Source organism: Cupriavidus sp. DF5525, from assembly GCF_040149425.2.
GTDB lineage: Bacteria > Pseudomonadota > Gammaproteobacteria > Burkholderiales > Burkholderiaceae > Cupriavidus > Cupriavidus pickettii_A.
The window spans coordinates 3837188-3894372 of the sequence record NZ_CP168265.1; the positions used below are offsets into that span (position 1 = coordinate 3837188).

General features: G+C 66.9%; 53 protein-coding genes (2 of these 53 running past the window's edge). 28 read left to right on the plus strand and 25 right to left on the minus strand.

Annotated elements, in window-relative coordinates; all coding sequences use genetic code 11:
* The 4 genes from ABNX08_RS17930 to purM all read right to left on the minus strand — a co-directional run.
* Nucleotides 1-1251: the 5' portion of an amidase gene (locus tag ABNX08_RS17930; protein WP_041681596.1), read on the minus strand. 144 nt of this gene lie to the left of the window's left edge; the window shows 1251 of its 1395 coding nt (coding positions 1-1251); its start codon is at nt 1249-1251; the stop codon falls past the left edge of the window.
* A 43-nt stretch (nt 1252-1294) separates the two neighbouring features.
* Nucleotides 1295-2731 (minus strand): dihydropyrimidinase, encoded by a 1437-nt coding sequence (gene hydA, locus ABNX08_RS17935; RefSeq protein ID WP_041681149.1) that lies wholly within the window; start codon nt 2729-2731, stop codon nt 1295-1297.
* A 34-nt stretch (nt 2732-2765) separates the two neighbouring features.
* Nucleotides 2766-4094: an MFS transporter gene (locus ABNX08_RS17940; RefSeq protein WP_022536500.1), complete on the minus strand. Its 1329-nt coding sequence runs from the start codon at nt 4092-4094 to the stop codon at nt 2766-2768.
* A 377-nt stretch (nt 4095-4471) separates the two neighbouring features.
* The gene (gene purM / locus ABNX08_RS17945) at nt 4472-5524 is read right to left on the minus strand and encodes a phosphoribosylformylglycinamidine cyclo-ligase (protein ID WP_022536501.1); all 1053 of its coding nucleotides are present in this window, start codon (nt 5522-5524) and stop codon (nt 4472-4474) included.
* A gap of 204 nt (nt 5525-5728) precedes the next feature.
* On the opposite strand from purM, the gene ABNX08_RS17950 reads away from it, so the two are divergent.
* The 9 genes from ABNX08_RS17950 to ABNX08_RS17990 all read left to right on the plus strand — a co-directional run bounded on the left by ABNX08_RS17950 (nt 5729) and on the right by ABNX08_RS17990 (nt 13383).
* Nucleotides 5729-6799: an AI-2E family transporter gene (locus tag ABNX08_RS17950; RefSeq protein ID WP_022536502.1), complete on the plus strand. Its 1071-nt coding sequence runs from the start codon at nt 5729-5731 to the stop codon at nt 6797-6799.
* 39 nt (nt 6800-6838) lie between these two features.
* Nucleotides 6839-7546 (plus strand): DnaA regulatory inactivator Hda, encoded by a 708-nt coding sequence (gene hda, locus ABNX08_RS17955; protein WP_349606309.1) that lies wholly within the window; start codon nt 6839-6841, stop codon nt 7544-7546.
* A gap of 90 nt (nt 7547-7636) precedes the next feature.
* A complete protein-coding gene (locus tag ABNX08_RS17960) occupies nt 7637-8311 on the plus strand; it encodes an HAD family phosphatase (RefSeq protein ID WP_022536504.1) in 675 nt (224 codons plus the stop codon).
* 1 nt (nt 8312) lies between these two features.
* Nucleotides 8313-9836, plus strand: a complete 1524-nt coding sequence (gene pcnB / locus ABNX08_RS17965; protein WP_022536505.1) for a polynucleotide adenylyltransferase PcnB — start codon at nt 8313-8315, stop codon at nt 9834-9836.
* The gene (gene folK, locus ABNX08_RS17970) at nt 9837-10367 is read left to right on the plus strand and encodes a 2-amino-4-hydroxy-6-hydroxymethyldihydropteridine diphosphokinase (RefSeq protein ID WP_022536506.1); all 531 of its coding nucleotides are present in this window, start codon (nt 9837-9839) and stop codon (nt 10365-10367) included.
* A gap of 43 nt (nt 10368-10410) precedes the next feature.
* A complete protein-coding gene (locus ABNX08_RS17975) occupies nt 10411-11052 on the plus strand; it encodes a deoxynucleoside kinase (RefSeq protein ID WP_022536507.1) in 642 nt (213 codons plus the stop codon).
* A 114-nt stretch (nt 11053-11166) separates the two neighbouring features.
* Nucleotides 11167-11988, plus strand: a complete 822-nt coding sequence (gene panB / locus ABNX08_RS17980; RefSeq protein ID WP_022536508.1) for a 3-methyl-2-oxobutanoate hydroxymethyltransferase — start codon at nt 11167-11169, stop codon at nt 11986-11988.
* A gap of 4 nt (nt 11989-11992) precedes the next feature.
* Nucleotides 11993-12691 (plus strand): ABC transporter permease, encoded by a 699-nt coding sequence (locus ABNX08_RS17985; RefSeq protein WP_022536509.1) that lies wholly within the window; start codon nt 11993-11995, stop codon nt 12689-12691.
* Nucleotides 12688-13383, plus strand: coding sequence for an energy-coupling factor ABC transporter ATP-binding protein (locus tag ABNX08_RS17990; protein ID WP_022536510.1), 696 nt, complete (start codon nt 12688-12690; stop codon nt 13381-13383). Before ABNX08_RS17985 ends, ABNX08_RS17990 begins: the two co-directional genes overlap by 4 nt.
* A 9-nt stretch (nt 13384-13392) precedes the next feature.
* Here the strand turns inward: ABNX08_RS17990 and ABNX08_RS17995 are convergent, their stop codons facing one another.
* The 4 genes from ABNX08_RS17995 to ABNX08_RS18010 all read right to left on the minus strand — a co-directional run bounded on the left by ABNX08_RS17995 (nt 13393) and on the right by ABNX08_RS18010 (nt 19634).
* Nucleotides 13393-15321, minus strand: a complete 1929-nt coding sequence (locus ABNX08_RS17995) for a bifunctional anthranilate synthase component I family protein/class IV aminotransferase (RefSeq protein ID WP_349606312.1) — start codon at nt 15319-15321, stop codon at nt 13393-13395.
* Between the two features lie 275 nt (nt 15322-15596).
* A complete protein-coding gene (gene dnaJ / locus ABNX08_RS18000; RefSeq protein ID WP_022536512.1) occupies nt 15597-16742 on the minus strand; it encodes a molecular chaperone DnaJ in 1146 nt (381 codons plus the stop codon).
* A gap of 170 nt (nt 16743-16912) precedes the next feature.
* Complete coding sequence (gene dnaK / locus ABNX08_RS18005) at nt 16913-18865, minus strand: molecular chaperone DnaK (RefSeq protein ID WP_022536513.1); 1953 nt, start codon at nt 18863-18865, stop codon at nt 16913-16915.
* 214 nt (nt 18866-19079) lie between these two features.
* Entirely contained in the window at nt 19080-19634 is a 555-nt protein-coding gene (locus ABNX08_RS18010; protein ID WP_041681150.1) for a cob(I)yrinic acid a,c-diamide adenosyltransferase, read from the minus strand.
* A gap of 310 nt (nt 19635-19944) precedes the next feature.
* Between ABNX08_RS18010 and ABNX08_RS18015 the strand changes: the two genes are divergently transcribed.
* From ABNX08_RS18015 to ABNX08_RS18065, 11 genes are all read left to right on the plus strand, one after another.
* Nucleotides 19945-21375, plus strand: coding sequence for an FAD-binding oxidoreductase (locus ABNX08_RS18015; RefSeq protein ID WP_022536515.1), 1431 nt, complete (start codon nt 19945-19947; stop codon nt 21373-21375).
* A gap of 25 nt (nt 21376-21400) precedes the next feature.
* Nucleotides 21401-22291 carry a LysR substrate-binding domain-containing protein gene (locus ABNX08_RS18020; protein ID WP_022536516.1) on the plus strand — a complete coding sequence of 297 codons (891 nt, stop codon included), beginning with the start codon at nt 21401-21403 and terminating at the stop codon, nt 22289-22291.
* A gap of 12 nt (nt 22292-22303) precedes the next feature.
* Nucleotides 22304-22822, plus strand: coding sequence for a GNAT family N-acetyltransferase (locus ABNX08_RS18025; RefSeq protein ID WP_022536517.1), 519 nt, complete (start codon nt 22304-22306; stop codon nt 22820-22822).
* Between the two features lie 245 nt (nt 22823-23067).
* Nucleotides 23068-24588: an FAD-linked oxidase C-terminal domain-containing protein gene (locus tag ABNX08_RS18030; protein ID WP_349606315.1), complete on the plus strand. Its 1521-nt coding sequence runs from the start codon at nt 23068-23070 to the stop codon at nt 24586-24588.
* 15 nt (nt 24589-24603) lie between these two features.
* On the plus strand, nt 24604-25530 hold the full coding sequence (locus ABNX08_RS18035; protein ID WP_022536519.1) for an ion transporter: 927 nt from the start codon (nt 24604-24606) through the stop codon (nt 25528-25530).
* Nucleotides 25531-25559: 29 nt separating this feature from the next.
* A complete protein-coding gene (gene glcE / locus ABNX08_RS18040; RefSeq protein ID WP_022536520.1) occupies nt 25560-26663 on the plus strand; it encodes a glycolate oxidase subunit GlcE in 1104 nt (367 codons plus the stop codon).
* Nucleotides 26664-26705: 42 nt separating this feature from the next.
* On the plus strand, nt 26706-27959 hold the full coding sequence (gene glcF, locus ABNX08_RS18045) for a glycolate oxidase subunit GlcF (protein ID WP_022536521.1): 1254 nt from the start codon (nt 26706-26708) through the stop codon (nt 27957-27959).
* A 90-nt stretch (nt 27960-28049) separates the two neighbouring features.
* Nucleotides 28050-28421 carry a CidA/LrgA family protein gene (locus tag ABNX08_RS18050; protein ID WP_022536522.1) on the plus strand — a complete coding sequence of 124 codons (372 nt, stop codon included), beginning with the start codon at nt 28050-28052 and terminating at the stop codon, nt 28419-28421.
* Nucleotides 28418-29143 carry an LrgB family protein gene (locus tag ABNX08_RS18055; RefSeq protein WP_349606316.1) on the plus strand — a complete coding sequence of 242 codons (726 nt, stop codon included), beginning with the start codon at nt 28418-28420 and terminating at the stop codon, nt 29141-29143. The genes ABNX08_RS18050 and ABNX08_RS18055 overlap by 4 nt, the downstream gene beginning before the upstream one ends.
* Before the next feature lie 84 nt (nt 29144-29227).
* The gene (locus ABNX08_RS18060) at nt 29228-29599 is read left to right on the plus strand and encodes a VOC family protein (protein WP_022536524.1); all 372 of its coding nucleotides are present in this window, start codon (nt 29228-29230) and stop codon (nt 29597-29599) included.
* 21 nt (nt 29600-29620) lie between these two features.
* Nucleotides 29621-30310, plus strand: a complete 690-nt coding sequence (locus tag ABNX08_RS18065; RefSeq protein WP_022536525.1) for a YafY family protein — start codon at nt 29621-29623, stop codon at nt 30308-30310.
* Between the two features lie 7 nt (nt 30311-30317).
* Here the strand turns inward: ABNX08_RS18065 and ABNX08_RS18070 are convergent, their stop codons facing one another.
* The 3 genes from ABNX08_RS18070 to ABNX08_RS18080 all read right to left on the minus strand — a co-directional run bounded on the left by ABNX08_RS18070 (nt 30318) and on the right by ABNX08_RS18080 (nt 33126).
* The gene (locus ABNX08_RS18070; RefSeq protein ID WP_022536526.1) at nt 30318-30812 is read right to left on the minus strand and encodes a glutathione peroxidase; all 495 of its coding nucleotides are present in this window, start codon (nt 30810-30812) and stop codon (nt 30318-30320) included.
* A gap of 66 nt (nt 30813-30878) precedes the next feature.
* Complete coding sequence (locus ABNX08_RS18075; protein WP_022536527.1) at nt 30879-32018, minus strand: PilT/PilU family type 4a pilus ATPase; 1140 nt, start codon at nt 32016-32018, stop codon at nt 30879-30881.
* A 64-nt stretch (nt 32019-32082) separates the two neighbouring features.
* Nucleotides 32083-33126: a type IV pilus twitching motility protein PilT gene (locus tag ABNX08_RS18080; protein WP_022536528.1), complete on the minus strand. Its 1044-nt coding sequence runs from the start codon at nt 33124-33126 to the stop codon at nt 32083-32085.
* A 67-nt stretch (nt 33127-33193) separates the two neighbouring features.
* On the opposite strand from ABNX08_RS18080, the gene ABNX08_RS18085 reads away from it, so the two are divergent.
* On the plus strand, nt 33194-33883 hold the full coding sequence (locus ABNX08_RS18085; protein WP_022536529.1) for a YggS family pyridoxal phosphate-dependent enzyme: 690 nt from the start codon (nt 33194-33196) through the stop codon (nt 33881-33883).
* A gap of 34 nt (nt 33884-33917) precedes the next feature.
* Complete coding sequence (gene proC / locus ABNX08_RS18090; protein ID WP_022536530.1) at nt 33918-34754, plus strand: pyrroline-5-carboxylate reductase; 837 nt, start codon at nt 33918-33920, stop codon at nt 34752-34754.
* A 135-nt stretch (nt 34755-34889) separates the two neighbouring features.
* Here the strand turns inward: proC and ubiA are convergent, their stop codons facing one another.
* The 6 genes from ubiA to recG form a co-directional block, all read right to left on the minus strand.
* Nucleotides 34890-35747 carry a 4-hydroxybenzoate octaprenyltransferase gene (ubiA, locus tag ABNX08_RS18095; protein WP_041681151.1) on the minus strand — a complete coding sequence of 286 codons (858 nt, stop codon included), beginning with the start codon at nt 35745-35747 and terminating at the stop codon, nt 34890-34892.
* A 152-nt stretch (nt 35748-35899) separates the two neighbouring features.
* Nucleotides 35900-36385 (minus strand): Dps family protein, encoded by a 486-nt coding sequence (locus ABNX08_RS18100; RefSeq protein WP_022536532.1) that lies wholly within the window; start codon nt 36383-36385, stop codon nt 35900-35902.
* 93 nt (nt 36386-36478) lie between these two features.
* The gene (locus ABNX08_RS18105; protein WP_041681152.1) at nt 36479-36676 is read right to left on the minus strand and encodes a hypothetical protein; all 198 of its coding nucleotides are present in this window, start codon (nt 36674-36676) and stop codon (nt 36479-36481) included.
* 50 nt (nt 36677-36726) lie between these two features.
* Nucleotides 36727-38169: a catalase gene (locus ABNX08_RS18110; RefSeq protein WP_022536534.1), complete on the minus strand. Its 1443-nt coding sequence runs from the start codon at nt 38167-38169 to the stop codon at nt 36727-36729.
* 343 nt (nt 38170-38512) lie between these two features.
* Nucleotides 38513-39463 carry a LysR substrate-binding domain-containing protein gene (locus ABNX08_RS18115; protein ID WP_022536535.1) on the minus strand — a complete coding sequence of 317 codons (951 nt, stop codon included), beginning with the start codon at nt 39461-39463 and terminating at the stop codon, nt 38513-38515.
* 113 nt (nt 39464-39576) lie between these two features.
* Entirely contained in the window at nt 39577-41751 is a 2175-nt protein-coding gene (recG, locus tag ABNX08_RS18120) for an ATP-dependent DNA helicase RecG (RefSeq protein ID WP_022536536.1), read from the minus strand.
* Between the two features lie 232 nt (nt 41752-41983).
* On the opposite strand from recG, the gene queA reads away from it, so the two are divergent.
* From queA to secF, 5 genes are all read left to right on the plus strand, one after another.
* Nucleotides 41984-43054: a tRNA preQ1(34) S-adenosylmethionine ribosyltransferase-isomerase QueA gene (gene queA, locus ABNX08_RS18125; protein ID WP_022536537.1), complete on the plus strand. Its 1071-nt coding sequence runs from the start codon at nt 41984-41986 to the stop codon at nt 43052-43054.
* A 17-nt stretch (nt 43055-43071) separates the two neighbouring features.
* Entirely contained in the window at nt 43072-44202 is a 1131-nt protein-coding gene (gene tgt, locus ABNX08_RS18130) for a tRNA guanosine(34) transglycosylase Tgt (RefSeq protein ID WP_349606321.1), read from the plus strand.
* 229 nt (nt 44203-44431) lie between these two features.
* Nucleotides 44432-44758 carry a preprotein translocase subunit YajC gene (gene yajC / locus ABNX08_RS18135; RefSeq protein WP_022536539.1) on the plus strand — a complete coding sequence of 109 codons (327 nt, stop codon included), beginning with the start codon at nt 44432-44434 and terminating at the stop codon, nt 44756-44758.
* A gap of 209 nt (nt 44759-44967) precedes the next feature.
* Nucleotides 44968-46839 carry a protein translocase subunit SecD gene (secD, locus tag ABNX08_RS18140; protein WP_022536540.1) on the plus strand — a complete coding sequence of 624 codons (1872 nt, stop codon included), beginning with the start codon at nt 44968-44970 and terminating at the stop codon, nt 46837-46839.
* Between the two features lie 53 nt (nt 46840-46892).
* On the plus strand, nt 46893-47864 hold the full coding sequence (gene secF, locus ABNX08_RS18145; RefSeq protein ID WP_022536541.1) for a protein translocase subunit SecF: 972 nt from the start codon (nt 46893-46895) through the stop codon (nt 47862-47864).
* Between the two features lie 83 nt (nt 47865-47947).
* Here the strand turns inward: secF and ABNX08_RS18150 are convergent, their stop codons facing one another.
* The 8 genes from ABNX08_RS18150 to purB all read right to left on the minus strand — a co-directional run bounded on the left by ABNX08_RS18150 (nt 47948) and on the right by purB (nt 56807).
* The gene (locus tag ABNX08_RS18150; protein WP_022536542.1) at nt 47948-48955 is read right to left on the minus strand and encodes a response regulator; all 1008 of its coding nucleotides are present in this window, start codon (nt 48953-48955) and stop codon (nt 47948-47950) included.
* The gene (locus ABNX08_RS18155) at nt 48952-50085 is read right to left on the minus strand and encodes a hybrid sensor histidine kinase/response regulator (protein WP_022536543.1); all 1134 of its coding nucleotides are present in this window, start codon (nt 50083-50085) and stop codon (nt 48952-48954) included. The genes ABNX08_RS18150 and ABNX08_RS18155 overlap by 4 nt, the downstream gene beginning before the upstream one ends.
* Before the next feature lie 6 nt (nt 50086-50091).
* Nucleotides 50092-51423, minus strand: a complete 1332-nt coding sequence (locus ABNX08_RS18160; protein ID WP_022536544.1) for a sensor histidine kinase — start codon at nt 51421-51423, stop codon at nt 50092-50094.
* Nucleotides 51424-51445: 22 nt separating this feature from the next.
* Entirely contained in the window at nt 51446-52837 is a 1392-nt protein-coding gene (locus ABNX08_RS18165; RefSeq protein ID WP_022536545.1) for a class I SAM-dependent methyltransferase, read from the minus strand.
* A 397-nt stretch (nt 52838-53234) separates the two neighbouring features.
* A complete protein-coding gene (locus ABNX08_RS18170; protein ID WP_022536546.1) occupies nt 53235-53825 on the minus strand; it encodes a YceI family protein in 591 nt (196 codons plus the stop codon).
* A 100-nt stretch (nt 53826-53925) separates the two neighbouring features.
* The gene (locus tag ABNX08_RS18175) at nt 53926-54510 is read right to left on the minus strand and encodes a YceI family protein (protein WP_022536547.1); all 585 of its coding nucleotides are present in this window, start codon (nt 54508-54510) and stop codon (nt 53926-53928) included.
* 67 nt (nt 54511-54577) lie between these two features.
* Entirely contained in the window at nt 54578-55132 is a 555-nt protein-coding gene (locus ABNX08_RS18180; protein ID WP_349606323.1) for a cytochrome b, read from the minus strand.
* 298 nt (nt 55133-55430) lie between these two features.
* Complete coding sequence (gene purB, locus ABNX08_RS18185) at nt 55431-56807, minus strand: adenylosuccinate lyase (RefSeq protein ID WP_022536549.1); 1377 nt, start codon at nt 56805-56807, stop codon at nt 55431-55433.
* A 352-nt stretch (nt 56808-57159) separates the two neighbouring features.
* Between purB and ABNX08_RS18190 the strand changes: the two genes are divergently transcribed.
* Nucleotides 57160-57185, plus strand: partial view of a glutathione S-transferase N-terminal domain-containing protein gene (locus tag ABNX08_RS18190; protein WP_022536550.1) — the 5' portion only. The gene runs 589 nt beyond the window's last position; the window shows 26 of its 615 coding nt (coding positions 1-26); its start codon is at nt 57160-57162; the stop codon falls past the right edge of the window.

Consider the following 57185-nt stretch of genomic DNA (forward strand, 5'->3'; position numbering starts at 1 on the left):
CGCCGGTGCCAGCGCGTGGTTGAAGAATGGGGTGAACACCGCGTGGGCGCGCGGTTCCACCGCGACGCCGCCGATGCGTTCCGGCCCGAGCCGGTCGTTGCGCCAGGCCACGCATGGCGTGGTCGGGCACAGCAGCAGGTCGTAGCGGGTAAAGAACCCGGCCACCGTGAGCGCGATCTGGTGGCTGGCTTCGCGGGCACGCGCCACGTCGGCGCCGCTCCAGGCCAGCCCGCGTTCGATCTGGCGCGCGATATCGGGATCGAACACATCGGGGTCGCGGCGCCATGGCTCGCCATAGAGATTGGCCAGGCCCACGTGCTGCAGCGGCATCAGCGCGGCCTCGTCGGCGCCGGCGGGCCATACCGGGTCGGCGCGCTCGACGCTCAGGCCGGCCGCCTGCAGCCGGGCCACGGCCTGCTCGAACGCCTGCGCGACATCGTCGTCGACCGGCGTATCCAGGCCCAGGCGCGGGCTGATCGCGATCCTCAGCGTATGCAGCGGCCGCGCGGCGCCCGGCGTGAACCCGAGCGTATCGGGATCGCGCGCATCGGCACCGGCCAGCACCTCGAACATCAGCTCCGCATCGGCCACCGTGCGCGTGATCGGCGCGATCACCTGGATGCCGTTGAAGGCATGGGGAAAGCCGACCGAGTCGGGGATCGCGCCGTAGGAAGGCTTGAAGCCGACCACGCCGGCATGCGCGGGCGGGCGCCGGCTGGAGCCGCCGCCATCGGTGCCCAGCGCCAGCGGCGCCATGCCGGCGGCCACCGCCACCGCGCAGCCGCCCGACGAACCGCCGGCGGTGAGCGTGGCATCGAGAGGATGGTGCGTCAGGCCATAGACCTTGTTGGTGGTCAGGCCCTTGCAGGCGAACTCGGAGGTATTGCCCATGCCGAGCACGATCGCGCCCGCCTGGCGCAGGCGCTCGACGGCAATGGCATCGGCCGGCGCGACAAAGTCGCGGTACAGCTGCGAGCCCTGCGTGACGCGGCGGCCCTGGCTCCAGATCACGTCCTTGACGATCACCGGCACGCCTGCCAGCAGCGGGCGTTCGCCCTGTGCCAGGCGCGCGCGCAGTTGCGCGAGGTCGGCGTCGACCAGGTCCTGGCGTTGTTCGAAGACGGCGTTCAACTGGTCGTTGCGCGCCGCGATGCGGGCCTGGAAGGCAGCAACCACCTCGGCGGGGTCGAGGCGGCCGGCGACAACGCGGCCCGCGATGGTGGCGGCGTCCAGGCGGTTGGTGAGTTCCATATTGGCAGTGTCGGTCAAAGCTTCAGCAAGGCAAAGGCGGTCTTTACAAGCTGCCGCCGGAAGTCCGGTAGCGCGGCCGCGCCATTTCCGGCAACGCGCACGGCAGGAACTGCCCGTGGCCGGCCTCGGCGCGCACCTCGCCCTCGTGCGCCACCACCTTGCCGCGCACCAGCGTGGTCACTGGCCAGCCAGTCACGCGCAGGCCTTCGTAAGGGGTGTAGTCGACCGCATGGTGCAGGTCGGCGTTGCGGATCACCACCTCGCGCTGCGGGTCCCAGATCGCCAGGTCGGCATCGGCGCCGATGGCGATGGTGCCCTTGCGCGGATGCAGGCCGTACAGCTTGGCGGGATTGGTCGAGGTCAGCGCGACAAACTGATTGACCGAAATGCGCCCGCCATTCACCCCGGCGGAGAAAAGCAGCGGCAGCCGCGTTTCCAGCCCCGGGATGCCATTCGGGATGTACTGGAACGGCACCTCCTTGCCGCCGGGCATCTTGCCCTGCGGGTCCTCGTAGCGGAACGGTGCGTGATCGGACGAAAAGATCGTGAACAGGCCATCGCCCAGGCCGTCCCAGATCACCTCCTGGTTGCTGCGGTCGCGCGGCGGCGGGCTGCACACGCACTTGGCGCCGTGGTAGCCGGGCTGGTCGAGGTCGTCGGCGGTCAGGAACAGGTACTGCGGGCAGGTCTCGGCAAAGATCTTCATGCCGCGGTTGCGCGCCCAGCGGATCTGCTCGACCGCTTCCTTGCCTGACACATGCACGATCAGGATCGGCACGTCGACCAGTTCCGAGAAGGTGATGGCACGGTGCGTGGCCTCGCGCTCGATCGCCATCGGCCGGGCCAGCGCGTGGAAACGGGGGGCGGTATTGCCCGCCGACTCCAGCTTTTCGGTCAGCCAGGCGATGCAGTCGGAGTTCTCGGCATGCACCATCACCAGCGCGCCTTCCTGCCGGGCCACCGACAGCACCTCGAGAATCTCGCGGTCGTTCAGCTTGAGGTCGTCGTAGGTCATGTAGACCTTGAACGAGGAATAGCCCTCGCGGATCAGCCCCGGCAACTCGTCGCGCAGCACCGCCTCGGTGGGATCGGCCACGATCAGGTGGAAGGCGTAGTCGACCACCGCCTTGCCGTCGGCGCGGCGGTGGTAGTCGCTGACCGCGGCGCGCAGCGAATGGCCCTTCTCCTGCGCGGCGAACGGGATCACGGTAGTGGTCCCGCCGCACGCCGCCGAGATCGACCCGGTGCGGAAGTCGTCGGCCATCTTGAGGCCGTCCGGCATCGGCTGGTCCAGGTGGCAGTGCGCATCGACGCCGCCCGGCAGCACCAGCTTGCCGCTGGCGTCGATGGTCTGAGCGGCCTCGCCCAGGTCATGGCCGAGCTGCACGATGCGGCCGCCGGCGATGCCGATATCGCACTGCATGGTGTCGCTGGCGGTCACCACGGTGCCGTTGCGGATGATCAGGTCGAACTGTTTCACGATACTGCTCACGAGAGGATTGGTACTACCGCACTCAGCGGTCCGCGTCGGACAGGTGCATGCGATTGGTTTCACGCGCGGCAGCCGCGGCGACTGCGATCAGCGCGCACACCACCGCCAGGTAGATCGCCACCGGCGCAGTGCTGCCAAAGCGGTCGAGCAGGCCGATCGCGATCAGCGGAGCCAGCGCGCCACCGAACACGCCGGCAAACTGGAAGCCGAGCGAGGCACCAGTCACGCGCACCCGGGTGGCGAACAACTCCGGCAGGAACGACGCCAGCGGCGAGAACATGAACGACACCAGCACCATGCCGACGAACGAAGCCAGCATGATCAGCGCCGGGCTGCCCGTCTTGACCAGCGTGAAGAAGACAAAGGCCCACACCGCACCGCCGATGCCGCCGATCATCAGCACCGGGCGGCGCCCGATGCGGTCGGCCAGGAAACCTGCCACCGGGATAAACAGGATCTGCGCCACCGCGCCCAGCAGCACGGCATTGAGCGCGATGCTCTTGGGCAGGCCCAGCTTGGTCGGCACGAAATACAGCAGGAACAGCGTGAACACGTAGAAGGCGATATCGCCGCCCAGCCGCGCGCCGAAGGCGATCAGCAGCTGCTTCTTGTAGTTGCGCAGCACTTCCATGATCGGCGCGCGCGCTTCGGCGTGCGATTCCTCCAGCTTCTCGAACATGCCGGATTCACGCACATTGGAGCGGATGTAGAGGCCGACGCCGACCAGCAGCGCCGACAGCAGGAACGGCACGCGCCAGCCCCAGCTCAGGAACGCTTCTTCCGACACCTGCCAGGTCACCAGCGCGAATACGCCGTTGGCCAGCAGCAGCCCGATTGGCGCCGCCAGCTGCACCAGGCTGCCGAGGATGCCGCGCCGCTTACCTTCAGGGTCTAGCTCGTTGACCATGATCGCGGCCCCGCCCCACTCGCCGCCCAGCGCCAGGCCCTGCACCACGCGCAGCAGCACCAGCAGCACCGGCGCCAGCGCGCCGGCGGCGGCATAGGTCGGCAACAGGCCGATGCCGAAGGTGGCCAGGCCCATCATCAGCAGCGTGATGATGAGGATGGACTTGCGGCCCATCTTGTCGCCGAAGTGGCCGAAGATCGCCGCGCCCAGCGGCCGCGCCACGAAGGCCACGCCGTAGCTGGCAAAGGACAGCAGCGTCGCGGTCAGCGGGTCGCTCTGCGGGAAGAACAGCTTGGGGAAGACCAGCGCGGCGGCCGATCCGTAGATGAAGTGGTCGTAGAACTCGAGCGTGGTGCCGGCGAGGCTCGCCCCGGCAACACGCGCGACGGATTGCTTCTGGGGCGACGCGCCTTTTGCCGCGGCGTCGATGCTGACTGCTTGCATGGTGGATCCTCCAATGGTCCTGGCCTGCCCCTGGCGTGCCGGTGGGTCCCCACGTCGCGCCAAGGCGTTGTCTCCGGACGCGGCATGCGTGTGCCGCGTCTTTGCTCAGTACATTAGGCGATAAACCGCCATACAATCAAGAGAAATATTGTTTGTCAGATTTGGTGCAGATGCATGCTGGGTTTTGGTGCGATGCACGAAAACGGGCCTCGCGCGCGGGAAACGGCACATCGATCCCCGATATGCCTTGCAGACGCCGCTTCGGGCACTGGCGTGGGTGTATTGGATCGGGATAAACCCTTAAATGACGGACGATGAACGAAAAAAACGGCGCATGCCCAAGGCATGCGCCGTTCTTGCGGAAAACCGTCGCTACGTCAGACTACGATGGTCTGCGCCTCGCCCTCGGCGCGTTCGCGGATCTCGCCGATCTGCCACACGGCCTCGCCGGCTGCCTGCAGGTGGCGGATGGCGCGTTCTGCGTCTTCCTTCGCCACGATCACCACCATGCCAATGCCGCAGTTGAACACGCGGTGCATTTCATCGTCGGCCACGCGGCCCTGCGCCTGCAGCCACTGGAACAGCGGCGGCAGCGTCCAGGCGTCGCGCTTCAGCACGGCGGTGACGTTCTGCGCCAGCACGCGCGGCACGTTCTCGGTCAGGCCGCCGCCGGTGATATGGGCCATGCCCTTGACCGGCAGCGTCTCGATCAGCGACAGCAGCGGCTTCACGTAGATGCGCGTGGGCGCCATGATGGCGTCCTGCAGGCGCTGGCCGTGGAAGTCGGCGTTCAGGTCCGGCTTGGCCACCTCGATGATCTTGCGCACCAGCGAGTAGCCGTTGGAGTGCGCGCCCGACGAAGCCAGGCCCAGCACCACGTCGCCCGGGGTGATGGTGCTGCCGTCGATGATCTTCTTCTTTTCGACCGCGCCGACCGCAAAGCCGGCCAGGTCGTATTCGCCGTCCGGGTACATGCTCGGCATCTCGGCGGTTTCGCCGCCGATCAGCGCGCAGCCGGCCAGTTCGCAACCGCGGGCGATGCCCTGGATCACGGTGGCGGCGGTGTCCACGTCCAGCTTGCCGCAGGCAAAGTAGTCGAGGAAGAACAGCGGCTCGGCGCCCTGCACCAGGATGTCGTTGACGCTCATCGCGACCAGGTCCTGGCCGACGGTGTCGTGGCGGTTGAGCTGGAAGGCCAGCTTGAGCTTGGTGCCCACGCCGTCGGTGCCGGACACCAGCACCGGCTCCTGGTATTTCTTCGACAGCTCGAATAGCGCACCGAACCCGCCGATGCCCGCCATCACGCCTTCGCGCATGGTGCGCTTGGCGAACGGCTTGATGCGGTCGACCAGCGCGTCGCCGGCATCGATGTCAACACCGGCGTCGCGGTAGGAAAGGCCTGCCTGGCCGGCGGTCGGGGATGCGCTCATGGGAACCTGCTTGTCCTGGAGGAAATAAAGTGAGGAATTCGGCCCTCGGGCCAGCACAGCTTCCGTCGTTTGGCATCGGAAGGCGGGCGCGAGTCCAGTAGAATCGCAATTTTAACGGATAGAGGCCCCCGGCTTCCAGTTTCCGGCCACATTCGCGCCGCAAACCCGCCAAGTCGCCCAGGCACCTCGCCCAAACCCCTATTGATGAATGCCCCGCTGCTGAACCAAGAGACCAAACGCATCCTGCTCTGGATCGCAGTGACCATTGCGCTGTTCGCCGCCATCATCGCGCTGGCGCCGGTGCTGACGCCGTTCCTGTTCGCGTTCATCTTCGCCTATATCCTGAACCCCGGGGTGGACTGGCTGCAACGCCGCCGGATCCCGCGCGCGGTCGGTGTGACGCTGATGATCCTGCTGCTGACGGTGATCTTCGTGATGCTGGTGCTGCTGCTGATCGCGGTACTCCAGCGCGAGATCCCGCAGATCCGCGAACAGTTGCCGATCCTGCTGAAGAAACTCAACTCCGTGGTCTCGCCGCGGCTGGCGGAGTTCGGCGTGCGCATCCGCTTTGACTTCCCGGGCCTGCGCAACATGCTGTCGGACCACTTCTCGGCCAGCCCGGAAGACCTGCTGGTGGTGCTGCTGAACTATGTCAAGATGTCAGGCTCGGCGCTGATTACCGTGGCCGGCATCATCTTTATCGTGCCGATCGTCATGTTCTACCTGATGATGGACTGGCACATGGTGATGCGCCGCATCGAGGGCGTGGTGCCGCGCCGCTGGGTGCCCAAGGTGCGCGAGCTGACCAACGAGACCGACGCGCTGCTGTCGCAATACCTGCGCGGCCAGATCCTGGTGATGGTGATCCTGGCGGCGATCTATTCGATCGGCCTGACCGTTGCCGGCTTCGAAATCGGCGTGCCGGTGGGGGTCTTCACCGGGCTGGCGGTGTTTATCCCGTATATCGGCTTTGGCATCGGGCTGGTCATGGCGATCGTGGCCGCGCTGCTGCAATTCGGAAACTGGTACGGGCTGGCCGCGGTGGCGGTAGTCTATGGCTTCGGCCAGTTTATCGAGAGCTTCTACCTGACGCCGCGCCTGGTGGGCGAGCGCATCGGGCTGCACCCGCTGGTGGTGATCTTCGCGCTGCTTGCCTTCGGCCAGCTGTTCGGCTTCTTCGGCGTGCTGCTGGCACTGCCGACCTGTGCCGTGCTGCTGGTCGGGGCGCGGCAGCTGCGGCGGATTTACCTGGCCAGCGACCTGTACCGAAAATAACGGCTGCCCCGCCCGTCACCCGCAAGTTAGCCATACGTCATGTTCCCGCGTCCCAAGCAACTTTCGCTCGAGCTGGGCAGCCCGCCGCCTTCGACTTTCGAGAATTTCGTGGTGGCGTCCAACCGCGAGTCGGTGCAGCGCCTGCAAGCGCTGCCCGCTGCGGTCGCGCAGGAGCGCGCCACCGACCGGCTGGTCTACCTGTGGGGCGAGGTCGGCTGCGGCCGCACCCACCTGTTGCACGCCGTGTGCGAGGCCGCGCCCCAGCACGGCATCCGCAGCCGCTACCTGAGCCCGCACCATCCGCTGTCCGACTTCCTGTTCGATCCCAGGTGCCAGCTCTATACCGTGGATGACGTCGAGCTGCTGGACGAGGCGCGCCAGATCGCGGTGTTCTCGCTCTACAACGAGGTGCGCGCCCACGTTCGCACCGCGCTGGTGGTCGCCGGCGGGCTGGCCCCCCGCGCGATGCCGGTGCGCGAAGACCTGCGTACGCGCCTGGGCTGGGGCCTGGTGTACCAGGTCGCGCCACTGTCGGACGACGACAAGAAGGCCGCTGTGCTGCAAGCGGCACGCGAACGCGGCCTGCAGCTCTCGCCCGAGATCACCCACTGGCTGGTGACCCGCCACTACCGCGACATGCCGAGCCTGATGGCGCTGCTGGACGCGCTCGATACCTACTCGCTGGAACGCAAGCGGCCGGTCACGCTGCCGCTGCTGCGCGAAATGTTCGCTGAATTCCGGGATTAGCCGGGACTAACCCCTGGCGCCAGGCCCCAAGCCGCGCCCGGGGTTAGTCCTGCCCGACTCCCTTCACGCCTTAAGGTAAAATCGCCGCCCATGAATCTGGCACTCTTTGACCTCGACCACACCCTGATCCCGACCGACAGCGACCATGAATGGGGCCGCTTCCTGGTCCGCCTGGGCGTCGTCGACGAGGAAACCTACCGGCAGAAGAACGACGAGTTCTATGGCCACTACAAGGCCGGCACCCTCGATATCCAGGCCTTCCTGCGCTTTGCGCTGGCGCCGCTGGCGGCCAACCCGAGAGACCGGCTCGACGCCATGCGCGCGCGCTTCATGCACGAGGTGATCGATCCCGTGATCACCCCGCAAGCCCGCGCGCTGGTCTACAAGCACATCGAGGCCGGCGACCTGTGCGCCGTGGTGACCGCCACCAACAGCTTCGTCACCGCGCCGATTACCGCGGCATTCGGCATCAAGCACCTGATCGCCACCGAGCCCGCCACCATCGACGGCAAGCCGGAAAGCCAGTTCACCGGCGAAGTCCACGGCGTGCCCAGCTTCCGCGAAGGCAAGATCACCCGCGTCGAATCCTGGCTGAAGAGCCAGGGCGCGCAGTGGAACCACTTCGAAAAGACCACCTTCTACAGCGACTCGGCCAACGACCTGCCCCTGCTGGAAAAAGTCTCCGAGCCGATCGCCACCAACCCGGACGATCGCCTGCGCCACCACGCCGCCGCGGCAGGCTGGCGCATCATGGATCTGTTCTGACGTGATCAAGAAGCTCATTACCCGGCTGCTGGGCAAACCCGGCCCCAAGCTGCGCCGCACTGGCCGCGCCCATACGCCGCGCATCGTCGGCGCCGACGAACACCAGATCGACCCGACGCTGCTGTCTCGCAATGCCGTCAAGGTCACATCCACGCTGCAGCAGGCCGGCTACCAGGCGTTTATCGTCGGCGGCGCGGTGCGCGACCTGCTGCTCGGCATCAAGCCCAAGGATTTCGACGTGGCGACCAACGCCACGCCCGACCAGGTGCAGGCGCTGTTCCGGCGCTCGCGCATCATCGGCCGCCGCTTCCAGATCGTGCACGTGACCTTCTACGGCGGGCGCGAGCAGGAAATCATCGAAGTCTCGACCTTCCGCGCGCTGGTCGACGCCATCGCCAGCGAAACGCTGCCCGAAGGCCGCCGCCTGAAGCGCGCCGAGCTCGACAGCAAGACCCATGCGATCGACGCCTCGGGCCGCGTCCTGCGCGACAACGTGTGGGGCTCGCAGGCTGAAGACGCGGAACGCCGCGACTTCACCATCAACGCGATGTACTACGACCCGGCCGCGCAGACCGTGCATGACTACCATCACGGCATGGAAGACATCCGCGCGCGCACGCTGCGCATGATCGGCGACCCGGTCACGCGCTACCGTGAAGACCCGATACGGATGCTGCGCGTGGTGCGCTTTGCCGCCAAGACCGGTTTCGACATCGACGAGGCCACGCGCCACCCGATCGCCGGCCTGGCCTCGCTGATCCACAACGTGCCCAGCGCGCGTCTGTTCGACGAGATGCTCAAGCTGCTGATGTCCGGCCACGCCTGGGCCTCGCTGCAGGAGTTGCGCAAGGCGGGCCTGCACAAGGGCCTGCTGCCGCTGCTGGACGTGGCGCTGGAGCAGCCGATGGGCCAGCGCTTTGTGCAGCTGGCGCTGGACAACACCGACCGCCGCGTGCAGGCCGGCAAGCCGGTTTCGCCCGGCTTTCTCTTTGCCGCGCTGCTCTGGCACCACGTGCTGCAGCGCTGGAACAAGCTGCGCGACGAGGGCGAGCACGCCATCGCCGCGCTCAACGCCGCCATGGATTCGGTGTTGGAAAAGCAGACCGGCCAGCTCGCGATCCAGCGCCGCTTTGTCACCGACATGCGCGATATCTGGGGCATGCAGCCGCGCTTCGAGAAGCGCGTGGGCCGCATGCCGTTCCGGCTGCTGGAATCGCCGCGCTTCCGCGCCGGTTTCGACTTCCTGCAGCTGCGCTGCCAGTCTGGCGAGCTGCCGGAAGAGCTGGCCACCTGGTGGCAGGACTTCCAGGACGCCGACCCGGGCGAGCGCGAAGGCCTGATCGAGGCGGCGCGCGGCGCACGCGGCCCGGGTGGCGAGGGCGGCCAGGGTGCCGAGGGCGAGGGCCCTGCGCGCAAGAAGCGCCGCCGACGCAGTCCGCGGAAATCGGATAAAGTTTCTTCCCGGAGCGACTCGGACGCGGGCGAGGCAGCACATGCCGGCCCCGGCCAGCCGGAGGAAACGTAAATGACTCTCGCCTTCATCGGCATCGGCGCCAATCTTGGCGATGCCCGCCAGGCTATCAAGGACGCCATCGTGTGCCTGGCCCAGCAGGTCGGCATCACGGTGTTGGCGCGTTCCTCGCTCTATCGCACCGCGCCGGTCGATGCCGGCGGCGACGACTACTACAACGCGGTGGTCAAGGTGCAGACCTCGTTCACCGCGACGCAGCTGCTGCGCATCTGCCACCACATCGAAGACCAGTTCGGCCGCGAGCGCCCATTCCGCAACGCGCCGCGCACGCTCGACCTGGACCTGCTGCTGTTCGGCGACGAGCAGCACGACGACGAACACCTGACCGTGCCGCACCCGCGCATGACCGAGCGTGCTTTCACGCTGGTGCCGCTGCTGGAGCTGGACGCCGCCCTGTCCATCCCCGGCCGCGGCCCCGCCGCCGACTTCCTGGCTGGCGTTGGCGCACAGCGCATCGAGAAGGTTTCCACCTGCAAGTGCCTGCGCATGCAGGCCGCCGCCGGCAATGCCGGCACCCCCGGCTGAACGCGCACGGCGGCGCCAGCCACCCCCACTAGCCTGAAGCGCCATGCTCGATCACCTGCGCCGCATCGTCGTCGAAGGCCCCGTCGGGTCCGGCAAGACCTCGCTGGCCCAGCGCCTGGCGCGCACGCTGCACGCGGGCGAGCTGCCCGACTGCGCGCGCCGGAGCCCCTTCCTCGAACCCTTCTACCGCGATCCCGCACGCCATGCGCTGGCAATGCAGCTGTGGTGCCTGACACAGCGCGCCGTGCAGCTGCAGCAGTGGCAGGCGGCGCTGCTGGCCGGCCAGCGCATGGTCACCAACTTCCTGATCGCCAGGGACCGGCTGCACGCGGCGCTGACGCTGTCCGAGGACGAGCTGGCACTCTACGACGCCATCGCCGCGCGCTTCAGCCTGCCGCCGCAGCGCGCCGACCTGGTCATCATGCTGCAGGCCACGCCATCGCTCTTGCGCGAGCGCATCGTGCGCCGCGGCGAGCCCGGCGAGGCCGGCATCGATGAAAACTACCTGCAGCGCCTGACTGACGCCTACGGTGAACTGTTCCACCGCTACGACGAGGCGCCCGTGCTGATCGTCGACACCGCCCATTTCAATCCGGTGGACAATGACGACGATTTCCGTACACTACTGTCGCGCATCGAAAATATGCGCGGCCGCAAGGCCTTCCTGAATCTTGCTGCGCCCTGACAGGCCACGCCTGCCAGACACAACACAATAACGACGGCAGTCGTTGCCCTGCAGGGTCGCCCGGCGCCCGCAGCGCAGCAACGGCACAACCAGCCGTCACATTCGGGCACTGCCATGAGCTACCTCCTCGACCCCTCCCGCAAGACCATCACGATTCCCAAACTGCAGGCAATGCGCGACGCCGGCGAGAAAATCGTCATGCTGACCGCCTATGACTCCAGCTTCGCCGCGCTGCTCGACTACTGCGGCGTTGAAATGATCCTGGTCGGCGACTCGCTGGGCAATGTGATGCAGGGCCAGCAGACCACGCTGCCGGTCACGCTGGAACAGATGGCCTACCACACCGAATGCGCGGCGCGCGGCAACCAGACCGCGTTGCTGGTGACCGATCTCCCGTTCGGCACCTACCCGACGGCGGAGACTGCCTTCGCCAGCGCCGTTACGCTGATGAAGGCCGGCGCGCAGATGGTCAAGCTCGAAGGCGGCGACTGGCTCGCGCCGATCGTCAAGTTCCTGGTCGAGCGCAGCATCCCGGTGTGCGCGCATATCGGCCTGACGCCGCAGTCGGTGCATGCGCTCGGCGGCTTCAAGGTGCAGGGCAAGACCGATGCCGGCGCGGCCCAGCTCAAGCGCGACGCGCTGGCGCTGCAGGCCGCCGGTGCCCAGGTGATTTTGATGGAGGCGGTGCCCGCGGTGCTGGCCGGCGAAATCACGCAGCTGCTGAAGGTACCCACCATCGGCATCGGCGCGGGCGTGGACTGCACCGGCCAGGTGCTGGTGCTGCAGGACATGCTCAATATCTACCCGGGCCGCAAGGCCAAGTTCGTGCGCAACTTCATGGAAGGCCAGACCTCGATCGAGGCGGCCGTGCGCGCCTACGTGGCCGCCGTGAAGGACGGCAGCTTCCCCGCCCCCGAGCACACCTTCTCCGCCTGACGCGGTGGAGATCGCATCGGCCACCGCGGATGCGTTCCGCCTGCTGGCCAGCGGCGATGCGGCGCTGTGGTTTATCGTCTGGACCTCGCTGATGGTGGCGGTGCTGGGGCTGGCGATCGCCACGGTGCCCGCCATCGCCGCCGCCTGGCTGATCGCCACGCGGCAGTTCCCGGGGCGGCGCGCGGTGGTGGTGGTGGCGCAGGCCTTCCTGTCATTCCCGACTGTGCTGGTCGGGCTGGTGCTCTACCTGCTGCTGACGCGCCAGGGACCGCTGGGCAGCCTGCAACTGCTGTTCACGCCATCGGGCATGGTGATGGGGCAGGCAGTGATCGGTTTCCCCGTGGTGCTGGCGTTTGCGTTGTCGACCTTGCAGGGCGCCGACGTGCGCCTGCGTGAAACGGCCTGGGTGCTCGGCGCCGGGCGCTGGCGCACCTTTGTCACCGTGATCCGCGAGATGCGTTTTGGCCTGATGGCCGCGGTGGTCGCCGGCTTCGGCCGGGTGATTGCCGAGGTGGGCTCGGCGCTGATGATCGGCGGCAATATCGAAGGCTCGACGCGCACCATCACCACTGCGATCGCGCTGGAAACCAGCAAGGGCGAGTTCGCGCAGGGCATCGCGCTGGGCATCGTGCTGGTGGCGCTGGCGCTGCTGGTCAATATCGGCATGGCGTGGCTGCAGGGCGCCGGAGGATTCCGTCGATGATGCCTGCAGACAGCATTCACGCGCCGCTGCTGACCGTGCGCGGGCTGGCGCGTTCGATCGGCCTGCGCCGGCTCTTTGCCATCGACGATCTGGTGATCCCGCGCGCCACCGCGATCGTGCTGACCGGCATGAATGGCGCCGGCAAGACCACGCTGCTGCGCATGCTGGCCGGGCTGGATCCGGCGCCGGGCGCTATCGCGCAGTGGACCGATGCACAGGGTCAACTGCACACCGCACCGCTGGACCCGCTGCCGCCGGCGTTGCGCCAGCGTATCGCTTACCTGCATCAGCACCCTTACCTGTTCCGCACCTCGGTGCGCGAGAACATCGCCTACGGCCTGCAAGCGCGCGGCATGCCGCGCGACGAGATCGCGCGCCGCGTGGGCGACGCGCTGGGCTGGGCCGGCGTGTCGCACGTGCAGGACACGGCGCCTGAATACCTGTCCGGCGGCGAGATCCAGCGTGTGGCGCTGGCGCGCGCCAAGGTGCTGGAGCCGGAGTTGCTGCTGCTCGACGAACCGACCTCGAGCCTGGACGGCCATGCGCGCGAGCAGGTGATCGCGCTGGTCAGCGACCTGGCCACGGAGGGCCGCACCGTGGTGATGGTCTGCCACGACCGCGAGCTGATCAATTTGCCGGGCGTGGTGCGCTGGAAGCTGGGCGACGGCGTGCTGGACCAGCATCACCCGTAGCGGCTGCATTTACGGTTGCAGCGTCGCCGGCATTGCGCCGCGCAGGGCGTTGACCACCACGATGGCCTCGGCGCGCGCGAGCATGGCGCGGGTCACTACGGCCTCTTCCACGGTTTCGCCGGGCGCGCCCAGCGCCGCCCCGCCCTCTCCCAGCACCACTGCGCGCATCACGCCGGGCAGGATGTCGGCCGACAGCGGCGGCGTCAGCCAGCGGCCATCGATGCGGACGAAGACCGAGCTGCGGCCGCCTTCGAGCAGCTCGCCACGGGTGTTGAAGAAAAGCCGGTCGAAGCCGCCGGCGCGTTCCGCGGCCTGCCAGCCGGCGTCGAAGGCCGCGCGGGCGCTGGTCTTGTGGCGGCGCAGCGGATCGGCATCGGGTAGTGGCTCGGTGGCGATGTCGATCCTGACCGGACCGGCCGGCATCGGTGCCACCGCGCCGCTGGCAAACGCCAGCGCGCCGCGCTTGTCCGCGCTCATGCGCAGGCGCCATGTCCCCGCGCCCAGCTGCGCCACTTGCGCGGCCACCGCGTCGCGTGCCGCATCGGCATCGAAGGCAAAGCCGAACGTGTGCGCCGAGGCGCCAATGCGCGCGATATGCCGCGCGAGGTACAGGCACTCGCCGCCCTGCACGCGCATGGTTTCGAACAGCGTAAAGCCGGGGTCGTGCCGCGTCAGGAAGCGCGCCTTCCAGCCGCATTCGTCGAATTCCTCCGCGGCGACGCTGTCGTGGACGATGCCGCCGCCCACGCCCATTTCACCCGCGCGCAGGCCGTTGTCCGCGAGGGGCGCCAGTACCAGCGTGCGGATTGCCACCGACAGCGCGAACGGTCCCGCGGTGCCTTCAGCAGCTGGCGCATCGATCCAGCCGATCGCGCCGGTGTACAGCCCGCGCGGCGTGCCTTCCAGGTCGGCGATGATCTCCATGGTGCGCCGCTTGGGTGCGCCGGTGATCGAGCCGCACGGGAACAGTGCTGCCATCAGCGCTGCAAAACCGGTGCCGGGCTGCGCCGTCGCGGTCACGGTGGAAGTCATCTGGAGCACCGCGCCGAACGGCTGCACGGCGAAGCGCTCGGGCACCGCCACGCTGCCTGGCTGCGCGATGCGGCCGAGGTCGTTGCGCAGCAGGTCGACGATCATCACGTTCTCGGCGCGGTTCTTGGCGTCGGCGGCCAGTGTGGCGGCGGCTTGGGCGTCGCGCGCGGCATCGCCGGAGCGCGGTGCGGTGCCCTTCATCGGCCGGGTCAGCAGGTGACCGTTACCGTCGTGGCGGACGAACAATTCAGGGGACAGCGACAGCACCCAGCTGTCGCCGGGCATCCGCGCCAGCGTGCCGTATGGCACCGGCTGCGCGGCGCGCAGCGCGGCGTACAGCGCTATCGGGTCACCGAAGGCGCCGAAGCGCAGGCGCTGGGTATAGTTGACCTGGTAGGTGTCGCCGGCTTCGATCCACTGGTGGATGCGGGCGATGGCGTCGTTGAAGGCTTCGCGGGGGGTGTCGGAGGCGACGCCCATCATGCCGGCTGGCTTCTGTTCTGCCTTGGACTGGAGCCAGGCGGCGACACCTGCGGCATCGAGCAGGCGCAGGTCGCGGAACCACAGCAGGCGCAACGCGCCGTCGTGGAAAGGCATCGCGTTGCCGGTGTGTACCGGGGCATCGACCAGCGCGCCGCCGAACTCGTACGGGGCGAACAGCGTCGCGTGCCAGCCTGCGCACCAGCCGTCGGCGAGCATCGAATCAAGCTGCGCAATGTCGCTGCCGGTGGGTAGCATGTCTTCGCGGACGAAGCCGGTGTAGAGGCGCGACGCCGCTTCCACCGCCGGAGCCGTGGCATCGTCAAGAAGAACGAAGACGTCTTCTCTCCCTGGCTGGGTGCTCTCCTCTCCCGCGCGCGGGAGAGGAGCCGGGGGAGAGGGCGGGGGCTGGATACTTGCTACCACGGGGAATTCTTCAGGGAAAAGACAGGACGACCATGCATTATCGCGCGCCGAAAGCTGTGGGAGTCCATTTGGGCGTCATTGGCGATGCCACCGCCTGCCCTCTCCCCCGCCCCTACCCGCAAGCGGGAGAGGGGAGCAAACCGGCGGAATGCGGACCGCCCCACGCCGGGCACACGCATGCAGTTTTCTCATTTATGAGAAATCCGCAAACCGCATCCACAAAAAACAAAACCGGCCACGCTCACACGTGGCCGGCCTTATGCCGCTAAGCCAGATCAGCTGAAGAAACTCTTCACCTTATCCAGCCACGACTGCTCCTGCGGGCTGTGGCGCGACCCACCCTCATGCACCGAGCGGTCGAACTGGCGCAGCAGTTCCTTCTGCGCCTCGGTCAGCTTGACCGGCGTCTCCACGTTCACATGCACGTAGAGGTCGCCCGGATAGCCCGAGCGCACGCCCTTGATGCCCTTGCCGCGCAGGCGGAAGGTCTTGCCGGACTGGGTGGCTTCAGGCACCGGGAAGCTGGCCTTGCCGCTCAGCGTCGGCACTTCCAGGTCGCCGCCCAGCGCCGCGGTGGCGAACGAGATCGGCATCTGGCAGTGCAGGTCGTCGCCGTCGCGCTCGAACATCGGGTGCGGCTTGATGTGGACTTCCACATACAGGTCGCCCGGGGGGCCGCCGTTGATGCCCGGCTCGCCGTTGCCGGACGAGCGGATGCGCATGCCTTCGTCGATGCCGGCCGGGATCTTCACTTCCAGCGTCTTCTGCGACTTCAGCTTGCCCTGGCCGTGGCACTTGGTGCACGGCTTGGGAATGTACTTGCCGCTGCCGTGGCACTTCGGGCAGGTCTGCTGCATGGTGAAGAAGCCCTGCGACACGCGCACCTGGCCGGCGCCGTGGCAGGTCGGGCAGGTTTCCACGCTCGAGCCGGGCTCGGCGCCGTTGCCGTGGCAGTGGTCGCAGTCGTCCCAGTGCGGCACGCGGATCTGCGCCTCGTGGCCGTGCGCGGCCTGCTCCAGCGAGATCTCCATGCTGTAGCGCAGGTCGGCGCCGCGATAGGCCTGCGGGCCGCCGCCGCCGCGACGTCCGCCAGCCTGCTGGCCGAAGATGTCGCCGAAGATGTCGCCAAAGGCCTCGGCGAAACCGCCATAGCCCTGCGCACCGCCGAACCCGCCCGCCATGTTGGGGTCGACACCGGCATGGCCATACTGGTCGTAGGCCGCCTTCTTCTCCGGGTCGGAAAGCATCTCGTAGGCCTCTTTGACCTCCTTGAATTTTTCCTCGGCGACCTTGCCGTCCTTGCCCTCCGGATTGCGGTCCGGGTGGTACTTCATCGCGAGCTTGCGATAAGCCTTCTTGATCTCGTCGTCGCTCGCGTTCTTGCCTACCCCGAGCACTTCGTAATAGTCACGTTTTGCCATGGTGGCTCATTACCTTTTGGCCGGCACGCACATGCGGCGCGATACCGGCGAATAGCAAAAAAGCCGAGCGAGGCATCCGACGGCGGTTTCCCGCTGGGTCCGATGGCCGCGCCCGGCGTCGGGACGGGAGCGGTGCCGGCCAGTGCCTGCACCGCCGCCCGCTGTCCCGATTACTTCTTGTCGTTGACTTCCTTGAACTCGGCGTCCACAACGTTGTCGTCCTGCGGTTGCGCCTGCTGGCCACCGGCCGCGCCGGCACCGGCAGCAGCACCGGCCGTGGCACCTTCGCCAGCCTTGGCCTGCATGTCGGCGTAGACCTTCTCGCCCAGCTTCTGGCTGACTTCGGACAGCGCGTTGACCTTGGCATCGATCTCGGCCTTGTCGCCGCCGCGAGCGGCGTCTTCCAGTTCCTTGATCGCGGCTTCGATCTTTTCCTTCTCGCCGCCTTCCAGCTTGTCGCCGTATTCGGTGAGCGCCTTCCTGGTCGAGTGGATCAGCGCGTCGGCCTGGTTGCGGGCGTCAGCCAGCTCGCGGGCCTTCTTGTCTTCCTCGGCGTTGGCCTCGGCGTCCTTGACCATGCGCTGGATCTCGTCTTCCGACAGGCCCGAGTTCGCCTTGATGGTGATCCGGTTTTCCTTGCCAGTCGCCTTGTCCTTGGCGCCCACGTGCAGGATGCCGTTGGCGTCGATGTCGAACGACACTTCGATCTGTGGCGTGCCACGCGCTGCGGGCGGAATGCCTTCCAGGTTGAACTCGCCCAGCAGCTTGTTGCCGGAGGCCATTTCACGCTCGCCCTGGAACACCTTGATGGTCACCGCCGGCTGGTTGTCGTCGGCGGTCGAGAACACCTGCGCATGCTTGGTCGGGATGGTGGTGTTCTTGGTGATCATCTTGGTCATCACGCCACCCAGAGTCTCGATCCCCAGCGACAGCGGCGTCACGTCCAGCAGCAGCACGTCCTTGCGGTCGCCCGACAGCACCGAGCCCTGGATCGCGGCACCGACGGCCACGGCTTCATCCGGGTTCACGTCCTTGCGCGCTTCCTTGCCGAAGAACTCCTTGACCTGTTCCTGCACCTTGGGCATGCGGGTCATGCCGCCGACCAGGATCACGTCGTCGATGTCGCTGACCTTGACGCCCGCGTCCTTGATCGCGGTGCGGCACGGCTCGATGGTGCGCGTGATCAGCTCTTCGACCAGCGATTCCAGCTTGGCGCGGGTCATCTTCAGGTTCAGGTGCTTCGGACCCGAGGCATCGGCCGTGATGTACGGCAGGTTGATCTCGGTCTGCTGCGAGCTCGACAGTTCGATCTTGGCCTTTTCAGCGGCTTCCTTCAGGCGCTGCAGCGCGAGCACGTCCTTGGACAGGTCCACGCCCTGGTCCTTCTTGAACTCGCTGATGATGTAGTCGATGATGCGCTGGTCGAAGTCTTCGCCGCCCAGGAAGGTATCGCCGTTGGTCGACAGCACTTCGAACTGCTTCTCGCCATCCACGTCCGCGATCTCGATGATCGAGATGTCGAAGGTACCGCCGCCGAGGTCATACACGGCGATCTTGCGGTCGCCCTTCTCGTTCTTGTCCAGGCCGAAGGCCAGCGCGGCCGCGGTCGGCTCGTTGATGATGCGCTTGACGTCGAGGCCCGCGATGCGGCCGGCATCCTTGGTAGCCTGGCGCTGCGAGTCGTTGAAGTACGCCGGCACGGTGATCACGGCTTCGGTCACCGGCTCGCCGAGATAGTCCTCGGCCGTCTTCTTCATCTTGCGCAGCACTTCAGCGGAAACCTGCGGCGGGGCCAGCTTCTGGTCGCGCACCGACACCCATGCGTCGCCGTTGTCGGCCTTGACGATGGAGTACGGCATCAGGCCGATGTCCTTCTGGACTTCCTTCTCTTCGAACTTGCGGCCGATCAGGCGCTTGACCGCGTACAGCGTGTTACGCGGGTTGGTGACGGCCTGGCGCTTGGCTGGCGCGCCGACCAGGATCTCGCCGTCTTCCATGTAAGCGATGATCGACGGGGTGGTGCGTGCACCTTCCGAGTTTTCGATGACCTTGGGGGTGTTACCCTCCATGATCGCGACGCAGCTGTTGGTGGTACCGAGGTCGATACCGATGATCTTACCCATTTATTCTCTCCTCTTGAGCCATCGCTATCCGCGCGACTGCAATTCAACCTGAGGCCGAAATGTGGCCGGCCGGGGTCTTTTCAAGGGCAGAAGCGGCAAATCCGAGTAATTTTCTCAGTTTCTGCACGCTCTCAACGGCATCCGCCGCCGCACCTTGAGCCACCCGCGCGGCTCGCGCGCCATAAGTGACCCTACCATTACATTTTCTGCCGGTTCAGGTGGCCTGCCGATCTCGCTGCCACAGCACGTCCGAGCCGCCGCCGGCCCGGTTCAGCACCCGCGCCAGCACGAACATCAGGTCCGACAGCCGGTTCAGGTACTGGCGCGGCGCCTCGTTGAGCGCCTCGGCCGCGCCCAGCGCCACCAGCGACCGCTCGGCGCGCCGGCACACCGTGCGGCACACGTGGGCCTGCGCCGCGGCGCGGCTGCCGCCGGGCAGGATGAACTCGGCCAGCCGCGGCAGGTTGGCGTTGTAGTCGGCCAACCAGGTGTCGAGCTGGGCCACCTGCTCGGGCTTGAGCAGCGTATAGCCGGGGATGGAGAGTTCGCCGCCCAGGTCGAACAGGTCGTGCTGGATATGCAGCAGCGCGGCGCGCACGTTGTCCGGCAGCGCCTCGGTCAGCAGCACGCCGACGTGGCAGTTCAGCTCGTCGACGTCGCCGATGGCGGCGATGCGCAGGCTGTCCTTGCCGGTGCGGGTGCCGTCGCCCAGGCCGGTGGTGCCGGCGTCGCCGGTGCGGGTGGCAATCTTGGACAAGCGGTGGCCCATACCGGTCTCCTTCCTTGTATGCGTGGATGCCCCGCGCGGGGCGCGCCGGGGGAAATGGCGCACATTATCGCGCCAGAGCACGCGTATGAGCGAAGGCCTTGTGGTTCTACCCCTTGGGCGGGGTCGCTGTGCGGCTATCGGCCAGTCCCAGGCGCGCAAGGGTGCATGAGCCGCCGCGCGGCGTAGAATGCCTGTATTCGTATATTCGTCGTCCATTCGATAACCGGGTCGCGCCCTGCCTGCCATTCCGGAGATGTTTCCGGACCGCCGCAACAGGCACCACCGCCGCGCCGACCCGCCGGAGACCCGCATGAACCATCCCACGCCTGCCGCAGCGCTCGCCCGCCGTCCCCTGCCCCCCGCCTTCAGCGAAGCCCTCGCGGCGCGCTTCGGCGAGCGCTTCACCACCTCGGCCGGCGTGCGCGAGCACCACGGGCGCGACGAGTCGCCGTTCCCGCCGGCCGCGCCCGATGCGGTCGTCTTCGCCCACAGCACCGAGGAAGTGGCCGACGTGGCGCGCCTGTGCAACCAGCACGGCGTGCCGCTGATCCCCTACGGCGCCGGCTCGTCGCTGGAAGGCCACCTGCTGGCCGTGGCCGGCGGCGTCAGCCTGGACCTGTCCCAGATGAACAAGGTCCTGGCGGTGCAGCCCGAGGACCTCACCGTGACCGTGCAGCCTGGCGTCACGCGCAAGCAGCTGAACCAGGAAATCAAGGACTCCGGCCTGTTCTTCCCGATCGACCCGGGCGCGGACGCCTCGCTGGGCGGCATGTGCGCCACGCGCGCCTCCGGGACCAACGCGGTGCGCTACGGCACCATGCGCGAGAACGTGCTGGCGCTGACGGTGGTGACCGCCGACGGCCGCGTGATCCGCACCGGCACGCACGCGCGCAAGTCGTCGGCGGGCTACGACCTGACCCGGCTCTTTATCGGCAGCGAAGGCACGCTCGGCATCATCACCGAGGTGACGGTGCGGCTCTATCCGCAGCCGGAGGCGATCTCCGCCGCGGTGTGCGCCTTCTCCAGCATGGGCACCGCGGTGCAGGCCGTGATCGAGACCATCCAGCTCGGCGTGCCGGTGGCGCGCGTGGAGTTTGTCGATGCGCTGGCGATCCGCGCGATCAACCACCACGACAACCTGACCCTGCCCGAAACGCCGCACCTGTTCTTCGAATTCCACGGCACCGAGGCCGGTGTGCGCGAGCAGGCCGAGACCGTGCAGCAGATCACTTCCGAGCACGGCGGCCAGGGCTTCGAATGGGCCACGCGCCCGGAAGACCGCAGCCGGCTGTGGAACGCGCGCCATACTGCGTACTTCGCCATGCTGCAGCTCAAGCCAGGCTGCAGGGCGGTGACCACCGACGTGTGCGTGCCGATCTCGCGCCTCGCCGACTGCGTCACCGAAACCGAGAAGGACCTCAACGCCTCGGCACTACCCTGCCCGATCGTCGGCCATGTCGGCGACGGCAACTTCCACGTCGCGATCCTGGTCGACCCGGACAAGCCCGAGGAAATGGCCGAAGCAGAAACCATCAACCAGCGCATCGTCGAACGCGCGCTGGCGATGGGCGGTACCTGCACTGGCGAGCATGGCGTGGGCCTGCACAAGAAGGGCTTCCTGGTGCAGGAGCACGGCGAGGACGCGCTCGACCTGATGCGCGCGATCAAGGACGCGCTCGACCCCAACCACATCCTGAACCCCGGCAAGATCTTCAGCGCCACGCGCGGCGGCGCGCAGTAAGGCGCCGCGGTCAGGCACACAACGGATGGCCTCCATGTTCAACCGCGTCCCGCCACTGCACCTGCTGATCGCGTTCGAGGCCGCGGCGCGCCTGGGCAGCTTTGCGCGCGCGGCCGAGGAGCTTTCGGTAACGCCCAGCGCGGTGTCGCACCGTATCAAGAACCTCGAGGAGCTGTGGGGCGAGGACCTGTTCGTGCGCGCCAACGCGGCGCTGCGGCTGACCGCGGCCGGCACGCGCTACCTGCGCAATGTGCAGGACGCGCTCAAGTCGCTGAACGAACTGGCGCGGCCCGAGTACAACAAGCTGCGCACGCGGCTGCGCGTGGCGATCCCGCCGACCTTCGGGCGCCAGCACCTGGTGCCGCGTCTGCCGGAGTTCGGCGCGCTGTACCCGCATATCGACCTGGAGCTGCACCTGGCGATCCCGTTCCTCGACGTCAAGGCCGAGGACACCGATGTCGAGATCCGTTACGGCACCGGCCGCTACCCGGACCTGAAGACAACGAAGCTGCTGGTCGAGCCGGTATTCCCGGCGTGCGGGCGCGAGTACTACGAGCGCGTCAACGGCCGCGCCATCACCAAGCCCGAGCACCTGCACGGCCTGGTGTTGCTGCGCAGCCCGCTGGAACCTTGGAAGCCGTGGTTCGAGACCGCCGGGCTGGACTGGCCCGAGCCGCAGACAGGTCCCCAGTTCAACGACATCGGCCTGATGCTGGAGGCGATCGCGTCCAACCAGGGCGTGGCGCTGGTGCGCCAGCGCATGGCGCGGCACTGGCTGTCGCTGGGGCAGATGGTGCGGCTGCTCGATATCGAGTCGGTGTCGCCGCACGGCTACTACATCGTCGAGCGCGAGCAGGCACCGCTCAAGCCGGAGGCGCGCTATTTTGTCGACTGGCTGCTGAGCCTGGACTGGTAGGAGACTGAGCGCATGGAAATCCGCCTGTTGACCCCCGCCGACGCCGCCGCTTTCCAGGCGCTGCGCCTCGAAGGCCTGGCCGAAGCGCCGGAGGCCTTCGCTGCCAGCCTGGAGGAGGAACAGGACCTGCCGCTCGATACCGTCGCGGAGCGCCTGGCCGCCGGCGAAGACAAGGCCGTGTTCGGCGCCTTCGACGGCGCGGCGCTGGCCGGCGTGGTCGGCGTGATGCGCGAGCTGAAGCAAAAGCATCGCCACAAGGCCTTTATCTGGGGCATGTACGTGGCGCCGGGCTGGCGCGACCGCAAGCTGGGCCGCGCACTGATGGACCGTGTCATGCAGCAGGCCGCCGCCATGCCGGGCGTGCGCCAGGTGACGCTGTGCGTCAATGCCGGCAGCACGGGCGCAGTGCGGCTGTACGAGTCGCTCGGCTTCGTAAAGGTGGGGCTGGAGCCGGATGCGTTGTACGTCGCGCCGCACTTCCACGACAAGCTCGACATGGTCTGCCGCCTGCCGCAGGTGCCCGCACGCTGAGCCCTGCGCGAGCCGCCTTCCCTGCACCCGCGCCGCGGTGCTACGCTGGATTTGCAGCCTGGATGGCACGCCCCGGGCGCGCAGCCATGATGAGCATTTTTGATCGGCCTGCCGTGCGGAATTCACGTCCCCCGTGGTCCCCGCGGCAAGTGCCCTGCGCTATAGTCACCCGTCCCCCCGGCGGGCATGCCCTGCACCGCCGCGACCGGCACGCCGCATGATCGGCCTGCCCCACAGGAGTCGTCATGAATGCCCCGAACGAAGCCCAGACGCTAGCCACTGACAGCGCCGGTGCGCACGCAGCCGCTGAAGGCCGCCGCAGCGCGCTGCTGGCCGGCCTGGCGCAGATCCTGCCCGACGCCGCGCTGCTGTGGAAGGCCGAGGACACCGTTCCCTACGAATGCGACGGCCTGGCCGCGTACCGCCAGGTGCCGATGGCCGTGGCCCTGCCCGACACCGAGGAACAGGTCTGCGCGATCCTGCGCCTGTGCCACAAGCTGGGCGTGCCGGTGGTGCCGCGCGGCGCCGGCACCAGCCTGTCGGGCGGCGCGATGCCGATCGCCGAGGGCCTGGTGCTGTCGCTGGCCAAGTTCAAGCGCATCCTGTCGGTCGATCCATATTCGCGCACAGCGGTGGTCCAGCCCGGCGTGCGCAACCTGGCGATCTCCGACGCCGCCGCGCCCCATAACCTGTACTACGCACCGGACCCGTCCTCGCAGATCGCCTGCACCATCGGCGGCAACGTCAGCGAGAACTCCGGCGGCGTGCACTGCCTGAAGTACGGCCTGACCGTGCACAACGTGCTGCGCGTGCGCGCGGTGACGATGGAGGGCGAGGTGGTGGTGTTCGGTTCCGAGGCGCCCGACGCGCCCGGCCTGGACCTGCTGGCCGTAATGATCGGCTCCGAAGGCATGCTGGGCGTGGTCACCGAGGTCACCGTGCGCCTGATCCCCAAGCCGCAGCTGGCGCAGGTCATCATGGCCAGCTTCGATGACGTGGAGAAAGGCGGCAATGCGGTCGCCGACGTGATCGCCGCCGGCATCATCCCGGCCGGGCTGGAGATGATGGACAAGCCCGCCACCGCCGCGGTCGAGGAATTCGTGCGCGCCGGCTACGACCTGGAAGCCGCCGCCATTCTGCTGTGCGAGTCGGATGGCACGCCCGAGGAAGTCGCCGAAGAGATCGAACGCATGAGCGAAGTGCTGCGCGCCTCCGGCGCCACCCGCATCACGGTGTCGCAATCGGAGGCCGAGCGGCTGCGCTTCTGGAGCGGCCGCAAGAACGCCTTCCCCGCCGCCGGCCGGATTTCGCCCGACTACTACTGCATGGACGGCACCATCCCGCGCAAGCATATCGGCACGCTGCTCAAACGCATCGAAGAAATGGAGCGCAAGTACGGCCTGCGCTGCATCAACGTATTCCATGCCGGCGACGGCAACATGCATCCGCTGGTGCTGTTCGATGGTGCGGACCAGGACGAATGGCACCGCGCCGAGCTGTTCGGCGCCGACATCCTGGAAGCCTGCGTGGAGCTGGGCGGCACCGTCACCGGCGAGCACGGCGTGGGCGTGGAGAAGCTCAACTCGATGTGCGTGCAGTTCTCGCCGACCGAGCGCGACGCCTTCTTCGGCGTCAAGGCCGCGTTCGACCCCGCGCGTCTGCTGAACCCCGACAAGGCCATCCCCACGCTGGCGCGCTGTGCCGAGTACGGCAAGATGCACGTGAAGAAGGGCCTGCTGCCGCATCCCGAGCTGCCGCGCTTCTGAGCAACGCCCTGAACCATGCCCGACCCACGCCGACGCCAGCACCAGGAAGCCGTCACCCGCCAAGTGCTGGGCCAGCCCGAGACCGGCTGGCGCCAGCGCTGGTACACCATCATCTTCGAGGCCGATACCCGCGACGGGCGCATCTTCGACGTCGCGCTGCTGATCGCCATCGTCGCCAGCGTGATGGTGGTGATGCTCGACAGCATGGCGGCGGTGAACCAGCGACTGGGCCTGGTGTTCACGGTGCTGGAGTGGACCTTCACGTTGTTCTTCACCGCCGAGTACGTGATGCGCGTCCTGGTGGTGCGCCGTCCGTGGCGCTATGTGTTCAGCTTCTACGGGATCATCGATTTCGTCTCGATCATGCCGACCTGGCTGGCGGTCTTCCTGCCGGAGCTGCATTTCCTGATCGACGTGCGCCTGTTGCGGCTGCTGCGCGTGTTCCGGATCCTGAAGCTGACGGTGTACTTCGAGGAAGCCGAGATCCTGTACCGCGCGCTGGTCAACAGCCGGCGCAAGATCTTCGTGTTCCTCGGTACGGTGTTCATCATCACCGTGATCCTGGGCACGGTGATGTATGTGGTCGAAGGCCCCCAGCATGGCTTCAACAGCATCCCGCTCAGCATGTACTGGGCGGTGGTGACGCTGACCACGACCGGCTTCGGCGACATGGTGCCCAAGACCGCGCTGGGGCAGTTCATCACCTCGCTGACCATCCTGCTGGGCTACGGCATCATCGCCTTCCCCACCGGCATCGTCGGCGCGGAGCTGGCCGCCAGCATCCTGAAGCGGCCGCTGACCACGCGCACCTGCACCCATTGCCTGACCGAGGGCCACGAGCCCAACGCGATGTACTGCAAGCACTGCGGCAACCCGCTGCCCGAATACCAGAACGACAGGCCGGAAGTGCCCGGCGGCCGCGACGGCACGCCAGCACGCTGAGCCACGCAACCTCCCCACCGCCAACACATATGCAAGCCACACTCGACGCCTTCCGCGACGCCGTCAGGCAAGCCACCGATACCCGCACCGCGCTGCGGCTGCGCGGCGGCGGCAGCAAGGACTTTTATGGCCAGCCGCCCGAAGGCCAGGTGCTGGACACGCGCGCCTACGCCGGCATCGTCGACTACGACCCGGCCGAGCTGGTGATCACCGCGCGCTGCGGCACGCCGCTGGCCGAGATCGAGGCCGCGCTGGCCGAGAAGCGCCAGACGCTTGCGTTCGAGCCGCCCCACTTCGCGCTGCCCGGCCAGGCCAGCTGCGCGACGCTGGGCGGTGCCGTGGCCGCGGGACTGTCGGGCCCGCGCCGGCAATCGGTGGGCGCGCTGCGCGATTTCGTGCTGGGCGCGCAGTTGATGGACGGACGCGGCGAGGTGATGAACTTCGGCGGCCAGGTGATGAAGAACGTGGCCGGCTATGACGTGTCGCGGCTGCTGGCAGGCTCGCTCGGCACGCTCGGGCTGATCCTTGAGGTCTCGCTGAAGGTGCTGCCGGCACCATTCGACGACGCCACGCTGCGCTTCGAGCTGGCCCAGGCCGAGGCGATCGAGCACCTGAACCAGTGGGGTGGCCAGCCGCTTCCCGTGGCGGCGTCCGCGTGGCATGACGGCTTGCTGCATGTGCGCCTGGCCGGCGCCACCGCTGCGGTGCGCGCCGCGTGCGCGAAGCTGGGCGGCACGCGTGTCGATGGCGCCGAGGCCGCGGCGCTGTGGCAGTCGCTGCGCGAGCAGACGCATCCGTTCTTCGCCCCGGCGCTGGCCGGCCGCGCACTGTGGCGCCTGGCGGTGCCGACCATCGCCGCGCCGCTGGAGCTGCCCGGCACGCAGCTGATCGAATGGGGCGGCGGCCAGCGTTGGTGGCTGCCCGAGGATGGCGCGCACGGCACCGATGCGCAGACCGTGCGAGGGGTGGCGCAGGCCGCCGGCGGCCACGCCACGCTGTTCCGCAACGGCGACAAGTCGGTGGGCGTGTTCACGCCGCTGTCCTCGCCGCTGGTCGCGATCCACCGCCGCCTGAAGGAGACCTTCGACCCGGCCGGCATCTTCAATTCGCAACGCATGTATCCCGGGCTCTGATCCGGCCCACGTTCCCACGCCCAGGCAAACCCTCCCCACACCATGCAAACGACCCTGGCCGATTTTCTCCGCAACACGCCCGAAGGCGAAGAAGCCAAATCCATCGTCGGCAAATGCGTGCATTGCGGCTTCTGCACCGCCACCTGCCCGACCTACCAGTTGCTCGGCGACGAGCTGGACGGGCCGCGCGGGCGCATCTACCTGATGAAGCAGGTGCTCGAAGGCCATGCCATCACCGAAAGCACGCGCCTGCACCTGGACCGCTGCCTGACCTGCCGCAACTGCGAATCGACCTGCCCGTCGGGCGTGCGCTACGGCCGGCTGGTCGATATCGGCCGCAAGCTGGTGGACGACAAGCTGGAGGAAGAAGGCATCCAGCGCCCCGCCAGCCAGCGCATCGCGCGCTGGGCGCTGCGCGAGGGGCTGACGCGCCCGGCGCTGTTCGGCACGGCAATGCGGCTCGGCCAGATGGTGCGCCCGCTGCTGCCGGCCACGCTGCGCAGCAAGGTGCCGGCGCCCAGCCGCACCGCCGCGCCCGGCGCCTGGCCGCGCAACGAGCATGCGCGCAAGATGCTGTTGCTCGACGGTTGCGTGCAGCCGGCGATGTCGCCCAACATCAATGCCGCCACCGCGCGCGTGTTCGACCGTGTCGGCGTACAAATGGTGGTGGCGCGCGAGGCCGGCTGCTGCGGCGCGATCCGCTTCCACACTGGCGACCACGACGGCGGCCTCGACAATATGCGCCGCAATATCGACGCCTGGTGGCCGCATATCGAGGCCGGCGCCGAGGCCATCGTGATGAATGCCTCCGGCTGTGGCGCGATGGTCAAGGACTATGGCCACCTGCTGCGCCTTGATCCCAAATACGCCGAGCGTGCGCGCCGCGTGTCGGCGCTGACGCGCGACCTGTCCGAGATCCTGCCCGACTTTGCGGACGAGCTGCATGAGCTGGCCGGCGCCGTGCCGCGCGACAGCCGACGCGTGGCCTACCACCCGCCGTGCACGCTGCAGCACGGCCAGCAGATCCGCGGCAAGGTCGAGGCGCTCTTGACCGGCCTCGGCGTGGAGGTCAAACTCTGCGCTGACAGCCACCTGTGTTGCGGCTCGGCGGGCACATATTCAGTGCTGCAGCCGGAACTGGCCTACCGCCTGCGCGACGACAAGCTCGCCAAACTGCAGGCCACGCAGCCCGAAGCCATCGTGTCGGCCAATATCGGCTGCATCTCGCACCTGCAGAGCGGCACCGAGACGCCGGTGATGCACTGGATCGAACTGGTCGATCGCATGGTCGGCTAGCGCGGGCCCCGGGGACCGGGGTGATGTGGCTGTCTCCCCTCTCCCATAAATGGGAGAGGGGAGGAACAGCGCAACCCACGACCGCCCCCCATGCTCCAGACCTTTGCCATCCTGCTGGTTTTCCAATCCGTCGGCGAGGTGATCAGCTACGCGCTGCGCCTGCCCGTCCCCGGCCCCGTGCTGGGCATGATCCTGCTGTTCGGCTGGCTAGTCTTCGACGACCGGCTGTTGCCCATCATCCAGGGCACCACCAGCGAACTGCTCAAGCACCTGTCGCTGCTGTTCGTCCCCGCCGGCGTCGGCATCATGGTCCATGCCAACCGCATCGAAGGCGAATGGATGCCGATCCTGGTGGCGCTGGTGGTGTCCACCTGGCTGGCCATCGCAACCACCGCCGTGGTCACACGCATGCTGATGCGCAAGCGCACCGATGCCCCGCACGCCAAGGGGGAGCAGGCATGATGACGCCCCGCCTCAACGAGATCTGGGTCTACCTGGCCGCGAGCCCGCTGGTCGGGTTGACCGCCACGCTGCTGGCCTATGTGTTCGCATTCCGCATCTACGAGAAATCGCGCTTCTCGCCGCTGGCCAATCCGGTGATGATCGCGGTGGCATTGCTGGTCACGGTGCTGACCGTCACCGGCACGCCCTACAAGACCTACTTCGACGGCGCGCAGTTCGTGCACTTCCTGCTCGGGCCCGCCACGGTGGCGCTGGCGGTGCCGCTGTACATGCAGCTGCCCAAGCTGCGCACCCATGTGTTCCCGCTGCTGGTCGGGCTGGTGGCCGGCTCGGTGGTGGCGGTAGTCTCGGCGGTCGGCATCGCCTGGCTGCTGGGCGCATCGCCCGAGACCGTGCGCTCGCTCGCGCCCAAGTCGGTAACGATCCCGATCGCGATGGGCGTGGCCGAGAAGATCGGCGGCCTGCCGTCGCTGACCGCGGTGCTGGTGATGGGCACCGGCATTATCGGTGCGGTCAGCGCCACCGGCTTGCTGAACCTGCTGCGCATCCGCGACTACAGCGTGCGCGGCTTCGCCACCGGCGTGGCGGCGCATGGCATCGGTACCGCGCGCGCCTTCCAGGTCAACCAGGAAGCCGGCGCCTTCGCCGCGCTCGGCATGGGCCTGAACGGCGTTCTGACGGCGATCCTGGTGCCGGTGATGGCGGCCTGGATGCCGCACTGACAAGCTCCTGACAGGACGCTGTCAGCAGGCCCCGCGCATGATGCGAGCTCCCATCCCCCCTTACCAGGAAGCAAGGAGCCCATCATGAGCAACCGCCTGATCAACTGGCTGGAAATCCCCGTGGTCGACATGAACCGTGCCATCGGCTTCTACGAGCAGGTCTTCGATATCCAGCTGCGCCGCGAAACCATGAGCCAGGTCGACATGGCCGTCTTTCCGCACCCGGATCCGGGCGGCGCGCTGGTGGCCGGCGAAGGCTACCGCCCCAGCAACTACTACGGCCCGGTGCCTTACCTGCATGCCCCGCAGCTGGACGCGCTACTGGAGCGCGCCGCGCAGGCCGGCGGCAAGACCGTGTTCGGGCCGCTGCGCCTGCCGGGCGAGATCGGCCGCATCGCCCATATCACGGACAGCGAAGGCAACCGCATCGGGCTGCACGAGCCCGTGGCCGGGTAGCCCTGTGGCCAAGGCTGACCGATGAGCCGCCGCGCCGACCGCCTGTTCCAGATTGTCCAGGTGCTGCGCGGCCGCCGCCTGACCACGGCGGCGCTGCTGGCGCAGCGGCTCGGCGTGTCGGAACGCACTGTCTACCGTGATATCCAGGCGTTGTCGCTGTCAGGCGTGCCGGTCGAAGGCGAGGCCGGCATCGGCTACCGGCTGCGCGCCGACTTTGACGTCCCGCCGCTGATGTTCAGTGCCATGGAAGTGGAAGCGCTGGTGGCCGGCCTGCGGCTGCTGAAGGCCTGGGGCGGCGGCGCGCTGGCCGCCGCGGCCGATCCCGCGCTGGAAAAGCTGATGGCCGCGCTGCCGCCGCCGCGCCGGCTGGCGGCGCAGCAGAGCCGCGTGTTCGCGCCGGAATACGTCAACCAGGCGCAGGTGCGCGAGGCCTTCGACGTGGTACATGGCGCGCTGGGCGAACAGAAGCTGCTGCTACTCGATTACTGCGACGCGCAGCAGCGCATCACCGAGCGCGTGGTGATGCCGCTGGGCCTGTTCTTCTGGGGCAATGCCTGGCTGCTGGCGGCGTGGTGCACCACGCGCGAGGACTACCGCAGCTTCCGGCTCGACCGCTGCCGCGCCATCCGCATGCTGGACGACCATTTCCACGAAACGCCGGACCGCTCGCTCAACGGTTTCCTGCGTGCGGTGCGCGCCAGCGGAGTCTAGCCGGCGTTCACGCGCCGGGGTCGGACAGCAGCTTCTCGATATCGGCGCGCAGTTCTTCCGGCTTGGTGGTCGGCGCGTAGCGCTTGAACACCGTGCCGTCGCGGCGCAGCAGGAACTTGGTGAAGTTCCACTTGATGCCCTGCGTACCGAGTACGCCACGCTTCTCCGTGGTCAGCCACTGGTACAGCGGATGCGCATCGGTGCCGTTCACGTCGATCTTGGCGAACATCGGGAAGCGCACCGCAAAGCGCGATTCGCAGAACTGGCCGATCTGCTGCGCGTCGCCCGGCTCCTGCTTGCCGAACTGGTTGCAGGGGAAACCCAGCACCGCCAGGCCGCGCTCCTTGTATTCGTCATAGACCTTCTGCAGCCCTTCGTACTGCGGGGTGAACCCGCATTCGCTGGCGGTGTTGACGATCAGCATCACCTTGCCCTGGAACTGCGACAGCGGTACCGGCTCGCCGGCCAGCGAGGTGGCTTCAAACTGGTAGACATTGCTCATGGCAGACTCCTTGTGCGTGGCCGAAGCATACCGCCAAGCGCGCCGGCGTGCACTGGTCTGATGGCTCTAGATGACGTTGAGGTGCTCGGTACCGGCACCCAGGTCCGTATCCCGGGCGCGCTTGCTGTGCAGCTTGATCATCAGGCGCAGGTCGTTGAGCGAGTCCGCGTTGCGCAGCGCGTCTTCGTAAGTGATCTTGCCTTCCTCGTGCAGCTCGAAGAGCGCCTGGTCGAACGAGATCATGCCCTGCTCGCGCGATTTCTTGATGACTTCCTTGAGCTCGTGGATCTCGCCCTTGAAGATCAGATCGGCCACCAGCGGCGTGCCGATCATGATTTCCACCGCCGGCACACGGCCCTTGCGGCCGGCGCGCGGCAACAGGCGCTGCGAGACCATCGCCTTCAGGTTCAGCGACAGGTCGATCAGCAACTGCTGGCGCTTTTCCTCGGGGAAGAAGTTGACCACGCGGTCGATCGCCTGGTTGGCGTTGTTGGCGTGCAGCGTGGCCAGGCACAGGTGGCCGGTTTCCGCGTACTGCATCGCGTACTCCATGGTCTCGCGGTCGCGGATTTCGCCGATCAGGATCACGTCAGGCGCCTGCCGCAGCGTGTTTTTCAGCGCCACATGCCAGGACTCGGTATCGATGCCGACCTCGCGCTGCGTGACGATGCAGTTCTGGTGCGCATGCACGTACTCGATTGGGTCCTCGATGGTGATGATGTGGCCGTACGAGTGCGCGTTGCGATGGTCCAGCATCGCCGCCAGCGTGGTCGACTTGCCCGAGCCGGTGGCGCCGGTGACGATCACCAGCCCGCGCTTGGACATCACGATCTCATGCAGCGTCGGCGGCAGGTCCAGGTCCGCCACCGAGGGGATGCGCGTGTTGATGGTACGCACCACCATGCCGGCCTTGCCCTGCTGGATAAACGCCGACACGCGGAAACGCCCGGCCTTGGGCGCGGTGATGGCGAAATTGCATTCGCGGCTGGTGTCGAAGTCCTGCACCTGGCGCTCGTTCATCACCGAGCGCACCAGGCCCAGCGCCTGTGTCGGGTTCAGCGGCTGCTGCGACACCGGCGTGATCTTGCCGTCGACCTTGATCGCCGGCGGGAAGTCCGAGGTGATGAACAGGTCCGAGCCGCGGTTGCTGACCATCAGCTCCAGCAGGTCGTTGATGTACTTGGAAGCGGATTCGCGATCGAGCATGGCGGTGTCCTGCGGGAGTGCGGCCGCTGCGCGCGGGCAGCGGCCAGTAGGCATGGCATGGGCCTCAGCCCATGAACGCGTCCGGATTCTTGGCGATGGCGCGCGCGTCGTTGTAGCTGATGACGCTGCGCTTGATCAGGTCCGACAGGCACTGGTCCAGCGTCTGCATGCCCAGCCCGCTGCTGGTCTGCATCATCGAGTACATCTGCGCGATCTTGTTCTCGCGGATCAAGTGGCGGATCGCGGGCGTGGCGATCATGATCTCGTGCGCGGCGGTACGGCCGTTGCCATCGCGGGTCTTCAGCAGCGTCTGCGAGATCACCGCCTCCAGCGATTCCGACAGCATGGTGCGCACCATGTCCTTTTCTTCCGGCGGGAACACATCGACCACACGGTCGATGGTCTTGGCCGCGGAGCTGGTGTGCAGCGTGCCGAAGACCAGGTGGCCGGTCTCGGCCGCGGTCAGCGCCAGGCGGATGGTCTCCAGGTCGCGCAGTTCGCCCACCAGGATCACGTCCGGGTCTTCACGCAGTGCCGAGCGCAGCGCGTTGGCAAAGGAATGCGTGTGCGGGCCCAGCTCGCGCTGGTTGATCAGGCTCTTCTTTGAGTTGTGGACGAATTCGATCGGGTCTTCCACCGTCAGGATGTGACCCATGTCGTTATCATTGCGATGGTCGACCATCGCCGCCAGCGTGGTGGACTTGCCCGAGCCGGTCGGCCCGGTCACCAGCACCAGCCCGCGCGGCTTCATGCACAGGTCGCCGAACACCGCCGGTGCGCGCAGCTCCTCGAGCGTCAGGACCTTGGAGGGAATCGTACGGAACACCGCGGCGGCGCCGCGCTGCGTGTTGTAGGCGTTGACCCGGAAGCGCGACAGGCCGGCGATCTCGAACGAGAAGTCGATCTCGAGCCGTTCTTCGTAGATCTTGCGCTGGGTGTCGCTCATGATGTCGTACACCATGGCGTGGACATCCTTGTGCGCCATCGATGCGACGTTGATCCGGCGCATATCGCCGTGGATCCGCACCATCGGCGGCATGTCCGACGAGAGATGAAGATCGGACGCCTTGTTCTTGACGGCGAAAGCCAATAGCTGCGCGATGTCCATCTATAATGACCCCACCCTGAATAGTTATCAGTACTTTGTCGTACTTCTTTTGTATGTTCGCCGGATTATGTCTGTAATTGCCGCCAACTTGCAAGCCGTGCACCAGCGCATCGCGGCGGCCGCACAACAGGCCGGCAGACAGCCTCAGGATATCGCCCTGCTGGCCGTTTCCAAGACCGTTTCCCCCGACCGTATCCGGGCCGCCTTCGAGGCCGGCCAGCCTGCCTTTGGCGAGAATTACGTCCAGGAAGGCGTGGACAAGGTCGCCGCGCTGGCCGACCTGCGCAGCCGGTTGCAATGGCATTTCATTGGCCCGCTGCAAAGCAACAAGACCCGGCTGGTGGCGGAGTATTTCGATTGGGTGCACGCCATCGACCGGCTCAAGATCGCCGAGCGGCTGTCGGCGCAGCGCCCGGCCGGGATGGCGCCGCTGCAGGTCTGCATCCAGGTCAATATCAGCGGCGAAGCCAGCAAGAGCGGCGTCGCGCCGGCCGAGGTGCCGGCGCTGGCGCGCGCCGTCGCCGCCCTGCCCGGCCTGCGGCTGCGCGGGCTGATGGCAATCCCGGAGCCCGAGGACGATCCCGCCGCCCAGCGCCGCCCGTTTGCCGCCATGCGCGTGCTGCTGGGTACGCTGCGTGAAGACGGGCTGGACGTCGACACCTTGTCGATGGGCATGTCGGGCGACATGGAGGCCGCCATCGCCGAGGGCGCCACCCTGGTGCGGATCGGCACGGCCATTTTCGGCGCACGCGCCTGACCCGCTCCCAAACCAAGACACTACTGAGACAACCATGCTCGACACCCTCACCTTCGGCTTTCTTGGCGGCGGCAATATGGCCACCGCACTGATCGGCGGCCTGATCGCCCGCGGCGTGCCTGCTACCTCGATTCGCGTGGTCGATCCCTTCCCGGAGGCGCAGCAGCGGCTGGTGCGCGACCTCGGCGTGCATGCGTCCGGCGCGCCGGACGCCGCCTTCGGCGACAGCGATGTGCTGGTGCTGGCGGTCAAGCCGCAGCAGTTCCGCGATGCCGCGGCGCAGCTGCTGCCGCACCTGCCGGCCGGCGGCAAGGGCAATCTGGTGATCAGCGTGGCTGCCGGGATCCGGCTGCAGGACATGCAGCGCTGGCTGGGCGGGCGCACCCGCCTGGTGCGGGCGATGCCGAATACGCCGGCGTTGGCGGGGATGGGGATGACGGGGCTGGCGGGGCCGGCTGGGTTGTCGTCGGAGGATCGCGACATTGCCAGCGCGGTGGCGCAGGCGGTCGGCAAATGCGTATGGGTGGAGAGCGACGACCAGATCGACGCGGTCACTGCGATTTCCGGAAGCGGTCCGGCTTATGTCTTCTACTTTGTCGAGGCGATGGAGCGTGCTGCGACCGAGCTCGGCCTGACTGCACAGCAAGGCCGCGAGCTGGCGGTGGAAACCTTCCGCGGCGCCGCGGCGCTGGCCGGGCAGTCGCCGGAACCGGTGTCGACGCTGCGCGAGCGTGTCACGTCCAAGGGCGGTACGACCTATGCGGCGGTGACGGCGATGGAGGCGGCAGGAATCGGTGATGCCTTCGTGCTCGCTATGCATGCGGCGGCGGCGCGGGGTAAGGAGATGGGGGCTGAGTTCGGGAAGGATTGAGGGGCGGGTACGGGGCCTGGGGCTCGTTGCTCGACGGGTCTCGCGGATGACATGTTGTCACTGTTGAACCGAGGGATTCAACAGCTGCAACATGTCATCCGGGGGGTGTCGATCATCGACAAATCGCAAACCAATTCACCGAACCACGTAAGCCACCGCCGTCCCCGCAAACACACAAGCCCCCAGCCAGTTGTTATGCCGGAACGCCGCAAAACAGCGCATACGGTCGCGATCCCGAATCAGCGTGTAGTGGTAACCAGCACACCCCCCCGCCGCCACCAGCCCCACCCAATACGGCCACCCCAGCCCCAGCAGCACGCCAGCCCACGCCATCAGCGCGAGAAACGCGGCATAGCAGATCATGATCGCCGCCACGTCAAACCGCCCAAAGGTAATCGCCGACGTCTTCATCCCAATCAGCAGATCATCATCCCGATCCACCATCGCATACGCCGTGTCATAGGCAACAGCCCAGAAAACATTGGCCAGCAACATCACCCAAGCCACCAGCGGCACCTGGTCCTGGATCGCGGCAAACGCCATCGGAATGCCAAAACCGAACGCAATACCCAGGTAAGCCTGCGGAATCGCAAAGAACCGCTTGAAGAAGGGATAGGTCCCCGCCACCACCGCCGCCACCACCGCCAGCCACTTGGTCAGCGCATTCAAAGGCAGCACCAGCGTGAACGCCACCAGCGCCAGCACGGCCGCCACCGCCAGCGCTTCCCACGCGGCGATCTTGCCTGCGGTCAGCGGCCGCTCCTTGGTGCGCTTGACGTGCTTGTCAAAGTCGCGGTCGGCCCAATCATTGATGGCACACCCAGCCGACCGCATCAGGAACGTCCCCGCCACGAAAATCCAGAACAGCCCCCACGACGGCGGCCCGCCCGCCGCCATCCACATGGCCCACAGCGTCGGCCACAACAGCAGCAGCGTGCCGATCGGCTTGTCGATGCGCACCAGGCGCGCGTAGAGGGAAAGACGTTCAAGCATGGGAGCGGGAGGCAACGACGGGGAGGTATGCACAGCGCAGATCCGGGAAGAGGCGATTCAATGAAAACGCGCCGCAGCCCGGACGGTTGCGACGCGCAGTGCCGGCCGCCACAGAGGAGCAGCCGGGGCAGCCGGAAGTGACCGCAAGGCCCTCAGGCCAGCATCGAGCGCAGCATCCACGCGGTCTTTTCGTGCGTCTGCATGCGCTGGGTCAGCAGGTCGGCCGACGGTTCGTCGCCGGCTGCGTCGACCACCGGGAAGATCGAGCGCGCGGTACGCACCACGGCTTCCTGGCCTTCCACCAGCTTGCGGATCATGTCGGTGGCCTCGGGCACGCCGTCTTCCTCCGCGATCGACGACAGGCGGGCGTACTCCTTGTAGGTGCCCGGTGCCGGGTAGCCCAGCGCGCGGATGCGCTCGGCGATCGAATCCACTGCGAGCGCCAGTTCGTTGTACTGGGTCTCGAACATCAGATGCAGCGTATTGAACATGGGCCCCGTCACGTTCCAGTGGAAGTTATGGGTCTTGAGGTAGAGGGTGTAGGTGTCCGCCAGCAGCTTGGACAGGCCTTCCGCGATCTTTTTGCGGTCCTTGTCGGAAATACCGATATTCACACTCATCTCATTCTTCTTTGCCATGGTAGATACGCTCCGTTCTGGTAAAGCACGAGGAGCGCCGCCGGGCTCACCATGGATCTGGGACCGGGCGGCGCGTTACCCCGCATTATTGCACTAGCCAGCGATCCCGGCCAAACCCCGGGCCACCTCGGCGAACATCACGGCCGCGCCGAGCACGATCACGGCGGCGCCGATCTCCTTGCGCCACAGCTTGTGGCGCAGCCGCGCGGCGTCGGCACGCTCAGGCTGATCATGCCCGTCGTGCCACAGTTGCCGCCACTCGTCGATAAACAGCCGGATCATCGCCATCATCGTTCTCCGCGGCGCGGCAGCCCGTGCGGGCCGCCGCGCCAGATTGCCGCTTACTTCAGGTCAAGCGCGCGCTTCACGCCCTCGCCGTAGGCCGGGTCAGCCCTGGTGAAGTGCTCCAGCTGCACGCGCACGATCTCCGCGGGTACGCCCTGCATCGACGCCGCGATATTGGCGAACAGGCGCTGGCGCTGGCCTTCGTCGAACAGCCGGAACAGCGCGCCCGGCTGGCTGTAGTAGTCCGAGTCCACGCGGTGGTCCCAGCGGTCGGCGGCGCCGTCCAGCGCGAGCGGCGGCTCCATCGCGCGCTCGCTGGCGCCGTAGGCGCTTTCGCGGTTGGGCTCGTAGTTCAGCTTGCCCCCCTGGTTGCCGTCCACGCGCATCGCGCCATCGCGGTGGAAGGTGTTGTGGAACGGGCATTTCGGCGCGTTCACCGGGATCTGGTGGTGGTTGATCCCGAGGCGATAGCGCTGCGTGTCGCCATACGAGAACAGCCGCCCTTGCAGCATCTTGTCGGGCGAGAAGCCGATGCCCGGCACGATATTGGCCGGATTCATCGCCACCTGCTCGACCTCGGCAAAGTAGTTGTCGGGGTTGCGGTTGAGCTCGACCACGCCCACGTCGATCAACGGGTAGTCCTTGTGCGGCCACACCTTGGTCAGGTCGAACGGGTTGATGTGGTACCTGGCCGCATCGGCTTCCGGCATGACCTGCACGCGCAGGCTCCAGCGCGGGAAGTTGCCCTGTTCGATGTTCTCGAACAGGTCGCGCTGCGCGCTTTCGCGGTCCGTGGCCACGACCTTGGCCGCTTCTTCATTAGTCCAGCTGGCGATGCCCTGCTGCGACTTGAAGTGGAACTTGACGTAGAAGCGCTCGTTGTTGGCGTTGATGAACGAGTACGTATGCGAGCCGAAGCCGTGGATCTGGCGGTAGTTCTGCGGCAGGCCGCGGTCGCTCATCAGGATGGTGACCTGGTGCAGCGATTCCGGATGGCGCGACCAGAAGTCCCACACCGCGATCGGATCGCGCAGGTTGGTGCGCGGGTTGCGCTTCTGCGTGTGGATAAAGTCGGGGAACTTGAGCGGGTCGCGCACGAAGAACACCGGGGTGTTGTTGCCGACCACGTCCCAGTTGCCTTCGTCGGTATAGAACTTGACCGAGAAGCCGCGCACGTCGCGCTCGGCGTCGGCCGCGCCGCGCTCGCCGGCGACGGTGGAGAAGCGGATAAACAGCGGCGTTTCCTTGCCGATCTCGGCAAACACCGAAGCCTTGCTGTATTGGCTGATGTTGTGCGTGATCTTCAGCGTACCGTACGCGCCGGAGCCCTTGGCATGAACGCGCCGCTCGGGAATGACCTCGCGGTCGAAGTGGGCGAGTTTTTCGAGGAACCACACGTCCTGCAGCAGCATCGGTCCGCGCGGGCCGGCGGTCTGCGAATTCTGGTTATCGGCGACCGGTGCGCCGGCTGCGGTAGTGAGAGTGTCTTTCTTGCTCATCTTGTCCTTCTTGTGGGTAGCTGAACGGAATCGGCGCGTCAGTTCGCGGCCGCGTAGCAGGCAAGACAATCGAGCAGGCAGCGCCCCATGCGGGAAAAAATCGGGCGCTCAGGGATGGTGCCTGGAATGAATCGGGCGCTGCTGCTCATCATCGGTCTCCCTGGCTGATCGACGCGTCGCGCATCGACGAGACCAAGTGTACAAAGAGGCTATCAAGAAGAGAATTTAATTATTTATACCTATGTGTTAGGTCAAATCTATCTCTCTTGCCGACCGCGAGACCAACAAAAAAGGCCGCAGCGGAAGGAATTCCGTGCGGCCTTTTAAGTACCCGGTAAAGCAATCAGGCAGCTTCTGCCAGATCCTTGGCGTCGAGCCTGCGCACGCCCTGCAGGTCGCACGCGGCCACGGCATTGGCCAGCGCTTCCATTGCCGGCAGACGGGTAAAGCTCTTGCGCCAGGCCAGCACCACCCGGCGATCCGGCACGGGATCGGCAAACGGCACATAGGCCAGCATGTCGCCCTTGGCCTTCATGTCAGGCACCGAGGTGCGCGGCAGCACGGTGATGCCGACCCCGCTGGCGACCATATGGCGGATGGTCTCCAGCGACGAGCCCTCGAAGGTCTTCTGGATACCGTCGGCCGCCTGCGAGAAGCGCGACAGCTCGGGGCACACGCCCAGCACATGGTCGCGGAAGCAGTGGCCGCTGCCGAGCAGCAGCATGGTTTGCCGCTTGAGTTCATCCGGGTCGATCGCGCGCGCCTGCGCCAGTTCGTGGCCGCGCGGCACGGCGACGACAAAGGGCTCGTCATAGAGCGGACGCACCGTCAGGCCGGAATCGGCGAACGGCTCGGCCATCACCGCGCAGTCGATCTCGCCCTGCTTGAGCAGCTCGATCAGCTTGTGGGTGTAGTTCTCCTGCAGCATCAGCGGCATCTGCGGCACGGTCTCGATCATCTGCTTGACCAGCGACGGCAACAGGTACGGCCCGATGGTGTAGATCACGCCCACGCGCAGCGGGCCCGCCAGCGGGTCCTTGCCCTGCTTGGCAATCTCGCGGATGGCCATGGTCTGTTCGAGCACACGCTGGGCCTGCGCGACGATCTGCTCGCCGATGGACGTCACCGACACCTCGGAGGTGCCGCGCTCGAAAATCTGCACGTTGAGTTCGTCTTCCAGCTTCTTGATCGCGACCGACAGGGTCGGCTGCGAGACGAAGCAGGCTTCGGCGGCCCGGCCGAAATGGCGCTCTCGCGCCACGGCGACGATGTACTTGAGTTCGGTGAGCGTCATGACTTATCGAGTTGCGGTAGGCGATAGATTTTACCTTCGATTGCCGCTTCTGTCAGAGCGCCAACGCATTGTGTCGACGCATGCGAAGCATCGCGCACCTGGACAGGCGCCGGTCAGGCTTTCAGATAGTGCTCGCGCCCGCCGAGCCAGCGCGAAAGGTGTGCTTCGACCGCTTCCGGAAAGCGCTCCAGCATCAGCTCGGCCGCCTCCTGCGCGTATTCCACCAGCCATGCGTCGGTCTGCAGGTCGGCAAAGCGCAGCATGGCCTCGCCCGACTGGCGTGCGCCCAGGAACTCACCGGGGCCACGGATTTCCAGGTCGCGCCGCGCGATCTCGAAGCCGTCGGTGGTCTCGCGCATGGTCGCCAGCCGTTCGCGCGCGGTCGGCGACAGCGGCGCCTGGTACATCAGCAGGCACACCGATTCGGCGCTGCCCCGCCCCACCCGCCCGCGCAACTGGTGCAGCTGGGCCAGGCCAAAGCGCTCGGCATGCTCGATCACCATCAGCGAGGCATTGGGCACGTCCACGCCCACTTCGATCACGGTCGTGGCCACCAGCACCTGCATGCGGTTGGCGCTGAAGTCGTCCATCACCGACGCTTTCTCCGCCGGCGGCAGGCGGCCGTGCACCAGGCCCACTCGCAGGTCAGGGAGCGCGGCGACCAGCGTCTCGTAGGTCTCCACCGCGGTCTGCAGCTGCAGCGCCTCGCTTTCCTCGATCAGCGGACAGACCCAGTAGACCTGGCGCCCTTCCGCGGCGGCATGGTGCACGCGCGCGATCACCTCGTCGCGGCGCGCATCGTTGACCAGCCGCGTGACGATGGGCGTGCGGCCCGGCGGCAGTTCGTCGATCACCGACACGTCGAGGTCGGCGTAATACGTCATGGCGAGCGTGCGTGGGATCGGCGTGGCCGACATCATCAGCTGGTGCGGCACCGTGTCCGGCGCCGGCACATCGCTGGCACCCGCCTTGCCGCGCAGCGCCAGCCGCTGCGCCACGCCGAAGCGGTGCTGCTCGTCGACCACCGACAGGCCCAGCTTCGCAAAGCGCACGGCGTCCTGGATCAGCGCATGGGTGCCGATCACCAGCTGCGCCTCGCCCGATTCCACGCGCGCGGCGGCCTCGCGCTTCTCGCGCGCCTTCAGGCTGCCGGCCAGCCAGACCACCGGCACGCCCAGTGGCTCCAGCCACGCGGACAGCTTGCGGTAGTGTTGCTCGGCCAGGATTTCGGTGGGCGCCATCAGCGCCGCCTGGTAGCCGGCGTCGATCGCCTGGCACGCCGCCAGCGCGGCGACGATGGTCTTGCCGCTGCCGACATCGCCCTGCAGCAGCCGGTGCATCGGGTGCGGCCGCGTCATGTCGGCGGCAATCTCCGCGACCACGCGTTCCTGCGCGCCGGTCAGCCGGAATGGCAGCGCGGCCAGGAAGCGGGTCAGCAAACCGCCCTCGCGGCGCGACATGGTCGGCGCGGTCTTCTCGCGCCGCGCCGCGTGTGCGCGCCGCAGCGAAATCTGCTGCGCAAGCAGCTCGTCGAACTTGATGCGCTGCCAGGCCGGGTGCGAGCGGTCGGCCAGCGCGGCCTCGCTTTCCTGCGGCGGCGGCGCATGCAGCAGGCGCAGGCAGTCGGCCAGCGGGCGCAGGTGCAGCCGGGCCAGCGGCCCTTGCAGCACCGCCTGCGGCAGCGTCTCGGGCATGGGTGTGCGCGACAGCGCGCCGCCGATGGCCTTGCGCAAGTAGGCCTGTGCGATACCGGCGGTGGATGGATACACGGGTGTCAGGCGGTCCGGCAGCGCTTCGCCGTGCACCACCGGGCGCACCGTCGGGTGCACCATCTCGGCGCCGAAGAAACCGCCGCGGACCTCGCCGCGCACGCGCAGGCGCACGCCCTCGGCCATCTGCTTGGTCTGGCTGCCGTAGAAGTTGAGGAAGCGCAGCGTCAGTTCGCCGCTGTCGTCGGCGATCTTGACCACCAGCTGGCGGCGCGGCCGGAACGTGACTTCATTGGAGATGACCTCGCCTTCGACCTGCGCCGGCTGGCCCGCCCCGGCGCGGCGGATTGCGTCGGCGATCGGTGCCAGCGTGGTCTCGTCCTCGTAGCGCATCGGCAGGTGCAGCACCAGGTCGACGGGACGGCGCAGGCCCAGCTTGGCCAGGCGCGCGGCCGCCGATGATGTGCCCGAAGCTGTAGCCTTGCCCTTTGCCTCGCCAGCCTTGCCACGCGCGGGCGCCGCCGCTTCCTTGGCGGCATCGGCAGGGTCCTGGATCGGGTCGGCGGCGGTTCCGGGCATCGGCAACAAAATTGGCAGCAGTCGCTGCGGTTTCGGCTTGGGCGGCTGGCTCGGGCCGGCAAATAGCGGGTATCACACCCGGCCCGGCGTCTGGCGGGCCCGTGGCCTTACAATATCGGATTCGCCGATTGTACCCATGCCGGCTGTCGCCAAGGGCAGCGGAGTGCCGCTTTGTGCCCCACTTAGCCTCTCCGGCCCGCATGGCTGCCGGCCGCCCCCCGCCGTTTCCACGATGTTGACGCTCTCCGATTTCGATTTTCCGCTGCCGCCCGAACTGATTGCCCAGAGCGCGCTGCCCGACCGCAGTGCCAGCCGGCTGCTGGTGGTCGAACGGCTCGCGCCCGCCGACACCGCCGACGCGGTGCGCCTGGTCGATCGCGCCTTCAGCGATATCGTCGACTACCTGCGTCCCGATGACCTGCTGGTGTTCAACGACACGCGCGTGATCAAGGCGCGCTTCTTCGGCCACAAGCCCAGCGGCGGCAAGATCGAGGTGCTGGTCGAGCGCATCGTCGACAGCCACACCGTGCTGGCCCAGGTGCGCGCCTCCAAGACGCCCGCCGAGGGCAGCACGCTGCATCTGGCCGACGACGCCTTCGCCGTCACCGTGGGGCCGCGCGTGGACCAGTTCTTCACGCTGCGCTTCCCCGAGCCGGCGCTGGACCTGATCGAGCGCTACGGCCGCCTGCCGCTGCCGCCGTATATCACGCACGACCCGGACGCCTACGACGAGACCCGCTACCAGACCGTCTACGCGCGCAGTCCGGGCGCCGTGGCCGCACCCACCGCAGGGCTGCATTTCGACGATGCGCTGTTCGCGCGCCTCGATGCCGCTGGCGTGCGCCGCGCCTTCCTGACGCTGCACGTGGGCGCTGGCACGTTCCAGCCGGTGCGCACCGAGAACCTGGCCGAGCACAAGATGCACTCGGAGTGGTACGCGATCTCCGAGGAACTGGCCCAGGCCGTGCGCGACACCCGCGCCCGCGGCGGCAGCGTGATCGCGGTCGGCACCACCTCGCTGCGCGCGCTGGAATCGGCCGCGCAGGCCGACGGCACGCTCGCCGCCGGCAGCGGCGACACCGATATCTTCATCACGCCCGGCTACCGCTTCCGCCTGGTCGATGCCCTGATCACCAACTTCCACCTGCCCAGGTCGACGCTGCTCATGCTGGTCTCTGCGCTGTCCGGTGTGGAAGCCATCCGCGCCGCCTACCGCCATGCGGTCGAGCAGCGCTACCGTTTCTTCAGCTACGGCGACGCCATGCTGCTGACGCGCCAGCCCGCCGCCGGCCCCGAGGCCTGAACCCAGAACTACCCGCCATGCTCAACTTCGAACTCATCACCACCGACGGCAACGCCCGCCGCGGCCGCGTCACGCTGAACCACGGCGTGGTCGAGACGCCGATCTTCATGCCGGTCGGCACCTACGGCTCGGTCAAGGCCATGTCGCCGCTGGAACTGAACGAGATCGGCGCGCACATCATCCTTGGCAACACCTTCCACCTGTGGCTGCGCCCGGGGCTGGACGTGGTCAAGGCCCACGAGGGCCTACACAAATTTATCGGCTGGGACAAGCCGATCCTGACCGATTCTGGCGGCTTCCAGGTGTTTTCGCTGGGCGATCTGCGCAAGATCACCGAAGATGGCGTCACGTTCGCATCACCGGTCAATGGCGACAAGCTCTTCCTGTCGCCCGAGATCTCGATGCAGATCCAGCGCACGCTGAACTCCGACATCGTGATGCAGTTCGACGAGTGCACGCCCTACGAGATCGACGGGCGCCCCGCCACGCACGAGGAAGCGGCCAAGTCGATGCGCATGAGCCTGCGCTGGGCCAAGCGCTCGCGCGACGAGTTCGAACGCGTGGCCAACCCGAACGCGCTGTTCGGCATCGTCCAGGGCGGCATGTACGAGGACCTGCGCGATGAATCGCTGGCGGGGCTGTCCGAGCTGGATTTCCACGGCTTTGCCATCGGCGGCCTGTCGGTGGGCGAGCCCAAAGAAGACATGATGCGCGTGCTGGAGCACGTGGCGCCGCGCCTGCCGGCCGACAAGCCGCACTACCTGATGGGCGTGGGCACGCCGGAAGATCTGGTGGCCGGTGTGGCCGCGGGCGTCGACATGTTCGATTGCGTGATGCCCACCCGCAACGCGCGCAACGGCTGGCTCTTCACCCGCTACGGCGACGTCAAGATCAAGAACGCGGCGCACCGCAACGACCCGCGCCCGCTCGATGAAAGCTGCGCCTGCTACACCTGCCGCAACTTCTCGCGCGCCTACCTGCACCACCTGCACCGCGTGGGCGAGATCCTGGGCGCGCGCCTGAATACCATTCACAACCTGCACTACTACCTGCAGCTGATGCGCGAGGTGCGCGAATCGATCGAGCAGCACCGTTTCACCGACTTCCGCCGCCAGTTTGCGGCCGATCGCGCGCGCGGCACGCAGTGAAAGCGGGCGCCGGCGCGAACTTTCCCGCCGGCGCCGGTCGAATAGCCCGGGTCATGCACCGGTGAACGTGCGGACAGCGCGCGGAAACTGGCGCCGCCCCGAGTCGCCCCGAGTCGCCCCGGAATCACCCCGAACAAACCCGTATTCCGCCCTAGAATGCCTGAGGCGGGCAGAATGCGAATGGTAGAATGCTCGATTAACTGACTGACTTTTGTGACGGAGAACCAACGTGTTGATTTCTAACGCATTTGCCCAGACCGCCGGTGCCGGCGGCGCGGCTGGCGGCCTGATGAGCTTCCTGCCCATCATCCTGATGTTTGCGGTGCTGTGGTTCATCATGATCCGCCCGCAAATGAAGCGCCAGAAGGAATCAAAGGCGATGCTCGAAGCGCTGGCCAAGAACGATGAAGTCGTCACCGCCGGCGGTATCCTGGGCCGCGTGACCAAGGTCACCGACCAGTACGTCGGTCTGGAAATCGCCACGGGCACGGAAATCACCGTGCAGAAGAACGCCGTGACCACGGTGCTGCCGAAGGGCTCGCTGAAGGCGCTCTGATCCGCCGAGCGCCCACGCGACTCCCGCCTTTGTCTTTTCCGGCATGCCCGTTCGCGCATGCCCCGGCAGCCGCCTGATCCAGCCCGACGAAGCCCCGGCGGCTTCCATCCGTGGCTGCCAGGCGGCTGTTTGCCAAACCGGTTCGGCGCCGCCGACGTGGCGCGCCACGCCTGCGCCGGCCCCGCCAACCGCTGAATGACTGGCCCGAGATGAATCGTTATCCGCTTTGGAAGTACATCGTGATCCTGGTGGCCCTGGCCATCGGCATCATCTATACCTTGCCGAACTTCTTCGGCGAGGCGCCCGCCGTGCAGGTGTCTTCGGGCAAGGCCACGGTCAAGGTCGACTTGTCCATGCAGAAGCAGGTCGAAGAGATCCTGGCGCAGAACCAGTTCCGGCCTGACGGCGTGTTCTTCGACATTTCCGGCCAGTCGGGCTCGGTCAAGGCGCGTTTCCGCACCACCGACGAGCAGCTCAAGGCCAAGGACGTGCTGTCGCGCTCGCTCAACCCGGTCCCCGCCGACCCCACCTACGTGGTTGCGCTGAACCTGCTGTCGGGCTCGCCGCACTGGCTGACCGCCATGCACGCGCTGCCGATGTACCTGGGTCTGGACCTGCGCGGCGGCGTGCACTTCCTGCTGCAGGTCGACATGAAGGGCGCCGTCGACAAGAAGCTCGACAGCCTGGCCGGCGACGCGCGCACGCTGCTGCGCGACAAGGGCATCCGCCACGGCGGCATCGACCGCGACGGCGAGCGCCTGACGGTGCGCTTCAACAATGCCGACGAAGCCAACCGCGCCCGTGCCGTGCTGGCCGAGAACCTGCGCGAAGTGGCCTTCGCCATGGACGGCAACAACATCGTCGGCACCTTCACCGAGGCCGCGCGCAAGGCCGTGCAGGACGCCGCGGTCAAGCAGAACATCACCACGCTGCACAACCGCGTGAACGAACTGGGCGTGGCCGAGCCGGTGATCCAGCAGCAAGGCGCCGACCGCATCGTGGTGCAGCTGCCGGGCGTGCAGGACACCGCCAAGGCCAAGGACATCATCGGCCGCACCGCCACGCTGGAAGCGCGCCTGGTCGACAACGACGCGCCGCGCAGCCCGCGCCCGGGCGACCCGGTCCCGTTCGGCAGCGAACTCTTCACGCAAGGCAACGGCGCCCCGGTGGTGCTGAAGAAGCAGGTCATCTTCACCGGCGATCGCATTGAAAGCGCCTCGGCCGGCTTCGACCAGAACCAGCAGCCTTCGGTCAACATCAAGCTCGACGCCCAGGGCGGCCGCGTGCTCCGCGACGTCTCGCGCGAGAACCTGAAGAAGCCGATGGCGATCGTGCTGTTCGAGAAGGGCAAGGGTGAAGTGCTGACGGTGGCGACGATCCAGTCCGAACTGGGCTCGAGCTTCCAGATCACCGGCTCCTATTCGACCGAAGCCGCCAACGACCTGGCCCTGCTGCTGCGCGCCGGCTCGCTGGCCGCGCCGATGGAAATCATCGAAGAGCGCACCATCGGCCCGTCGCTGGGCGCCGACAACATCCAGAAGGGTTTTGACTCGGTCGCCTACGGCTTTGCCGCGATCGGCGTGTTCATGATCCTGTACTACATGCTGTTCGGCGTGTTCTCGGTGCTGGCGCTGGGCGTGAACCTGCTGCTGCTGATCGCCGTGCTGTCGATGCTGCAGGCCACGCTGACGCTGCCGGGCATCGCCGCCATCGCGCTGGTGCTGGGCATGGCCATCGACGCCAACGTGCTGATCAACGAGCGCATCCGCGAGGAACTGCGCGCGGGCGCGTCGCCGCAGATGGCGATCGCGGTCGGCTTCGACCGCGCCTGGGCCACCATCCTGGACTCGAACGTGACCACGCTGATCGCCGGCCTGGCGCTGCTGGCCTTCGGTTCGGGCCCGGTGCGCGGCTTTGCCGTGGTGCACTGCCTGGGCATCCTGACCTCGATGTTCTCGGCGGTGTTCTTCAACCGCGGCCTGGTCAACCTCTGGTACGGCCGCAAGAAGAAGCTGCAGAGCGTGGCCATCGGCCAGATCTGGAAGCCGGGCAACGCCACCGACACGCCGGTCGCCAAGTAAAGCGGGCGGCAGAGCCGATCAGCAACAACTAGCAGTACAGAACAGGATTCAACATGGAATTCTTCCGCATCCGGCGCGACATTCCGTTCATGAAGCACGCGTTGGTCTTCAACGTGATTTCCTTCCTGACGTTTGCCGCCGCCGTGTTCTTCCTCTGGCACAAGGGCCTGCACCTGTCGATCGAATTCACCGGCGGCACGGTGATGGAGGTCAGCTACCAGCAGGCTGCCGACCTGGAAAAGATCCGTGGCCAGGTGGGCAAGCTGGGCTATACCGACGTGCAGGTGCAGAACTTCGGCACCTCGCGAGACGTCATGATCCGCCTGCCGCTGCAGAAGGGTCCGGACGGCAAGCCCGTCACCTCGGCCCAGCAGAGCGAGCAGGTGATGACCGCGCTGCAGGCCGCCTCGCCTGACGTGAAGCTGCAACGGGTGGAGTTCGTCGGCCCGCAGGTGGGCAAGGAACTGGCCACCGACGGCCTGCTGGCCCTCTTGTGCGTGGTGGCCGGCATCGTGATCTACCTGTCGTTCCGCTTTGAGTGGAAGTTCGCGGTGGCGGGCATCATCGCCAACCTGCACGACGTGGTCATCATCCTGGGCTTCTTCGCCTACTTCCAGTGGGAATTCTCGCTGTCGGTGCTGGCGGCGGTGCTGGCGGTGCTGGGCTACTCGGTCAACGAATCGGTGGTGATCTTCGACCGGGTGCGCGAGAACTTCCGCAAGTTCCGCAAGATGACCACCCACGAGATCATCGACAACGCGATCACCAGCACCATCTCGCGCACTATCATCACCCACGGCTCGACCCAGATGATGGTGCTGTCGATGTTCTTCTTCGGCGGCCCCACGCTGCACTACTTCGCGCTCGCGCTGACGGTGGGTATCCTGTTCGGTATCTACTCGTCGGTGTTCGTGGCCGCGGCGCTGGCGATGTGGCTGGGCGTCAAGCGCGAGGACCTGGTCAAGGGCGACAAGAAGTCAGATTCGACCGACCGCAACGACCCCAACTACGGCGCGCAGGCCTGACGGCCCGAACGCAGGCAAAAGAAGCCGGCAAAGAAATGGCGCCCCGCGGGGCGCCATTTTCATTGCGTGAAGCGATCCGGAGATCAGACTTGCTCGGCGAAGCGCTCGATCCACGCCGCCAGCCGGTCGGCCGCGAAGCTCTCGCTGCGTGGGCCCGTGCGGCACACGATGGTGTCACCGTCGCGCGCGAACTTCACCGCGCCGCCGACCTCCTCCAGCCATAGCAGGCTCGCCAGCCAGGCCGCGTGCGGCGCCGACACGGGCTTGCCCACCGGCTGCGCCAGGAACTCGGCCAGCGTGGCCGGTGCGGTCCACACCACGGTGTCGCCGTCGCGGCGCACCACCTCGCTGCCGAGCGCGTCGGCGATCACCGTCGGGGCATCGGCCGCGCCCTTGCCCGCGTTGGCGCTACGCAGTTCCGCCAGGCGCGTGCCCACGGCATGGCCGAAGCTGCCGCTACGCTCGGATTCCGCGCGTACCAGGTCGGCGTAGTCCATGCGCTGCCAGTCCGGCTCGGCGTTGCGCGCGCCGGCCAGGTCGACCGCCGCCAGGTAGGTTTCCACCGGCTGGAAGCGGCCGGGGCCGATGAGGCTGGCGCACAGTGCGTGCAGCATGCCGATGCGGGTGGCCACGGTCTGGGTCTGCAGCACGGCCAGCTTCTCGCGCACCAGCTGGTCGCGTTCCTTGCGCAGGCCGGACAGCTCCAGCGCCTGCTTCAGTTCCATGCGCAGCGCCGTGATGTCCCACGGCTTCTTGATATAGCGGTGGATCTGGCCCTCGTTGACCGCTGCGACGGTCTGGTCGAGCTCCGAATACGCCGTGGTCAGGATGCGCACGATATGCGGGTAGCGCTCGCGCGCATAGCGCAGCAGTTCGTTGCCGTACTCGCCCGGCATGCGCTGGTCAGACACCAGCACGGCCAGGCTGTCGGCGTGGGCATCGAGCAGCGCCTTGCCCTCTTCCACCGAGCCGCCGGTCACCACCGGCGCCAGCGCACCGATGGCGCGCTGGAAGTACTTCACGGCGGTCGCCTCGTCATCGACGAACAGAATCGCCGGGGGTGGTGCCTGGGTGGCAATCAGTTCGCTCATCGGTCACTCCTAATCATTCGATGCTTGTAATTTGGAAAGTCCAGCGTCACCGTGGTCCCGGCTCCGGACGCGGACGCGATCCGGATGCCGCCGCCGAAGGATTGCATGACGCGGTTGCAGAAAATCATGCCCAGGCCGCTGCCGCCGGCGCTGGCGTGGGTGGTGACGGGATCGACCAGCAGGCGCTCCATCACCTCGGGCGGGATGCCGGGGCCGTTGTCGCAGATGCGGATTTCCTGGCTCGGCTGGGCCACCACCACGAAGCGCAGCGACGGCGCGGCCACGTCGGCCAGTGCGCGCAGCGCGTTGCTCATCACCGACGACAACACCAGCGCCACGCAGTTGGGCAGCGTCTGCACCGGGAAATCGCCGTGCACCTCGACCTGCACCCACTGGCGCTGCTCGCCCGCGAACGGATAGGTATCGAGCAATGACGCTACCAGCGCACCCGCGCTGACTTCGGCCGCCGGCTCCGGCCGGGCCACCGGGCTGCCGGCGCTGCTGCGCACGGACTGCAGGAACGACGACAGCACCGCCAGGCAATACTGCGCATTGTCGTGCATGGCGCTGGCCGCCTGGCCGACCTCGCCCAGACGCTGCTCGCTGTACTCGCCCGCGACGCGGCTCTGGATGCCACGCGCAAAGTTGGCGATGGCCGCCAGCGGCGTGTTCAGCTCATGCGCCAGGAACGCCAGCGTCTCATCGATTGCCATCAGCCGGTGCTGGCGCAGCGCGCGTTCGCGGTGGCGCTCGCCGGCCTGGCGCAGCACCTCGCGCACGTCGGTGACGCTCAGCGGCTTTTCCAGGATGCGGAAGACTTCGCCGGAGTTGACGGTCTGCAGCAGCACATCCTTGTCGGCGTAGGCCGTCACCAGGATCCGCACGATCTGCGGGTAGTCCTGCGCAACCTGGCGCAGCAGGTCGCCGCCGTCGCGCCCCGGCATGCGGAAATCCGTCACCAGGATCGCGATGCGCGCGCTCTCGGCGCCCAGCAACGCCACGCCCTCGTCGGCGCTCGCGGCGAGCAGGACTTCGTATTCGCCGCCGACCGCGCGCGCAAAGTACTTGCGCGCCATGTCCTCGTCATCGACGTAGAGAATGGTCGGCCGCGCTTGCTGGACTTCGCTCATGGTCGCTTACTCCGCGCGTGGCAGGTCGAAGCTGAACGCCGCCCACTGGCCCAACTCGCTCTCCGCAAAGAGCTGGCCGCCGTGGCGCTCGATCACCGCGTAGCTGATCGACAGTCCAAGCCCCAGCCCCTGCCCCACTTCGCGCGTGGTGAAGAACGGTTCGAACACGCGCGCCAGATGTTCCGCCGCGATGCCGGGGCCGTTGTCGCGCACTGTCACATGCAGCCGTCTCTCGGCCCAGCGCACCGTGGTATGGATCGCGGGTTCCTGCGTGCCGGCCTTGCGCATGGCCAGCGCCGCGTTGGAGAACAGGTTGATCAGCACGCCGATGACGGCGGCTTCGTCGCCCATCACCAGCGTGTCGTCGGGCAGTTCGCGCGTGACCTTGACCCCGCGCAGCTCGTGCGCGGTCAGCCGGATCGACGAATCCAGCGCCTTCTCGAACAGGAACGGCGTGCCTTCGACCTCGGCGCCCGGCTTGCGGTAGGCGAACGTCTTCAGGTCGGACACGATATGCTGGATGCGCTGCATGCCCTGCTTGGCATCGACCAGGCATTCGGTCAGCGACTCGCTTTCCTTGGCCTGCGGCTCTTCCATCGCCACCTCGATCGCCATCAGGCAGAAGTTGACCGGGTTGTTGACCTCGTGCAGCAGCCCCGCCGCCAGCGTACCGATGGCGGCCATCTTCTCCTGCTGCAGCATCTGGCCCTTGATGTCGACCAGCTTGCGGTTGATTACCTCGAGCTCGGCGTTCTTCTCGGCAACCTCGGCCTTCAGCCGGAACAGCATGAAGCGCGCGCGCTCGTTGAAGAAGGTGTAGACCCCGCTGGCCGCCGCGGCGAACAGCAGGAACAGCGAATTGACGATAAAGGTGCCGACCGGCTCGATGCCGCCAGGGTGGAACAGGCACGCCAGCACGTACAGCAGGTACGAGAGCACGCCGAACACCAGGTTCTGCCACAGCCCGAATGGCAGCGCGATGCCGGAGGCGAAGATCGCCAGGTTGAGACCGACATAGTAAGGAGACTGCACCCCTTCGGTCTGCGAGATCATCCACGCGATCATGATCTGCGGCAGCATCAGCCAGGTCAGCGTCAGCCATGGCGCGAAGCGCCGGCCCGCGGCGCTGTACAGCATCACCACGACGCCCGCGATCAGCAGCGACACCACCACCCGCGCCACGGCGAAGGCGAGCTGCTGCTGCGGATACTGGCCATAGTCGAGTCCGACCCCGAGCATGACCAGCACGATTGCGGTGTAGGCGCCGCCCCGGCTGAACGCCAGGCGAAAGTCGGCCAGCTCGGACTGGTAGCCGGCGTAGAGTTGGTTGGTGCTCATGGCGTGGTCCGCAGGGACTGCCTCAGTCAATGGTGGCTTCCGCGAACACGTTGACGCCGGTGGCGTCAACGTAGATGCGGTGCGAATGCGAGTTCTCGGGCAGCAGCTGTGCCATGCCGGGGTCGTCGCGGTAGATCAGGTACCACTCCAGCAGGTGTTCCATGCCGAATTTCTCAGGATTGTTGGCGTGGACGTTGGTCACCAGGATTTGCCCGCCCGGGCGCGAACGCGAGGCGAAATACTGCAGCAGCCGCGCGCACACCTTGTCGGACAGGTAGTCGAACAGGCCCGCGCAGTAGACCGCGTCGAACTCCCGCGCACTGATATCGTCAGGCGAGATGCGCCGCTTGAGCAGTTCGTGCACCGACTGGTGCACCATCTCCACGGAAACCTTGCGCCCGGCGCTGCTGGCAGCGTGCTCGATCGAGCTGCGCGTGTATTCCAGCGTCTCTTCGCTGAAGTCGACCAGCTGGAATGACAGCAGCTCCGGATTAGGATACTCGCGCACGAAGCGCTGGATCTCGAAAGCCGGCCCGCAGCCCACGTTGAGCACGCGGAACGGCCGGCCCTCGGCGCGCGCGCGTTCGGCCTGGCGGGTCAGGAAATCGACCAGCAGGTCGATGCGGTTGCGGTGCGCGGTCGCCACCGCCGCCTTCAGGAAGGCGGTGTTGACGATCTGGAAGTAGGTGGTCGGCCCCTGTTGGGGGTCGCCCAGGATCTGGTTCACCATCTCGTAGTCGCCGGCATAGCCGAGCGGCTTGGTGAAGGTGCGGTACACGAACGGCGCGCGCAGCAGCAGCGGGTGCAGTGCCGACTGGGCATAGGTGCGGTGCACCGGCGCGATCTCCGGGTCGACGCGCTCGGCCTCGCCCTCGAGCCAGTCGAGGTACGTCTTGGTCTTGACCATGATCGGCGTGGAGAGCTCGTAGAACACGTCTTCGCGCAGCTTGCCTTCCTTCTTGGGCAGCGATTCGGTCAGGTCCACCTGCTCGACCCAGCGCGACACTTCAGACAGGAAGGCGCGCATCTCGTTGACCACGATCTGGTAGTCGCGCCGGATATTGAAACGCGTGTCCCAGTCCTGCACGAAGAGCTCGGCTTCGCGCCCCACCGACTTGGGCTCGTTGTTCAGGTCGGACAGCTCGCGCCACTCGTCGATCAGCGTCAGCGACACCACCGCGGTCAGGCCGGTGTTCACCAGGCTCATCACCACGGCCTTGCCGAGATAGGCGTTCTTGGCGCCCATGCGGACGCTGAGCTCGCTCAGCACCTCGCTGACCTGCACGATCGAATACGGGTTGTAGATCTCCATCACCAGAGACTTTCTCTGGAGATTGATGATCGTGCCGCGCACCTGCTCGCCCTGCGAGTTGCGGAAACTAACTACCGGATCGATTTGCGTTTTGGAATACACGGTATTGCCCAGGGAAATCCGAGAAACGCTGCGAAGGCCATACTGCTAGGGCGGAACGGCCGGGTACAGCAGGAGGGGGCGAAGGGGTCGCGGGGACGGCTACCGGTATCGGGACGTGCAGCGAATACTCATAGGGAATGCGCTATAGCCTGTTGGCGGGCCGCGGCACCCCGCCTTGGGAGGGTGCGCCGGCAGCCCTTATCGTCTTGGAATTGCCGCGGCCCATTGTACTGTGGCAATCGCGCCGCGTACACCAAGTGCCCCCTGAGCCCCTCGTACGCGGGGAGAATGGAACAATCGGTCGAACCAGCTGCTGAAAAGCAAAAAAGGCCGGCAAAATGCCGGCCTTCATGGTCACCGCGGCCCTGACGGACCGGGCGATAGCGCTCGCTTGTCCTTACTCTGCGCGCACGCCTTCCACCTGGATGGCGAGCTTCACTTCGGGCTTGAAGCCCATCTTCACGCCGTAGTCCAGGCCGAAGTCGGCGCGGTTGAAGGTACCGACGGCGTCGGCGCCGCAGGCTTCGCGCTTGAGCATCGGGTGCTGGATGCACTTGAACTCGCGGATCTCCAGCTTGACCGGCTTGGACACGCCGCGCAGCGTCAGCACGCCATCGACTTCGGTCGGCACGTCACCCTTGAACTTGGAGAACTTGCCCTTGTAGGTGGCCTCGGGGAAGGCTTCCACGTCGAACATGTCGGGGCCCTTGGCGTGCTGGTTCAGCTTGGCGTTGCCGAAATCGATCGAAGTCGCGTCGATCTTGACCTCGACCGAGCCGTTCTTGGCGGCACGGTCCAGCGTGACCACGCCGCTGGACTTGTCGAACTTGCCGCGCCAGGTCGACAGGCCGCCCAGGTGGTCGGCCTCGAAGCTCGGGTAGGTGTGGGTCGGATCGAGGTTGTACGTCACGGTATTGGCCGAAGCCACGCCGAAGGCGGCGGTTGCGGAAATGGCCGCGACGGCGGCAACGAGGGAACGCAGTTTCATGGAATCTCCCGACAAAAGGTTGGGCGGAACGTCTGTTGGTACGTCGTTAAGTACGTCGTTGGGTACGGCTTGGGTACGCCGGCAAGTGCCGGCCTTGCTCTTACTTCTTCGCGGCCTGCACGATGCGGAACTTGATCTGCACGTCGTCGGCCACCACGGATGTGTCCTTCCACTCGCCGTCGCCGATATTGAACGCGGTGCGCTTGATCGGCAGCGCGCCTTCGAACACCTGGGCCGAGCCCTCCTGGCGATAGGTGGCAGGCACCACCACGTCCACGGTCTTGCCCTTGATGGTCAGCTTGCCGGCCACGTCGTACTTGCCCGGCGTGCCGTTCTTGATGGTGGTCGACTGGAACACGGCCTTCGGGTACTTCGCGGCATCGAACCAGTCCTTGCCCTTCACTTCCTTGGTGGTCTCCGCGTCGCCGATTTCGAAGCTTGCTACATCGATCTCGACCTTGGCCGACGAGGTCTCCAGCTTGGCCGGGTCGAAGTTGACCGCGGCGTCGAATTTCTTGAACTTGCCCTCCATCGGCACGCCGATCTGGCGTGCGACCGCAGTGACCGAACTCTTGGCAGCGTCGACCTGCGCCCAGGCCAGGTTGGCGGCGATGCCGGTGGCAGCCAGGACGGCGGCGATGACAAGCGAGCCGCGGCGGGCATTGCTGCGGGAAGTGCGTTCCATCTCAAATGACTCCTGTCAGGGTCGGCGCAACGCGCCGCGGTACGGAAAATAGTTCGGTTAGCGCAGATCAGCGCAGGAACGGCAGCATCCGGCCCAGCGTGCCGTCGCGGTCCACGAACTGGTGCTTGACCGCCGCCGCCGCATGGACGAAGACCACGGCCGCCATCAGGTAGTTCAGCCAGACATGGGCGAATTTGAGCACTTCCTTCAGTTCGTCGTTCTTCTCCAGCAGTACCGGCATCTTCCACAGGCCCAGGTAGACCACCGGCACGCCGGCGGCCAAGCTGTACAGGTAGCCGGTGATGGGCACCACCAGGATCAGCACGTACAGCAGGTGATGCGCGCCGGTGGCGGCCTTGGCCTGCCAGGCCGGCGTGCCGGGCGCGACAGCCGGCGCCGAGTGCGTTGCACGCCACAGTACGCGCAGCACGGCGATCGCAAAGATGGTCACGCCCAGCCACTTGTGCCACGAGTAGAGCTTGAGCTTGGTCGGCGTCAGCCCCGGAATGCCGGTCATGTACAGGCCGAGCCCGAACGCGGCAAAGATGGCCAGCGCGACCAGCCAGTGCAAGGCGATCGCGGTGGCACCGTAGCCGGTCGGGGCATTGGCGGTAGAACGCATCGGATTCCTCTCGCCCGTGTCACGGGCCTTTCACAATTTTGGGGACGACACCGACGGGAGCCAGCCCGCCCGTGTGCTTAGGATTCTCGCATTATTGCGCTCGGATGTGCGCCGGTGCAGGACAGTCCTTCATTAAGTTATTCAAATGCTTTGAAGCGACATTCAGCCGCAAGCGGCACAAAGCCGCAGCGCGGCCGCGTGCACTGCCCTGCACGGCGGCCCCGGAAGGCAAAGAGCCATCCTCGCGGATGGCTCTTTGCTTGCGGCTGCGGCCCCAGTGGGGGGCCGGGGGCTTGCGTCAGATGCGCTCGGCCAGCACCACGGCCTTGCCGATATAGCTGGCGGGGGTCATCTCCAGCAGCAGCTTCTTGGCGTCGTCCGGGATCGCCAGGCCGTTGATAAAGGTCTGCAGCGCCTCGCGCGAGATGCCCTTGCCGCGGGTCAGCTCCTTGAGCTGCTCATACGGGTTGGGCACGCCAAAGCGGCGCATCACGGTCTGCACCGGCTCGGCCAGCACTTCCCAGCAGTTGTCGAGGTCTTCGTCCAGGCGCTCGGGATTGGTTTCCAGCTTGCCCAGGCCGCGCAGGCAGGCCTCGTACGCCAGCAGGCTGTAGCCGAAGGCCACGCCGATATTGCGCAGCACGGTCGAGTCGGTCAGGTCGCGCTGCCAGCGCGACACCGGCAGCTTCTCCGACAGGTGGCGCAGCACGGCGTTGGCCAGGCCCAGGTTGCCTTCGGAGTTTTCGAAGTCGATCGGGTTGACCTTGTGCGGCATGGTCGACGAGCCGATTTCGCCGGCCTTGGTCTTCTGCTTGAAGTAGCCCAGCGAGATATAGCCCCAGACGTCGCGGTTCAGGTCGAGCAGGATGGTGTTGGCGCGGGCGACCGCGTCGAACAGCTCGGCCATGTAGTCGTGCGGCTCGATCTGGATGGTGTACGGGTTGAAGGTCAGGCCCAGGCGGGTCTCGATCACCTGCTTGGAGAACGCTTCCCAGTCGAAGGTCGGGTAGGCCGACAGGTGCGCGTTGTAGTTGCCCACCGCGCCGTTCATCTTGCCCAGCAGCTCGACCTGCTCGATGCGCTGGATCGCGCGCGCCAGGCGCGCGGCCACGTTGGCCATTTCCTTGCCCAGCGTGGTCGGGCTGGCCGGCTGGCCGTGGGTGCGCGACAGCATCGGCTGCGTTGCATTGAGCTTGGCCAACTCAACCAGGCGGGCGTGCACGCGCTTGAGCGCCGGCACCACCACGGCCTCGCGAGCGCCCTTGAGCATCATGCCGTGCGAGGTGTTGTTGATGTCTTCCGAGGTGCAGGCGAAGTGGATGAACTCGCTGGCAGCTTCCAGCTCGGCATTGCCCTTGACCTGTTCCTTGAGCCAGTACTCGACGGCCTTCACGTCATGATTGGTGACGGCTTCGATTTCCTTGATGCGAGCGGCGTCGGCCTCGCTGAACTTGTCCACCAGCGCCAGCAGCGCGGCCTCGGAGGCGGCCGAGAACTTCGGCATGTCGGGCAGGCCGGCCTGCGCCAGCGCGATCAGCCAGTGCACCTCGACCTTGACGCGGTTGCGCATGAAGGCCGCCTCGGACAGCCATTCGCGCAGCGCGTCGGCCTTGGCGGCGTAGCGGCCATCGATCGGAGACAGGGCGGTGAGCGGCGAAAGCGAAGAGGAGGTCATGCTGGAAACCGGGAAAGGGAGGAAAAAGGGGACGTACGGGTCGCGCCGCGGGGGCTGGCGCGCTGCAAGCGTTGAATCGGAAGGGGATCGGAAAAGCGCCCGATGCGCCGCACGGAGCGGACCGCCGGCGCTGCGCAACGCGGGATTTTACCACCCCCGCCCCCACTCCGGGGCAGCGGTCAAGTGCCGCCTTGGGGCATCGGTGCGCGAGCCCGCATTCGCCTTGCGCCGCGGGTATACTCGCGCTCGCCGTTCCATTAGCCTGTTATGAAGTGCATCGGGCCAGCAGGCGCGCCCCGCCGCCGCTGCCACGGAGCGACGATGCACTTCATAACACGCTCAAGGGGAGAACATGAAGCTGTATGCGTCCCGAACCAG

Coding starts and splice junctions, on each gene's coding strand:
- ABNX08_RS18100 (WP_022536532.1), bottom strand. CDS start 36,385: ATGGCAAAGAAGAATGAGATGAGTGTGAATATCGGTATTTCCGACAAG.
- folK (WP_022536506.1), top strand. CDS start 9,837: ATGACTCTCGCCTTCATCGGCATCGGCGCCAATCTTGGCGATGCCCGC.
- ABNX08_RS18070 (WP_022536526.1), bottom strand. CDS start 30,812: ATGAGCAATGTCTACCAGTTTGAAGCCACCTCGCTGGCCGGCGAGCCG.
- recG (WP_022536536.1), bottom strand. CDS start 41,751: ATGCCCGGAACCGCCGCCGACCCGATCCAGGACCCTGCCGATGCCGCC.
- ABNX08_RS18020 (WP_022536516.1), top strand. CDS start 21,401: ATGGCCTCCATGTTCAACCGCGTCCCGCCACTGCACCTGCTGATCGCG.
- glcF (WP_022536521.1), top strand. CDS start 26,706: ATGCAAACGACCCTGGCCGATTTTCTCCGCAACACGCCCGAAGGCGAA.
- glcE (WP_022536520.1), top strand. CDS start 25,560: ATGCAAGCCACACTCGACGCCTTCCGCGACGCCGTCAGGCAAGCCACC.
- ABNX08_RS18050 (WP_022536522.1), top strand. CDS start 28,050: ATGCTCCAGACCTTTGCCATCCTGCTGGTTTTCCAATCCGTCGGCGAG.
- secF (WP_022536541.1), top strand. CDS start 46,893: ATGGAATTCTTCCGCATCCGGCGCGACATTCCGTTCATGAAGCACGCG.
- ABNX08_RS18160 (WP_022536544.1), bottom strand. CDS start 51,423: ATGAGCACCAACCAACTCTACGCCGGCTACCAGTCCGAGCTGGCCGAC.
- ABNX08_RS18110 (WP_022536534.1), bottom strand. CDS start 38,169: ATGAGCAAGAAAGACACTCTCACTACCGCAGCCGGCGCACCGGTCGCC.
- ABNX08_RS17940 (WP_022536500.1), bottom strand. CDS start 4,094: ATGCAAGCAGTCAGCATCGACGCCGCGGCAAAAGGCGCGTCGCCCCAG.
- ABNX08_RS18055 (WP_349606316.1), top strand. CDS start 28,418: ATGATGACGCCCCGCCTCAACGAGATCTGGGTCTACCTGGCCGCGAGC.
- dnaJ (WP_022536512.1), bottom strand. CDS start 16,742: ATGGCAAAACGTGACTATTACGAAGTGCTCGGGGTAGGCAAGAACGCG.
- tgt (WP_349606321.1), top strand. CDS start 43,072: ATGCTCAACTTCGAACTCATCACCACCGACGGCAACGCCCGCCGCGGC.
- ABNX08_RS17975 (WP_022536507.1), top strand. CDS start 10,411: ATGCTCGATCACCTGCGCCGCATCGTCGTCGAAGGCCCCGTCGGGTCC.
- proC (WP_022536530.1), top strand. CDS start 33,918: ATGCTCGACACCCTCACCTTCGGCTTTCTTGGCGGCGGCAATATGGCC.
- dnaK (WP_022536513.1), bottom strand. CDS start 18,865: ATGGGTAAGATCATCGGTATCGACCTCGGTACCACCAACAGCTGCGTC.
- ABNX08_RS18085 (WP_022536529.1), top strand. CDS start 33,194: ATGTCTGTAATTGCCGCCAACTTGCAAGCCGTGCACCAGCGCATCGCG.
- purM (WP_022536501.1), bottom strand. CDS start 5,524: ATGAGCGCATCCCCGACCGCCGGCCAGGCAGGCCTTTCCTACCGCGAC.
- ABNX08_RS18015 (WP_022536515.1), top strand. CDS start 19,945: ATGAACCATCCCACGCCTGCCGCAGCGCTCGCCCGCCGTCCCCTGCCC.
- ABNX08_RS18180 (WP_349606323.1), bottom strand. CDS start 55,132: ATGCGTTCTACCGCCAATGCCCCGACCGGCTACGGTGCCACCGCGATC.
- ABNX08_RS18080 (WP_022536528.1), bottom strand. CDS start 33,126: ATGGACATCGCGCAGCTATTGGCTTTCGCCGTCAAGAACAAGGCGTCC.
- ABNX08_RS18065 (WP_022536525.1), top strand. CDS start 29,621: ATGAGCCGCCGCGCCGACCGCCTGTTCCAGATTGTCCAGGTGCTGCGC.
- secD (WP_022536540.1), top strand. CDS start 44,968: ATGAATCGTTATCCGCTTTGGAAGTACATCGTGATCCTGGTGGCCCTG.
- ABNX08_RS18010 (WP_041681150.1), bottom strand. CDS start 19,634: ATGGGCCACCGCTTGTCCAAGATTGCCACCCGCACCGGCGACGCCGGC.
- ABNX08_RS18025 (WP_022536517.1), top strand. CDS start 22,304: ATGGAAATCCGCCTGTTGACCCCCGCCGACGCCGCCGCTTTCCAGGCG.
- ABNX08_RS18060 (WP_022536524.1), top strand. CDS start 29,228: ATGAGCAACCGCCTGATCAACTGGCTGGAAATCCCCGTGGTCGACATG.
- ABNX08_RS18170 (WP_022536546.1), bottom strand. CDS start 53,825: ATGAAACTGCGTTCCCTCGTTGCCGCCGTCGCGGCCATTTCCGCAACC.
- ABNX08_RS18150 (WP_022536542.1), bottom strand. CDS start 48,955: ATGAGCGAACTGATTGCCACCCAGGCACCACCCCCGGCGATTCTGTTC.
- ABNX08_RS18105 (WP_041681152.1), bottom strand. CDS start 36,676: ATGATGGCGATGATCCGGCTGTTTATCGACGAGTGGCGGCAACTGTGG.
- hda (WP_349606309.1), top strand. CDS start 6,839: ATGTTCCCGCGTCCCAAGCAACTTTCGCTCGAGCTGGGCAGCCCGCCG.
- ABNX08_RS18035 (WP_022536519.1), top strand. CDS start 24,604: ATGCCCGACCCACGCCGACGCCAGCACCAGGAAGCCGTCACCCGCCAA.
- ABNX08_RS18115 (WP_022536535.1), bottom strand. CDS start 39,463: ATGACGCTCACCGAACTCAAGTACATCGTCGCCGTGGCGCGAGAGCGC.
- queA (WP_022536537.1), top strand. CDS start 41,984: ATGTTGACGCTCTCCGATTTCGATTTTCCGCTGCCGCCCGAACTGATT.
- ABNX08_RS18155 (WP_022536543.1), bottom strand. CDS start 50,085: ATGAGCGAAGTCCAGCAAGCGCGGCCGACCATTCTCTACGTCGATGAC.
- ABNX08_RS18075 (WP_022536527.1), bottom strand. CDS start 32,018: ATGCTCGATCGCGAATCCGCTTCCAAGTACATCAACGACCTGCTGGAG.
- ABNX08_RS18175 (WP_022536547.1), bottom strand. CDS start 54,510: ATGGAACGCACTTCCCGCAGCAATGCCCGCCGCGGCTCGCTTGTCATC.
- ABNX08_RS17950 (WP_022536502.1), top strand. CDS start 5,729: ATGAATGCCCCGCTGCTGAACCAAGAGACCAAACGCATCCTGCTCTGG.
- ABNX08_RS18030 (WP_349606315.1), top strand. CDS start 23,068: ATGAATGCCCCGAACGAAGCCCAGACGCTAGCCACTGACAGCGCCGGT.
- ABNX08_RS17960 (WP_022536504.1), top strand. CDS start 7,637: ATGAATCTGGCACTCTTTGACCTCGACCACACCCTGATCCCGACCGAC.
- panB (WP_022536508.1), top strand. CDS start 11,167: ATGAGCTACCTCCTCGACCCCTCCCGCAAGACCATCACGATTCCCAAA.
- purB (WP_022536549.1), bottom strand. CDS start 56,807: ATGACCTCCTCTTCGCTTTCGCCGCTCACCGCCCTGTCTCCGATCGAT.
- ubiA (WP_041681151.1), bottom strand. CDS start 35,747: ATGCTTGAACGTCTTTCCCTCTACGCGCGCCTGGTGCGCATCGACAAG.
- ABNX08_RS17990 (WP_022536510.1), top strand. CDS start 12,688: ATGATGCCTGCAGACAGCATTCACGCGCCGCTGCTGACCGTGCGCGGG.